This is a genomic window from Geobacillus jurassicus NBRC 107829 (genome assembly GCF_001544315.1).
GTDB lineage: Bacteria > Bacillota > Bacilli > Bacillales > Anoxybacillaceae > Geobacillus > Geobacillus jurassicus.
In genome coordinates, this window is sequence record NZ_BCQG01000003.1 from 1 (window position 1) to 57,671 (window position 57,671).

The window sequence follows — 57,671 nt, forward strand, 5'->3', positions numbered from 1 at the left end:
GTGTGCAAAAATGCCCGTTGCAATCTTAGAAAGTCAATGGTAAAATGAAGGTGCTCTTGAAATAAGGGAGGCCTCGTTTAGAGGATTGAAACATGACTTTGTGGCGTCTTTCTGGATAATAGTCTTTTAATGCTTGAAAAAGGAAGGCCTCGTTTTAGAGGATTTCGTTCCCCCGCATTCTTTTGCAGAAGGCGGGGGTGTTTTTATGGAAAAAGGAAGGAAACCGCCGCGCCATGGCGAAATAATGGAAATAAGATTCGTGGACAAGCAGTCCCGCGCTACGGATCGAGCGGCGCGGGAGGAGAGGGGAGCGTGCCATGGCAAACGTCGGTGGGAGAAGGAAACAGGTGGCGGATGCAAGGCTTGAAGCGGTAAAGAAGCTCTTTCCTGAAGCGGTGGTGGACGGGGACATCGATTGGGATCGGCTGCGGAAGGAACTCGGCTGTGGGGGTCGGGAAGAATCGTATGAGTTCACATGGCCGGGGAAGACGGAGGCGAAGCGGTTGGCCGAGACACCCCCTAGAGGAGTGCTGCGCCTGGATCGGGCGGCGAGCAAGTGGTGGGAGACGACGAACAATTGGTATATTGAAGGGGACAACTTAGAGGCGTTAAAGCTGCTGCGAACAACGCACGCAGGAACCATTCAAATGATTTACATCGACCCGCCGTACAATACCGGAAAATCGTTCACGTATAAAGACAATTGGCGCAAGGGGAAAGCAGCTCTTTCCAGCGGGATCCAGGAGGAAGCGCACGCTCATGCCGGCTGGCTCAATATGATGTATCCGCGCCTTTGGGTGGCGAGAACGCTGTTGGCCGAGACGGGGGCGATCTTTATTTCCATTGATGATACGGAGCAGGCGAATTTGAAAAAAATGTGCGATGAAATTTTTGGTGAGCGGAACTTTGTCGCAACGTTCATTTGGCAGCGGGCGTTTTCGCCCGTGAATATGAACAAGTTCGCCTCGCGCAACCATGACTTCATCCTATGTTATGCGAAAAATATCGACCGTTTAGCTTGGTACGGCTTGCCGCGCCATCCGGAAGCGGACGGGCGGTATGCCAATCCGGATAATGATCCGCGGGGGCCATGGACGTCAGGCGATTTGTCGGTCGGCCCGCCGATTCCGGAAAAGATTTATGACATCGTGACGCCAGGCGGCCGAGTTGTTTCACCGCCCAATGGGTATTGCTGGCGGGTGACGAAAGAGCGCTTCGCCGAGCTGGCAGCGGACAACCGCATTTGGTTTGGCAAAGACGGCAACGGGGTGCCGCGCTTGAAGCGGTTTTTAAGCGAAGTGAAGCCGACCGTGACGCCGCTTACGATTTGGACGCATGACGAAGTATCCCATTCGCAAGAGGCGAAAAAAGAGTTGAAGGAGCTGTTCGATGGGCTGGCGGTCATGGATTACCCGAAGCCGGTGAAGCTCATTCAGCGCATGGTGGCGTTGACAACGAGGGACGACGATCTCATCCTCGACTTTTTTTCCGGCTCGGCGACAACAGCCCATGCGGTCATGCAGCAAAACGCCGAAGACGGCGGGCGGCGGTCGTTTATGATGGTGCAGCTTCCTGAGCGGCTTGCGGAAACGTCAGAGGCGTATCGGGCAGGGTTTCGGACAATTTGCGACATTGGCCGCGAGCGCATTCGCCGCGCGGGGGAGAAAATCGTCCGTGAAACGGGGAAGACGGAGCTTGATATCGGCTTTAAAGTGTTTTGGATTGAGAGAACAAACCAGCCCGCTCGCTAGGCGAACGGGCTGTTCCTTGACTAGGTTGATGAAAGACGCTTTGGTTGAGGTGATACCCGTGTTTTCCGAGTCTCCGATGTCCAACGTTTCGGGCGTTTTTTTACAACGACGGCGCGGCCCAACGATTGTTGACAAACACATCATATTCCGCGGCAATTGTTTCCTTAAGCTCGGCCAAAGATGGAATGCCGTCGGCGAAAGTGTAGGTGTCAAGGCAAATGAGGGAGTATTCGTCACCGGGATCAAATACGATGGTGACGACCTCTTCCGTTCCAGCGTCCACTTGCCGGACGGTGTCGCCGTCTTCCGGCTCAACGAGTACGTTTTGGTACGTTTCGCGGATGACGTAATATCCTTCTTGCAATTGCTCGGCAAATAAATGCTCCATTTCCATCAGTTCGTGGACGATCATTTTTTAGTCCTCCTGATTTGTGAAGTTTTTCTCAATGTCAGTATACAACGTAGCTGCTATCGATATAATAGATGCTGTGGAAAGTTCGAAAAGTTGTCATGTTTGTGTCTGTATGCCAAATGTAGACAAGGTTGAATGCAGGATTGACAAGGGAAATAGCAGTTTCCTGCAAAAAGAAAGCGCCCTCGTGGGAGGGCGATGTCAATGTGTACCGAAGGGGCTGCTTGTCTTCTATCATCGATAGGCTGTTTAGGTGTAAATGACTCATTATTTTGCAATTTCTGTAGGACGGTTATGTTTTGAATCGAAAAGGGTGATTTGTTCATACTCTCCTTCCTTTAATACGCTTTGGTCGTTTTTCATTAAGTAGGTGTAGACACCGATGGCAATGAACAATCCGAATGTCCACGCGTTGTCCCAAAGAAAACGAAGCGGTGGTATGAATAAACCAAGTACAGGAATAGCCACTCCTACAATCAATGCGTACATTCCGTTTTTGTTAAACCCATTTGCATAATTGTAACGGCCATTCGGTTCGTACAGTTCTTTTAAGTGCAACTGTCTTCGGCGAACGAGCCAATAGTCCGCAATAGCAATGCCGTCAATGGGTCCGAGCAAAGCAGCGTATGTGCCAAGCCAGCCGAATATATAATTTCCAAAGTTAGACATAATATACCACGGTTGCAATAAAATGGCGAATAGTCCTGTGATAATCGCGCCAATTCCAAATGTAATTCGCTTCGGATATAAATTTTCAATCGCCCGGGCAGGAGCAACCACATTAGCACCGACGTTTATAGTTACGGAAGAGATGACAATAATAATAGTTCCTAATAAGATGACAAATGGAGGAAATTTTGCTAAGAGCTGAACGGGATCCCAGATGGCTTGGCCGAAAATCACGATGGTTGCTGAAGTCACTGCGATGCCGATAAAGGAGAAAACCGTCATGGTAATGGGCAGAGAGAAACTTTGGGCGACCATTTGCGATTTTTGGCTTTGGGCGTATCGGCAAAAATCAGGGATGTTTAACGCCAATGTGGCCCAAAAGCCGATGACGCCGGTTAAAGAAGGGAAGAAGACTTTCAAGAATTCGCCGGTTGTCTCGAACTTAGAAGGAGTCTCTAAAATAGGCCCCCATCCTCCAGCGTCTGTAAATGCCCAAATAAGTAAAATAACAGAAGAAATGCCTACAACAGGTGCCGCCACTGCACTTAGCTTTTTGATGGCTTCTGGGCCTCTATAAGCGATGCCGATATTTAAGATCCAAAATAATACAAATACAATGGCTGTATGTCCCGGTAAATTGCTCCATGAAGAGAATGATGCCATGAGCAGTGTGTCGATGGCTTCTGTTCCGATCCACGTATTGATTCCAAACCATCCGGCTGCTACAAGGGCCCGGGCTAAAGTGGGAATATGGGCGCCTTTATCTCCGAACCAAAGCCGGGCAAACACAGGATAAGGAATCCCGAATTTTGTTCCTGCATGGGAATTTAATAAAATTGGAATAAGGACGATCACATTCCCTAGAAAAATGGTACCAACAGCTTGCCACCAGTTCATGCCTAAAGCAATCATGCCGCTGGCCATGGTGTATGAAGGAATGCATAAACACATTCCAATCCACAATGTAGCAAAATTGATCCCTTTCCATGAATGTTCTTGCCATGTTGTCGGACGCAAGTCATCATTCCATAAAGGACTTCTACTGACTTCTTGTGCGGCTTCCTCCGTTAAGACCACAATCCCATTGCGTTCCATTTGTGTTTTCATTCATATCCCCCTTTTTTAAAAATCCTGTGTATAAAATCGAAATTTAAGAAAATTCTATCTATAATACGTAAATTTTTCATTATACGATTTGTCAAATAAGAAAAGGAGAAATCTATTCATTATGTAAAATGTGTAAATATTCCTCACATTTTGATGTTCTCACCCCTAGGGAGCGGCTTCGGCTAGCTTGCATATTTATTTCGCTGAAATTTACATAGTGAACAATCAATGTTTTCTATTATTTAACAAAGTGTATAATGAAAAGCTAGTGATTTACTATGTAGAATATTCTTAAAGTTCATTCCAATTATGAAAACCAGATAAAACGAAAAAGGAGTGATTGGGGCATGGCCGATCAAGTGACCATTGGTTTGATCCAAGCTTCTCATAATGTGCATGGGGACGAGCCGGTTGAGGTTCATAAGGAAAAGGCGATTGAAAAGCATGTCAAGTTTGTCGAGGAGGCGAAAGATCGAGGAGCACAAATCATCTGTTTGCAAGAGATTTTCTATGGTCCGTATTTCTGCGCCGAGCAAAATACAAAATGGTATGATGCGGCAGAAGAAATTCCAAATGGCCCAACGACCAAAATATTCCAGGAAATAGCAAAACAACTGGGGGTAGTGATCGTTCTGCCGATTTATGAAAGGGAAGGAATTGCTACTTACTATAATACGGCAGCTGTCATTGATGCAGACGGAACCTACTTAGGAAAGTATCGCAAACAGCATATTCCGCATGTCGGGGTAGGAAACGAGGGATGTGGATTTTGGGAAAAATTTTATTTTAAGCCTGGAAATTTAGGCTATCCGGTATTTGACACCGCCTTTGCCAAGATCGGCGTTTATATTTGTTATGACCGTCATTTTCCAGAGGGAGCGCGAATTTTAGGACTAAAAGGCGCTGAAATTGTGTTCAATCCATCCGCTACGGTAGCAGGTCTCTCCGAATATTTATGGAAACTGGAACAACCGGCTCATGCCGTTGCCAACGGCTATTACGTAGCTGCCATCAATCGGGTTGGATATGAAGCGCCTTGGAACATGGGAGAGTTTTACGGGCAGTCTTACTTGGTTGATCCTAGAGGGAATTTTGTGGCCATGGGCAGCCGTGATCAAGATGAAGTGGTGATTGGCGTCATGAATAAGAAGATGATTCGGGAAGTGCGCGATACTTGGCAATTTTACCGTGATCGTCGTCCGGAAACCTATAGTGAAATGACGGCTTTACTTCCATAGAAAGCAATGAGAAAGGGGATGAGGGAATGACTCTATTCCCTTTCTTTAAAAATGACGCGTGGAGGGGGATGGAGATGGAGCAATCACGTTTGGAAAAGAACTTTGAAGAAGTAGAGCCTGGCTTGACAGATCGAGAAGCAATGGAAGAAGCGAATCGATGTTTGTACTGTTATGACGCTCCCTGTATTCGGGCTTGTCCGACAGGGATTGACATCCCTGCTTTTATCAAAAAAATTGCTTCTGGGAATGTAAAAGGGTCAGCGAAATCCATTATGCTGTCAAACCCGGTTGGCGCCAGTTGTGCAAGAGTGTGTCCGACAGAGGAATTATGTGAAGGGGCTTGTGTATTAAACCATTCTACAAAACCCATTATGATTGGAAAATTGCAGCGATATGCGACCGATTGGGCGATCCGAAATAAAGAAGTGTTATTCCAAGCGGGGCGAAAAAATGGAAAAACAGTGGCGGTTGTCGGCGGCGGCCCTGCTGGATTATCATCTGCCAGAGAACTAGCTCGTCTGGGATATGAAGTGACCATTTTTGAAGCGGAGAACGAGGCAGGCGGGCTGAACACGTATGGCATTGTTTCCTTCCGCCTCCCCCAAAACATCTCGTTGTGGGAAGTCAATCAAATCAAAAGCTTAGGCGTACAAATCCGCACCAATACAAGGGTTGGTAAGGATATTGAAGTGAACGAGCTCCTAGAATGTTATGATGCTGTTGTTTTAGCTGTTGGCATGGGGAAAGTGCCAAAGCTAGGAATCCCGGGAGAAGACTTGGACGGAGTATATGACGCCATTGAGTTGATTAAAGAGACGAAAACAAAACCGTTGACTGATCGGCTGGTGGGGAAAAGGGTAGTTGTGATAGGTGCGGGAAATACCGCGATTGATGCGGCTACCTGTTCCGTGCGTCTAGGAGCGGAAAATGTAAAAATTTTATATCGCCGGACGAAAGAAGAAATGACAGCTTATGAATTTGAGTATGAGTTTGCCAAACAGGACGGTGTCGAATTTCGTTGGCTAACAGCCCCCAAACGGATTATTGGCGACAGTAAGGGCAAGGTTACTCATGTTGAATGCGTTCGGATGGAATTGGGAGAAACAGACGCTGATGGCCGCCGCCGTCCTCTTCCGGTTGAGGGATCAGAATTGATTATGCCGGTTGATGTTGTGATTAAAGCCATTGGGCAAGAACGTCATATCGAATTGATTGAAGCTTTTGGATTGGAGCATGATCATGGCGTAGTCAAGGTGAATCCTGAAACATATCAAACGTCGAATCCGAAGGTGTTTGCTTGTGGGGATGTGATTTTTGAAAGAGGAAAAGGCGAAGCGATGGTGGTGGTGGCAGCGCAGCAAGGGAAGGAAGCTGCTTACGGGATTCATCAATATTTGACAAAGGCAGTGAGCGAAACGGCCTAAATGAGAGGAGGGAACGGCAATGGCCGATTTAAGCATTAACTTAGCGGGAATCAAGTCCCCCAATCCATTTTGGCTCGCTTCCGCCCCTCCCACCAATTCGGGGTATCAAGTGCAAAGGGCATTTGAGGCGGGCTGGGGAGGAGCGGTATGGAAAACATTAGGGGAACCTATTTTGAATGTATCGTCCCGATTTGCAGCAATCAGTTTTAACGGACAGAGAGTCATGGGCTTTAACAATATTGAATTAATCACGGATCGTCCTCTTGAGGAAAATTTAAAGGAAATTTATGAGACGAAAAAACGTTTTCCTGACCGGGCTGTAGTCGCTTCTTTGATGGTCGAGCCCAAGCGCGAAAAATGGCATGAGATTGTGAAGCGAGTAGAAGATGTGGGCGTGGATGGGCTGGAGCTCAATTTTGGCTGTCCGCATGGAATGGCGGAACGGGGGATGGGATCGGCATCAGGTCAAGTGCCAGAATTGGTCGAACGACAGACATATTGGGTCAAAGAGGTGGCACGCACCCCTGTCATTGTCAAATTAACTCCTAATATTACCGATATTACGGCGACCGCTGAAGCGGCTGCCCAAGGCGGGGCAGATGCCATCAGTTTGATCAACACCATCAATAGTCTCATGGGGGTGGACTTAGATACGTGGAATACGATTCCACATGTAGCAGGAAAGGGGGCGCACGGGGGATACTGCGGTCCGGCAGTAAAACCGATTGCTTTAAATATGGTGGCCGAATGCGCGCGACACCCACGTATCCGCATTCCGATTTCAGGAATTGGCGGGATCTCCAATTGGAGAGATGCCGTTGAATTCATGTTAATGGGGGCTACAGGAGTTCAAGTGTGCACGGCGGTTATGCACCATGGGTTTCGGATTATCGAGGATATGATTGAAGGATTGAATCACTATCTTGATGAAAAAGGAATTGCTTCCGTAATGGATATTGTAGGAAAATCGGTGTCGAAGTATTCTGATTGGGGAGATTTGGACCTCAATTATAAGGTTGTGGCGCGAATTCATCGCGAGCGCTGTATTCAGTGCAATAAGTGCTATATTTCTTGTGAAGATGCTTCCCATCAATGTATTGAGCGTTGCATAGACGAAAACAGAAAAGAATATTTAAAAGTGCGCGAAGAAGATTGTGTAGGATGCAATTTATGTTCCATCGTCTGCCCGGTTGATGGAGCGATTGAGATGATCGAAGTGCCAAGCGAACATCCCCCGATGACATGGAATGAACGGCAAGCCGCCCTTGGCCGGCTGAGCGGTTGCAGTGTGGATATCAAATCATTATAAATTAAGGAGGATATCATGATGACAAAGATGGTAAAAAATGGAATAATTGTCACCGCTGCAGATATATATGAGGCCGATCTCCTCATCCAAGATGGGAAAATTGCGATGATCGGGAGAAATTTAGATGAGAGCGGAGCGGAAGTGATTGATGCCAAAGGTTGTTATGTATTTCCAGGAGGCATTGATCCGCATACTCATTTAGATATGCCGTTTGGCGGCACCGTGACAAAAGATGACTTTGAGTCGGGGACGATTGCCGCCGCATTTGGCGGGACGACAACCATTATTGATTTTTGCTTAACGAATAAAGGCGAGCCCCTGAAAAAAGCGATTGAAACTTGGCATAACAAAGCGACGGGAAAAGCGGTGATCGATTACGGGTTCCATCTGATGATCAGTGAAATAACAGACGAGGTGCTTGCAGAACTTCCAAAAGTGATCGAAGAAGAAGGAATCACCTCCTTTAAAGTATTTATGGCGTATAAAAACGTGTTTCAAGCTGATGATGGAACTTTGTATCGGACGCTAGTCGCGGCAAAAGAACTCGGAGCGCTTGTCATGGTGCATGCCGAGAATGGAGACGTGATTGACTATTTAACGAAAAAAGCCTTGGAGGACGGGCATACTGATCCGATTTATCACGCATTAACGAGACCTCCAGAACTAGAAGGAGAAGCGACGGGGCGCGCCTGTCAATTGACAGAACTCGCTGATTCACAATTGTACGTCGTTCATGTATCATGCGCTCAAGCGGTAGAGAAAATTGCTGAAGCGCGCAATAAGGGGTTGAATGTATGGGGTGAAACATGTCCGCAGTATCTAGTGCTCGATCAGTCCTATTTAGAAAAGCCGAATTTTGAAGGCGCTAAATATGTATGGTCGCCGCCGCTTCGTGAGAAATGGCATCAAGAAGTGCTATGGAATGCCTTAAAAAACGGACAGCTGCAAACGCTCGGATCCGACCAATGCTCATTTGATTTTAAAGGTCAAAAAGAATTAGGAAGAGGAGATTTTACCAAAATTCCAAATGGTGGTCCTATTATTGAGGATCGGGTGAGTATTCTTTTCAGTGAAGGAGTGAAAAAAGGGAGAATTACCCTCAACCAGTTTGTTGATATTATATCAACAAGAATTGCCAAATTGTTTGGTCTATTCCCGAAAAAAGGAACCATTGCCGTCGGTGCCGATGCGGATTTAGTCATTTTTGATCCAACGGTTGAACGGGTGATTTCAGCCGAAACACACCATATGGCTGTGGATTATAATCCATTTGAAGGGATGAAAGTAACAGGGGAACCCGTGTCGGTTTTATGTAGAGGAGAATTTGTGGTGCGTGATAAACAATTTGTCGGGAAACCGGGGTACGGCCAATATGTAAAACGCGCGAAATATGGGGCGCTAATGGCCGACCAAGATGTGGTGAAAATGTCATAACGTAAATGAATCACTGAACACAAACAAGCTGTGCCTGGCAGTGGGGATGCGGGTCACGACGAGAAGCGGGGGGGGGTGCGATGACTTACCATCAGTTTCTGCGTGAGCGAGAAAAGATCGATTACTTAATGGAACAAGGATACTATATGAAAAGCGTAAAAGAAAATTTAAGTGGATCGTTTGTTGAATTTGAGAAAGCAGGCTCTTTGTCAGAAACAAGAGATATCCAAACACTGCATATTACAAACGCTGACGCACGCAAATATTTTTCGTCATTATTAATCCGCCAGCTCAGAACACACCATAAATAGAGCGAGAAGAGCGATGTACATCGCGATAAGCGCCGGAACGAGTTCCTCTATATATCCTCAATCATTATAGAGGCAGGACCGGCGCTTTGATTTTCAGGAAACAGAGCGGTGAACCGCCCAAATGTATGTCACATTTCATAACATAAAACGAGATCGATGATGTTGCTTTCTGTATAATGGAACGTAAGAAGCCATATATAGACAAGCCGTTACATAAACATTGATAGAAGCAGGAGCGACCGTTTACGCTGCCTAATATAGTAAAATGGCATTGCCATGATCGGTGTAAAGGGAGTGAAACAAAGTGTATGAAGACTCCTACATTAACGGTTTCTGATATTCTAAAGCGGAAACATTTTGAACATGTTGAAGTGGTTGCAGGGCATAACGGGCTCAACCGCACTGTAAAATGGGTTCATGTTGTCGAGGTTGCGAAAATCCATCATCTGTTAAACGGAAAAGAGCTGATTTTATCTACTGGGGTGGGATGGAAGGAAAATAAGGAATTGTTTCGATCGTTTGTAGAACAGCTTATCGACTGTGACGCTTCGGGATTATGCATTGAAATCGGCATGCATACTCCTTCTGTTCCGCAAGAAGTAATCGATTTAGCGAATGCGCATCACTTTCCAATCATTCTCTTTCTCAAAGAAGTGCCTTTCGTCGAGATCACCCAAGACATCCACACTTATTTAATTAACCAACACTATGAAATCATCTCCGGACTAGAATCATATTCACAGCAATTAAACAAAAAATTACTTTCGATGGATCATTATAGTGAAATCTTAAAACTATTGCACCACTATTCGGGACATCAAGTGATTTTTAAAATAAACGGCAGAGAGGTGGAGGTATTTCCTAAATACAGCAAAACATTTAAGGAAGAGCAGCTGATAGTTGGCGACAACGTAGCTTCGAAGAAAAAAGTGGCCACCCAACCGATCCAATTTCTCGGGAATGAATATGCCGAGCTGTCCATTGTGTCAACCGGAAAGGAAATCAGCGAGTTTGATCTGCTGATTTTGGATCGTACGGCAACTGCGCTAGCGCAGCATTTGCTTCGTGATTTGTATGTCGATGAAAAAAAGAGAGTAGAAGAAAATGAGTGGTTGAAAAGCTGGCTAGAGGGAGAGCATCCTATTGAAAGTGTGTTTAGTTATTTGGCTGAGTATGGGGCAGAGCCAAATCCAAAAGGAGGGACGGTGCTTGTCGTCCGTTTTAAATCTTCAATGAAGCAATGCTCGAATTTAGACATGATTTATTTTAAAGTGCTATGCCGGACGATTTTTGAACAACAAGGTTTTTCAACATTTCCTGTGGATTTTCATAGCAGCATCGTATTTATTATGATCAATAACAGAGAAATGAAAACATGGAAAAGCCGAATGAAAATAGGACTGAATTCCTTGCTTGAATCGGATTATATTCATAAAGAAGAAATTGCCTCAATTTGTTGTCGGGGTCGGAAAATTTATCGAAAATGTTTCTCATATGGACAAAAGTTATCGGACGGCTTTAGAGACGATCAAAATTCAACATCATCTTGGCGGCAGAGCTAATAGCTGTTTTTACGAGGATTTGCATATCTATCGAATTATTTCCCTTATTCATAAATACAATGATTTATATGAAGTCGTCATGGAATACTTAGAGCCTGTTCTTCAATACGATGAAAAGTATAATGGGAACTTGCTGGAAACGTTAAAGGTATATTTGGCGTGTAACGGTTCAAAAAAAGAAACTGCACAACGACTATTTGTCGTTAGGCAAACACTGTACCATCGGATTCAAAAACTAGAGTCGCTTTTAGGCGAGGATTTTATGAATCCGGAAAAACGGCTCGCTATTGAGTTTATGATCAAGGCATATGAATATTTGCATTCGCAAAATATGGAAAATAAATATGTGCAGCATGATCGGCTGCGAAGATTATAAGAAGTATCCCCCTCTGAGAAGCGAAAAAGCAGAAGATGCCATAGGCTTCTAGGGGGGATTTCTTTGTAAAAACATCCATGAGCAACTTTTGTTTTTCACCTGACATGAAAATGGCCGCCAAAGGAGCGCGTTTTCACAGAAAATTTGGTCACATTGTGGAATAAATAGGCTAATCGCTTTTACGCTTTGTCTAGTGAAGGTCCTCAAAAATTGGAGGATAATTTTGTGTAACAATACAAAATATTTAGATCCTGAACAAAGAATAGGGATAAGGAGGAGAATCTGATGTCCATCACCAAACCGGAAACAACGGTTCTCAAAAACTATATCGGTGGACAATGGGTGGCATCGAGCGGCACGGAAACGCTAGAAGTCCCGAACCCAGCGACTGGGGAGGTGTTGGCGCGCGTTCCGATCTCAACCAAAGAGGATGTCGATCAAGCGGTGCAAGCAGCTAAGAAAGCGTTTGCGACATGGAAAGATGTCCCTGTTCCAAAACGGGCGCGGATTATGTTTTCATTTCACCATTTGTTAAACCAGCATCATGAGGAATTAGCCGAGCTTGTCGTACAGGAAAATGGCAAAGCGTATAAAGAAGCGTACGGAGAAATTCAACGGGGGATTGAATGCGTGGAGTTTGCGGCCGGCGCTCCGACGTTGCTGATGGGGGAATCGCTGGCGAATATTGCGGAAGAGATTGACTCCGAAATGTTTCGTTATCCGTTGGGAGTTGTGGCAGGGATCACTCCGTTCAATTTCCCCATGATGGTGCCGCTTTGGATGTTCCCATTGGCGATTGTGTGCGGCAATACGTTTGTATTGAAGCCATCGGAACGGACGCCCATTTTGGCCAATAAGCTAGCAGAACTGTTTACGGAGGCAGGTGCCCCTCCTGGGGTGCTCAATGTCGTTCATGGAGCGTATGAGGTGGTCAATGCCCTGATTGATCATGAAGATATTCGTGCGATTTCATTTGTTGGTTCACAGCCAGTGGCCAAGTATGTGTACGAACAGGCAGCGGCGCAAGGCAAACGCGTGCAGGCATTATCGGGGGCGAAAAACCATCATATTGTTATGCCAGATGCGGATGTAGAGACGGCCGTGCAACATGTGATCAGCTCAGCGTTTGGCAGCGCGGGCCAGCGTTGCATGGCTTGCAGTGCAGTGGTGATTGTGGGGGAAAACGAAACGTTTGTCCGTCGGTTGAAACAAAAAGCGGATGAGTTGATTATTGGGAATGGCATGGATCCGGAAGTGTTATTAACCCCGGTCATTCGGCAGTCTCATCGCGAAAAGGTACTAGGCTACATTCAAAAAGGGATTGAAGAGGGGGCGGTATTGCTTCGCGATGGGCGAAAGGAAATGGATGATAGACCCGAAGGCAATTTTTTAGGTCCGACGATTTTTGATCATGTTACCCCGAATATGACGATTGCGAAAGAAGAGATATTCGCGCCGGTATTAAGTTTGCTGAGGGCCAATGATTTAGATGAAGCGCTCAGCTATATTCGGAAGTCTCGGTATGGGAACGGGGCGACGATTTATACAAAGGATGCCAAGGCCGTCCGGAAATTTCGTGAAGAGGCCGATGCAGGGATGCTGGGCATTAACGTCGGCGTGCCGGCGACGATGGCGTTTTTCCCGTTCTCTGGCTGGAAGGATTCGTTTTACGGCGATCTTCATGTAAACGGAAAAGATGGCGTGAATTTTTACACGCGCAAAAAAATGATTACTTCCCGATTTGATTTCTAAAATAGAAAGGAGTTCGCCAAGTAATGACAACAAAACAAGCCTACCATCTGTGGCTCGACAAAGATGCCCGATATATTTGGCATTCGATGAAGCCATATAACCCACAAGCAACGCTGATTGCGGCCGAAGCGAAAGGCTGCTGGGTGACGGATGTAGCTGGCAATCAGTATTTGGATGCGATGGCCGGGCTCTGGTGCGTCAACGTAGGCTACGGGCGCGAGGAACTCGCCGAAGCGGCGTATGAGCAACTGAAGACGCTGGCGTATTTCCCGTTGACGCAAAGCCATCGGCCGGCGATCGAGCTTGGGGAAAAGCTCAACGAACTGTTGGGCGATGAGTATGTCATCTTCTTTTCCAACAGCGGGTCGGAAGCGAACGAAACGGCGTTTAAAATCGCCCGCCAATACCACCAGCAGCGCGGGGAGCATCATCGGTACAAAATCATTTCCCGCTACCGGGCGTACCACGGCAACTCGATGGGGGCGCTCTCAGCGACCGGGCAGGCGCAGCGGAAATACAAATACGAGCCGCTCGCCCCAGGTTTCATCCATGTGCCGCCGCCGGATGGCTACCGCGACCCCGATTCAGCTGACGATCCGCGCCAGCTGCGGGCGGTAAAGGCCATTGACGATGTCATGACGTGGGAGTTGAGCGAAACGATCGCCGCGGTCATCATGGAGCCGATCATCACCGGGGGCGGAGTGCTCATTCCTCCGGACGGGTATATGAAAGCGGTCAAAGAAGTATGCGAAAAGCACGGCGCCTTGCTCATTGTCGATGAAGTCATCTGCGGCTTTGGCCGGACGGGAAAAGCGTTCGGATTTCTAAACTACGGCGTCAAGCCAGACATCATCACGATGGCGAAAGGCATTACGAGCGCATATTTGCCGCTGGCGGCAACGGCGGTGCGGAAAGAGATTTATGAGGCGTTTAAAGGAACGGAAGAATACGATTACTTCCGCCATGTCAATACATTTGGCGGCCACCCGGCTGCTTGTGCGGTTGCGCTAAAGAATATTGAGATCATGAAGATGGAGCGGCTGTTTGACCGCTCGCGCGAAGCAGGGGAATGGCTGCTTGATGAGCTAAAAACGAACTTGGCCGATCACCCGTATGTCGGCGATGTGCGCGGCAAAGGGCTGCTCGTCGGCATTGAACTTGTCGCTGACAAAGCGACGAAAGAGCCGCTCGATGTGTCACTTGTCAATCAAGTGATCAATCGATGCAAAGAAAACGGCCTCATCATTGGCAAGAACGGAACGACGGTCGCCGGATACAACAACGTGCTCACCTTATCGCCGCCGCTTTGCATCACGGATGATGAACTTTCGTTTGTGGTCCGTGTCTTGACCGGGGCGTTAGCGGCAATTAAATAGAAGGACAAACGCCAGCTGGATCGACAGGCTGGCGTTTTGTTTGCCTTCGTGCAGGCAGTCAAGGGGAAATGGAAGCGAGCGGCTGGTGTTAGACTTTTGTGCCGGACGAAGAAGGGAAGAAAGGAATCGGGCATTCGTTCGTCGAATTAGACTAGTGAGAGATACATCGTGTAAAGGGGGAGAATGATGTCCGCATTTCAAGCGTTTGTTGTCAACAAAACCGAAACGGAATTTACAGCCGGCGTGCAGACGATTTCCATGGATGATTTGCCGGAAGGCGATGTCCTTGTCCGCGTCCATTATTCGAGCGTGAACTACAAAGACGGGCTGGCCTCGATTCCAGACGGCAAAATCGTGAAAACGTATCCGTTTGTGCCTGGGATTGACTTGGCTGGGGTGGTTGTCTCGTCGCAACATCCGCGTTTCCGCGAAGGGGACGAAGTGGTTGCGACCGGCTACGAAATTGGCGTCACTCACTTCGGCGGCTACAGCGAATACGCCCGCCTGCATGGCGATTGGATCGTGCCTCTGCCGAAAGGGTTGACGTTAAGAGAAGCGATGGCGATCGGCACGGCTGGGTTTACGGCGGCGTTGTCCATTCATCGTCTTGAGGAGCACGGGCTGACGCCGGAGCGCGGGCCGGTGCTCGTCACTGGGGCGACGGGCGGCGTTGGGAGTTTGGCCGTATCGATGCTCGCCAAGCGCGGCTACACGGTGGAGGCGAGCACAGGCAAAGCGGCGGAGCACGACTATTTGCGCGCCCTCGGCGCCAAGGAAGTATTGACGCGCGAAGACGTCACCGCGGAACGCATCCGTCCGCTCGATAAGCAGCGTTGGGCGGCGGCGGTCGATCCGGTCGGCGGCCGGACGCTGGCGACGGTGTTAAGCCGCATCCGCTATGGCGGAGCCGTGGCGGTGAGCGGGCTGACCGGAGGGGCGGAAGTGCCGACAACGGTTCATCCATTCATTTTGCGTGGCGTCAGCTTGCTTGGCATCGATTCCGTCTATTGTCCAATGGATTTGCGCCTGCGCATTTGGGAACGGCTCGCTGGCGACTTAAAGCCGGATTTGGAGCGGATTGCCCAAGAAATTACGCTTCATGAACTGCCTTGGGCGCTCGAGCGCATTTTGCGCGGCGAGCTGCGCGGCCGGACGGTCGTGCGGCTGGCCTGATTGGGGAAAATCGCGGTTTTTCCCTTCCAAATATTAGGTTGGGATTCCCTTTTATCATTCTTGGTCGAGGGGGAGAGGAATCTTGAAGAAATTGATCAATGATCCACAGCGCGTAGTGGATGATATGTTGAAAGGATTTGTGGCCTCCCATTCTCGGCAAGTGAGACGAATTCCGGGGACGAATGTGATTGTCCGGAAGGAAAGCGGCGAAACAAATGGTTAAAATCGCAAAATAAGCCCTTGAAAAAACGCTCTCGTTTTGTTCAACGGGAAGGGGAAAGAGGCGTCTCCCCTTCTCTTTTCTTTAGTGCTTCTTACCCGAGCTGATACCGCTCCAGCTCGGAGAAAAAGTCTTTCACAAACCGGTAAAACACTTTCACCGACGGAGCCAATTCGTGATGGTCGGAGACGATGATGCCGACATTTCGCTTCACTTGCGGCATTTCAATCGGCACTTTGGCGGCGTAGCGAAGCAAGCTTTCCGACAGGGCGCTCTCCGGCAAGAGGGTGACGCCGATGCCGGCGGAGACAAGCCCTTTAATGGCATCGAGATCTTCGCCTTCCGATGAAATGTTGGGCGAAAATCCGGCTTGGTGGCAAGCGTCAATGACGATTTGATGCAAAATGTATCCCTTTGGGAACGTGACAAACGGGTCGTGGCGCAATTCGTTTAACACGATCCGGTCGCGGCGAGCGAGCGGATGGCTGTTCGGCAGGAGGGCGGCAAACGGTTCAGAAAATAAAATTTCCCCTTTGATGCCGATTTCGCGTGCGGGAATCGGTCCAAGAAAGGCCAAATCAATTTCCCGTTTTTTCACCGCTTCGATTAAATAATAGTACGACCCTTGGCGGAGATGGAACGAGACGTTCGGGTGCTCTGTTTTAAAGGCGGAGATGACCATCGGCATCATATGGCTCGCCAGGCTTGTCGGAAACCCGATTTTAATCGTCCCGCGCTCCGGGTCTAAATATTCTTCGATTTGTTGCTTTGCATCATCCACCGCCTTCAACACCGCCTCGGCGTGCGGCAAAAAGTGGCGGCCGATGGGGGTGAGCTTCACGTTCCGCCCTTCTCGTTCAAAGAGCTGCACACCAAGCTCCGCCTCTAAGTTTGCGATTTGCCGGCTGATCGCCGACTGCGCGACATGGAGGGCATCGGCGGCTTCGGAGACGTGTTCGCGCCGGGCGACTTCCACGAAATATTGCAGTTGCCGCAACTCCATTTTTCTCCCTCCTTTTGATTGATCGCAAAATGAGATGGATTTTATCTAAATTATATATTGTTTATATTAATTTTGAAAACTACAATGAATATTACAGACAATTCGGAACGGGAGGGGAAGGCAGCATGAAACACTACGGATTACCGGAAGCGCAGGGGCTGTATCGCCCGGAATTTGAACATGATGCATGCGGGATCGGGTTTTATGCGCATTTGAAAGGAAAACCGTCGCACGACATTATCGAAAAGGCACTTCATATGCTTCGCCAGCTTGAACACCGCGGCGGACAAGGGAGCGATCCGGAAACGGGCGATGGCGCGGGCATTATGACGCAAATTCCGCACGAGTATTTTCAAGCGGTGTGCGGCGGGATGAACTTGCCGGAAAAAGGGCGCTACGGGGTCGGGATGTTCTTTTTGCCGGAAGAGGAAGCGAAACGGGCGTACTATGAATCGATGTTCAATGAGATCGTCGCTCAAGAAGGGCAACGGCTGCTCGGATGGCGGACAGTTCCGGTCGATCGTGAAAAGCTTGGCAAACTGGCGCGGCAAAGCCAGCCGTTCATCCGCCAAGTGTTTGTCGCGGCAAGTGATGACGTGGCTGATGAGCTGGCGTTTGAGCGGAAACTGTATGTGATCCGCAAACAGTTCGAAAAATGCGTGGAAAACAACGAGTGCTACGTAGCAAGCTTTTCAAGCCGGACGATCGTCTATAAAGGGCTTTTGACGCCGGAACAAATCGATGCATTTTATTTGGATTTGCAAGACGAACGGTTCCGCTCGGCGTTCGCCCTCGTGCATTCGCGCTTCAGCACAAACACGTTCCCGAGCTGGGAGCGGGCCCATCCGAACCGTTATTTGATCCACAACGGCGAGATCAACACGCTGCGCGGCAACGTCAACTGGATGGCGGCGCGCGAGAAGCAGTTTGTCTCGGAAGCGTTCGGCGCGGATTTGGAAAAAGTCCTGCCGATTTTGGATACGAACGGCAGCGACTCGTCGATTTTGGATAACGCGTTTGAATTTTTTGTTCTGGCAGGCCGCAAGCCGGCCCATGTCGCGATGATGCTCATTCCGGAGCCTTGGTTTTGGGATGAGCAAATGGACGACGCGAAAAAGGCGTTTTACGAGTATCATAGCTGTTTGATGGAGCCGTGGGACGGCCCGACGGCGATTTCGTTCACGGACGGCAAGCAAATCGGCGCCATTTTGGACCGGAACGGCCTGCGTCCGGCCCGCTATTACGTCACCAAAGACGACTACATTATTTTCTCATCCGAAGTCGGCGTCATTGATGTCGACCCGAACAACATTTTATATAAGGAACGGCTGAGCCCGGGGAAAATGCTGTTGGTTGACCTGGAGCAAGGGCGCATCATCTCCGATCAGGAAATCAAGGAAGAAATGGCTCATGAAAAGCCATATCGCCAATGGATCAACGAGCAAATGATCACGCTTGGCGATCTGGAAATTCCGGAGGACGTCGAAGCGCCGAAGCAGCTCGTCAAACTGCAAAAAGCGTTCGGCTACACGTTTGAAGATGTGGAAAAAACGATTTTGCCGATGGCGGCGGAAGGAAAAGATCCGACCGGCGCCATGGGCATGGACGCTCCGCTTGCCGTGCTGTCGGAGCGGCCGCAAAGTTTGTTCAACTACTTCAAGCAGCTGTTCGCCCAAGTGACAAATCCGCCGATTGATGCGATCCGCGAATATGTCGTCACCTCGACGATGACACTTCTTGGAAAAGAAGGGAACATTTTGCATCCGGGCGCCAAAGCGGCGCGGCGCATCCGCCTTGAGACGCCGCTGTTGACGAACGAGGAACTGGCGGCGTTAAAAGCGAACCCGCATCCGGAATTTGCGTGTGTGGTGCTGCCGACGCTGTTTACTGATGATTTGAAACAGGCGCTTGATGAGCTGTTTGCCAAAGCGGATGAAGCGATCGAAAGCGGGGCGGCGCTTCTTGTGCTGTCCGACCGCGGCGTTGATGAAACACATGTCGCCATTCCGGTTTTGTTGGCGACAAGCGGGCTTCACCAGCATCTTGTCCGCAAAGGGACGCGCACGAACGTCAGCCTGCTTATCGAAAGCGGCGAGGCGCGCGAGGTGCATCATTTTGCGGCGCTCATCGGCTACGGGGCGGACGCCATCAACCCGTACTTGGCGCTGGAGACGATCCGCCAAGCATCAGAAAACGGCACGATCGCCTTGTCTTACCGTGAAGCGGTGAAAACATATATCAAGGCGGCTGTTGACGGCGTCGTCAAAGTGATGTCGAAAATGGGCATTTCGACGGTGCAAAGCTACCGCGGCGCACAAATTTTTGAGGCGGTCGGCATCGGCAACGATGTCATCGATGAGTACTTTACCGGCACGGCATCGCAAATTGGCGGCATCGGGCTTGCGGAAATCGCCAAAGAAGCGAAAATGCGCCATGAGTCCGCATTTGGCGCACGGTACGAAGACGATGTGCTGGATACGGGCAGCGAGTTGCAATGGCGCCGCAACGGCGAACATCACGCGTTCAACCCGAAGACGATCCATTTGCTGCAGTGGGCATGCCGGAAAAACGATTACAACCTCTATAAACAATATTCGAAACTGGCCAATGAAGAACAGTTGACGTTCTTGCGCAATTTGTTCGATTTCGATTCGAGCCGACAGCCGGTGCCGATTGAGGAAGTCGAACCGGTCGAGTCGATCGTCCGCCGCTTTAAAACAGGGGCCATGTCGTTCGGTTCGATCAGCCAGGAAGCTCATGAGGCGCTGGCGATCGCTATGAACCGGATCGGCGGAAAAAGCAACAGCGGCGAGGGCGGCGAAGACCCGGCCCGCTATGTGAAAGATGAAAACGGCGACTGGCGCCGCAGCGCGATCAAACAAGTGGCGTCCGGACGTTTTGGCGTAAAAAGCCATTATTTGGTCAATGCCGATGAATTGCAAATCAAAATGGCCCAAGGAGCAAAACCAGGCGAAGGCGGGCAGCTTCCGGCCAACAAAGTGTATCCGTGGGTCGGCAAAGTGCGCGGCTCCACGCCGGGGGTGGAGCTTATTTCTCCGCCGCCGCACCATGACATTTACTCGATTGAAGATTTGGCCCAACTCATTTATGATTTGAAAAACGCCAACAAAGACGCGCGCATCAGCGTCAAGCTCGTCGCGAAAGCCGGCGTTGGCACGATCGCGGCCGGGGTGGCGAAAGGGAACGCCGATGTCATTGTCATCAGCGGCTATGACGGCGGCACGGGTGCGTCGCCGAAAACGAGCATCAAGCATGCCGGCCTGCCGTGGGAGCTTGGGTTGGCGGAAACGCACCAAACACTCATGCTCAACGGGTTGCGCGACCGCGTCATCTTGGAAACGGACGGAAAACTGATGACCGGCCGCGATGTCGTGATGGCGGCGCTGTTTGGCGCTGAAGAGTTCGGCTTTGCGACCGCTCCGCTCGTTGTTTTAGGCTGTGTCATGATGCGCGTCTGCCATTTGGATACATGCCCGGTCGGCGTGGCGACGCAAAATCCGGAGCTGCGCAAAAAATTCACCGGGAAGCCAGAACATGTCGTCAACTTTATGTACTTTGTCGCTCAAGAAGTGCGGGAAATTATGGCGGAGCTCGGCTTCCGCACGATCGACGAAATGGTCGGCCGCGTCGATGTCTTGAAGGTAAGTGAGCGGGCGAAAGCGCATTGGAAAGCGAAACATCTCGACCTGTCGCGTCTTCTGTACCAAGTCGATGGACCGCGCACTTGCAGCAAAGGGCAAAACCATCGTTTGGAAGAGACGCTTGATCATACAGAAATTTTGCCGGCGGTGCAGCCAGCGCTTGAGCGGCAGGAGCTGATCGAACTTCACCTCGCCATCCGCAACGTCCACCGCACGGTCGGGGCGATGACCGGCAGCGAGATTTCGAAACGCTACGGTGAGGAAGGGTTGCCGGATGATACGATCCGCCTCCATTTCACCGGATCGGCCGGGCAAAGTTTTGCGGCGTTTGTGCCGAAAGGGATGACGCTCGAGCTCGTCGGCGACGCGAACGACTACGTCGGCAAAGGGCTTTCGGGCGGCAAAGTGATCGTCCGTCCGCCGCATGAGGCGCCGTTTGCCGCAACGGACAACGTCATTATCGGCAACGTCGCCTTCTACGGGGCGACGAGCGGCGAGGCGTACATTCGCGGCCGCGCAGGCGAGCGGTTCTGTGTGCGCAACAGCGGCGTTCATGCCGTTGTTGAGGGAGTCGGCGATCACGGCTGTGAATATATGACCGGCGGCCGCGTCGTCATCCTCGGTTCGATTGGCAAAAACTTCGCCGCTGGCATGTCCGGGGGCATCGCTTACGTTCTCGCTGACGAAGACAGCTGGCAGCAAACCGCCAACCTTGAGCTCGTCTCGTTTGAGCGGCTCGAAGACGAGGAAGAAATTCGCGACGTGCGCCGGATGATCGAAAACCATTACCGCTATACGGGAAGCCCGCGGGCGGCGTTAGTGCTCGAAGAGTGGGATGCGTATGTCCACCGGTTTGTCAAAGTCATTCCGCGCAACTATAAACTGATGATTGAAACGATTCAAACGCTCGAGCAATCTGGATTTTCACATGAAGAAGCCGTCATGGCGGCGTTTGAAACGGTGGCGAAACGGAAAAAAGCGGCTGCCGTCGGTGTCCATGTGTTGCAAGCGGCCGCGAAATAAGGTCTTCCTTTCGGACGGCTGTGGCATGGCGGCGCCGCTTTGGCCCCGCGGCCGCGCGGGGCTCGCTTTTTGACTGGCCTAACAGGCGGGAAGGCCGCATCGGGGAGAAGAGAGGACGTGTACGGAAAGTAAGGAGGGGAACCATCGTGGGAAAAGCAACAGGGTTTATGGAATATGCACGCGAGGAAGAAAAAAAGCGCGACCCGCTTTCCCGTCTTGATGATTGGAAAGAATATACACAGCCGTTTTCGGAAGAGGTGCTGGCCCGCCAAGGCGCCCGCTGTATGGACTGTGGCACGCCGTTTTGTCATATGGGATTGGAGCTAAACGGCCTTACTTCGGGGTGTCCGGTGCACAACTTGATCCCAGAATGGAACGATTTGGTGTACCGAGGCCGCTGGAAAGAAGCGCTTGACCGACTTTTAAAGACCAACAACTTCCCAGAATTCACCGGCCGCGTCTGTCCGGCGCCGTGCGAAGGATCGTGCACGGTGGCCATTTCCGACCCAGCGGTTGCGATTAAAGGAATCGAACGGGCCATTATTGATAAAGGGTTTGCCGAGGGATGGGTGAAACCGCGTATTCCGAAGACGCGCACGGGGAAAAAGGTGGCCATCGTCGGCTCCGGCCCGGCCGGGCTGGCCTGCGCTGACCAACTCAACCAAGCCGGCCATTCGGTGACAGTGTATGAGCGGGCTGACCGAATCGGCGGCTTGTTGATGTACGGCATTCCGAACATGAAGCTGGAAAAGGAGATTGTAAAACGGCGGGTGCGTCTGCTCGAAGAGGAAGGCATCACGTTTATTACGAACACCGAAGTCGGCAAAGATATTACGGCTGACGAACTGCGTGCTCAGTACGACGCCGTCGTCTTGTGCATCGGTGCGCAAAAGCAGCGCGATTTGGCCATTGAAGGCCGGGAGCTTGAGGGTGTCCATTTTGCGATGGATTATTTGACCGGCGTGACGAAAAGTTTATTGGATTCGAATTTTGCCGACGGTCAGTTTATCGATGCCAAAGGAAAACGTGTCATCGTGATCGGCGGAGGCGACACGGGGGCCGACTGCGTGGCGACCGCGCTGCGCCAAGGCTGTAAAAGCGTCGTCCAGTTCGGCAAACACCCTGCTTTGCCGGACAAGCGCCCGGACGATAATCCGTGGCCGCAATATCCGCTCGTCTTTACGCTTGACTACGCGTATGAAGAAGCAAAAGCGAAATTCGGCGCCGACCCGCGTCAATATTGCATTCAAACAAAGAAAATCGTTGGCGATGAGCACGGCCGCGTGAAAGAACTGCATACGATTCAAATGGAAAAAATCATCGATGAAAACGGTAAAGCGATCTTTAAAGAAATTCCGGGGACGGAACAAGTATGGCCGTGCGATTTGGTGTTTATCGCCATCGGGTTTGAAGGGCCAGAGCAGCCGTTGTTGAAGCAGTTTGGCGTTGAAACGACCAACCACAAAGTGAAAGCTCCTTACGGCAAATATACAACAAACATCGAGGGCGTGTTTGCGGCCGGCGACGCCCGCCGCGGCCAAAGCTTGATCGTCTGGGCCATCCATGAAGGCCGGGGGGCGGCCCGTGAAGTCGACCGGTTCCTGATGGGAGAGACAAAGTTGCCGTAATGGTTGTTTCCTCCTTAAAAAGCGGCGCTTTTTAAGGAGGATTTTTTGTTTTGCTGGAAAAGGAATATAAGGAGGAGAGTGGTGCTCAACATGAATCGACGATTATGGATCACGTCGGTCATAGGCTTTGCCCTTTTTTTGCTTGTTTGGGCGGCGATGGCCAATGGGTTGACAAAGGCCATCGATCAAGGTGGGCTGCGGTTGTTTGATTCATGGCAATGGTTTGATCCGTTCACCTTCTTGGGCAATGGGAAAACAATCGGCGCGGTTAGCGTGATGTTGGTCATCTGTTTATGGTTTTTTCGGCGCGATGTGTATGGGATGGTGTTAGTAGCAGTGGCTGTTGGCGGGGGATATGGCATCAATGAGTGGCTAAAACATATCATTGGACGGGCTCGACCGCCTCATGCTGAAATCGGCGGGTTCAGTTTTCCAAGCGGCCATGCGATGATTGGGACGATTTACTTGTTGCTTTTGGCGTACTTTTTGGCGCAAACGCGCACGAAGCGCGGCGAGCGGGCCGCGATTTACGGCGTTTTTGGAGCGCTTGCACTGTTGACCGGCTTAAGCCGGTTAAGTCTGCAAGTGCATTATCCGTCTGATGTGCTCGGCGGGTTTTTGCTTGGGGGTGCCTACGTATCGGCCTGCCTTGCCCTTTACCGCACGCTCGTCGAGCGGCGCGAGCGTTTATAGTACGATTATAGTTAGAGAATAACAAAAAACGATTTTTGTCCCATTTTTGTCGGTTGTGAAGTGGATTTGCGGCTTTATGCTGGGCCTTGACGCTGTCGAAAGGAAGGAGAAAATCTCTTTTTCTATACTATCGTGTTTATCGGGATAGTGATACAATGGGAGAAAGGAGGTGAAACGATGGGACAAGCCGAACTAGTGCAAATGATGGCCGAACTGCTTGACCAAAAGCTGCATCCCGTCCATGTCCGGCTCGATCGAATCGAAGGAAATGTCCGAGCGCTTCAGGAAGGACAGGCGCGCCTGGAAGGAGAAGTGCAAGCGCTCAAGGAAGGGCAAGCGCGCCTCGAAGGAGAAGTGCAAGCGCTCAAGGAAGGACAGGCGCGCCTGGAAGGAGAAGTGCAAGCGCTCAAGGAAGGGCAAGCGCGCCTCGAAGGAGAAGTGCAAGCGCTCAAGGAAGGACAGGCGCGCCTCGAAGGAGAAGTGCAAGCGCTCAAGGAAGGACAGGCGCGCCTGGAAGGAGAAGTGCAAGCGCTCAAGGAAGGGCAAGCGCGCCTCGAAGGAGAAGTGCAAGCGCTCAAGGAAGGACAGGCGCGCCTCGAAGGAGAAGTGCAAGCGCTCAAGGAAGGGCAAGCGCGCCTCGAAGGAGAAGTGCAAGCGCTCAAGGAAGGACAGGCGCGCCTCGAAGATGAAGTGCAGCTGCTGCAGAAGGGACAAGTCCGCTTGGAGCAACGGCTTCATCGGGTTGAGGATGATGTGCGTACCTTAAAAGTGGATATGGAAGCAGTGAAAGGCGACGTTCAAACATTGAAAGCCGACATGGATGAAGTGAAAGGCGACGTTCAAACATTGAAAGCCGACATGGATGAAGTGAAAGGCGACGTTCAAACATTGAAAACCGATATGGACGCGGTCAAGGATGATGTTCAAACATTGAAAGAAGGACAGCAACGGCTTGAAGAAAAAGTGGACTACCTTGCTACAGAAATGCGGAGCCACTTCCGCCACATCGAAAACATGCTCCATAAGCATCAGGCTGCTCTTGATATGGCTTCGCGCGAATTCTCTTCCAAACAGACATCCATCGATTATTTGATGAAAAAAGTCGCAGAGCATGATATGGAAATTTTCCACTTAAAAAATTATCTCCAACCATAAGGTTCTTCACCGCAACAAAGAAGAAAGTCTAGAAGGCCGGGGCAACTAGGAAAACACGATTGAATACGCCGTGTTGTCGCTGGCCTTCTAGACAGCTTTTCAGCATATGTTAGAAAAGATAAAGTCACAAGGGGGAAGCGATATGGCGGCCCGTATCGTGAAAACGGGGTATGCGTTGGCGTTTTTGTGCATCATTGCCGGTATTGTTTATTTTTTTGCTGCCAACTGGCCTGAGATGGGGCGAGAGGCGAAAGTCGGGATCAGCATCGGCATGATGGCGGGGTTTTACGTCGCAAGCGCCGCGCTGACGGGCCGCCATCGTTTTTTAGGACGCTGGATGTTGGTCGGCGGGGTCTTGTCATTTGGCATCGCGTTGGCGTTGCTTGGACAAATTTACAATTCACATGCTGACAGTTATTGGCTATTTCTTGTCTGGCTTGTGCCGACTGCCGTGCTGGCGCGGCTGACAAAAGAACTGCCGCTGTCGGTTATCGCGCTTGGTTTGTTGCAACTTGCGTGCTGGTTTTATTATTTTCCATCCGCTTATCGGATTGAGTGGACGGAATGGTCGTCGTTTGGGTTGCTTTTATTGTTTGCGGCAGTAAACGGTGTGCTGTTTTTCGCCGGCCGCACGCCGTTGGTCGCCCACCTCGCTTATATAGCCATGCATGGCTGGCTGCTCGCGGTTGGGGTGACGGGGTTTTCGTATGGGCGCGACGTCTGGTGGCCGTACGTTTATGCGGTGCTGCTTGCCGGGCAGCTTTATTATTTTCTTGTCATTGCCAAACAGCGGTCGTATGTGTTGTTGACGAGTTTGTTTGCCGGGCTGTTTTTATTGATTCAGTATGTCCGTCTGCTTGCCGAGCATTTCGAGACATGGCTGCTTCTTATTGGGCTTATGGCAGCCGTTGCAGTGCTATACGGTGGAATTGTGCTATTGCGGCGGACTGGGCTGTTTTCAGCGGAGACGAAAGCCGGGAGGCGGTTTTTGGCGGCGTTTCAAGCCATTGTCACGCTTGCGGCATCGGCGTTGGCGACGGCGAGCCTACTCGGTTTGTATTTGCTTTGGGCGGAGTCATGGTCGCCGTATGTGCTCTTTTTCATCTCCATTTTTGGGTTTGTTGTTCCCGCCTCGCTTGGGTGGCGCTGGAATGCCGCGGTTCGCTATACGCTCCTTGCTGTTGGCTACGGGCTTGGGTTGACGATGGCGTGGGAGGTGTCTCGGGCGGCGCTGTTCATCTATGCCATCGGGCTTGCTATCGGGTTGGTCCGCTCGTCAGACAGTGGGGTGCGCCGGCTGACGACGGTGGCACTGACGCTATATTTGGGGATAGGGCTTGATTCGGTCGTGGATGACGGACGGATGGTGCTGCTTGCGCTGGCTTTCGTCAACGGTGGACTGTATGCATACGGCCGATGGAGCGGAGCGCCGCCTCTCACTCCGCTCGTTTTGGCGTTCGGCGCGCTTGGGATCGCGACAAGCGTTGATGTGTTTGCGGCTGATGGGCTGTACGTTGCTTTGAATATCGCCATGCTTGCCGCGCTTGCCTTCTTTCTTTTTCGTGGGCGGCGGCTGGAGCGTAAGGTCGCTTCGGTGTATTTCGTGCTTTATCTCGTGTTGAAATATTATGAGCTGGCGTGGAACTTGCTTCATAAATCGGTCAGTTTGTTGGCGGCGGGAGGCATGCTGCTCGCATGGATGGTCTGGCTGGAGAAACGAAATGGCCTTGCATGGACCGGTGGAGTGCGCTGGAGCCGGCGCGTTTCGCTGCTTGTGCTCGCTGTAGTTGCCGTCCAATTTTCGTTCTTAGGTTATACCGTGTGGCAAAAGGAACGTCTGTTGCGATATGGCGATGTCGTGAAACTCGAGCTTGAGCCGTTGGATCCACGCTCACTGTTGCAAGGAGATTACATTGAGCTTCGGTACGATATTTCCACGATTCCATCATTGGACGGCAACGGACGGGTGCAAGTTGGATTGCGAAAAGGAGTGGACGGGGTGCATCGTTTGGCCGGAGTATACGCGGTCAATGGAGAAAAAAGAGCAGGATACGCGCCGCAGCCGGGGGATGTGATCATCACTGGCACGTTTCACGGCCCGCAAGTGGTGTATGGCATTGAGTCGTATTTCGTCCCGGAAAAGACAGGGGAGAAATGGCGAGAGAGCGCCCGCTTTGCCTATGTGCGTGTCAGCGAAAACGGTGATGCACTGCTTGAGGCGATCAGCGCAAAATGAGCCGAACAAAGCGAAAAATTGGGCGCAGTTTGAACGGGCGCTTGAACATTTCCACATACCGCCGCAAAATTTTGTTTTTGCGGCGAAAGACGGGACGATTGCCTACAAAGCGAACGGAGAAATTCCGATCCGCAAAAAAAGGAAACTGATGTTGCGGCCAAAACAATTGACGGTGAAGTAAGATGGGGGGAGATCCTACTCCCCCGCATAACGTTCAAGCACACGGTCGACCGCTCTGCCGTATGTTTCACCGAACAAGTTCAAATGCACGAGCAAGTAAAACAGCTGGTAGAGCGGTTTCCGCTCATGATACCCCGGAGAGAGCGGCATGAGCTCGCGATAGCTCTCATAAAACCGGGATGGAAAACCGCCAAACAGCTCGGTGAAGGCGATCTCAAACTCATGATGGCCGTACAAAACGGACGGGTCGATCAAATACGGGATGCCGTCAGGACCAGGAAGCCAGTTGCCGCTCCATAAATCGCCATGCAACAGTGATGGGAAGCAGTCGTTCGGAAGCCAGCGGTCAAGATGATCGAGCAGCCATTCGAGGCTCTTGCGCCGCTTGGCGGGCAGGAGGCCTCTCTCCGTCGCCCGTTCGATTTGCGGCCTAAGGCGGGCGTCGCGGTAATAGTCGATCCAACGGCCGTACCAGCCGTTTCGCTGCGGCAGCGTTCCGATATATGTATCGCGGTCAAGCCCAAACGCCGGCCCGCAGCATTGATGGAGGCGGGCAAGGCCGCGGCCGAGCTGTTCGGCTGTTTGCGCCGTTTCTGTTCCTTCGACCCATTCCAAGACAAGCCACCCCCAGCCGTCCGCTTCCCCGAAGCCGAAGGCATGCGGAACACGGATGGCGTGCGCTTGCCGGATCAGCTCGAGGCCCATCTGCTCGGCAGCGAAAAATCCAACTGGCGGAAAACATTGCATTTTCACAAAGTACGTTTGCTTATCGCTTTGGACGCGATAGGCATCATTGATATCGCCGCCTGAGACGCGGCGCCAATGGCGGATGCGGGAATGATCGCCGATCGATCGGAGCGCCTCTTGCAATATCGTTTCTTTGTTCATCCGTTCACCTCCGTCAACTGCTCATTAAGCTCGTTCAGCACCTCGCCGATTTTTCGCTGGTGGATGATGGCGTCGGCGAGATCGTCCAGTTCGGTCGGCTCCCAATTGATGATCACGAGTTTTGCTCCGCTCCGTTTGGCGACAATCGGCAATTGATTGGCCGGGGACACCTGCAACGAAGAACCGAGCACAAGGAATAAGTCGGCGTGACGGGCCGCTTTCCATGCTTGGTCAATGGCTTTCTCCGGCAGCGGCTCGCCGAACAGCACGACCGACGGGCGTAGCGGGCCGCCGCACGCGCAGGTCAGCACGCCGCGCAAATAGATGCCGCTCGGCTCTTTCCGCCCGCATTGCTGGCAATGGACGGTGCGAAGCGAGCCGTGGAGTTCGATGACGCGCCGGCTGCCGGCTTCTTGGTGAAAGCCATCCACGTTTTGCGTTATGATCGTGTGGACGAGTCCGCGCCGCTCCCAATCGGCCAATAGGCGATGCCCGTCGTGCGGCTGACACTCCTGCAACGTGCGAATGCGATATTGGTAAAACTCAACGAACGATTCACGGCGATGATGCAACGCCTCGACTGTGGCGAGCTCGCTTGGGTTAAAGCGCGCCCACAGCCCGGTGCGCGGCGAGCGGAAGTCGGGCAGCCCGCTTTCGGTCGACATGCCAGCGCCGGTCAGCACGACCGTCCGGCGTGAAGCTGCTAGCCATGAAGCGATGGTCATGCTTTTTTCCTCCTTATGTTAATGTGCGTCCAATCCTTCTTGCGTTTCAGCAAAAGGATGAATCCAATGAGAAGTTCGACAATCATTTTGCTTTTCCTTTCCGTCCATTTCCATTATGATAAAAGAGGAGGAAAAAATGGACAAGGGGGTAAGAAACATGAGCAAAAAAGTGTTGATCATTACCGGCGATGCTGTTGAGGCGCTTGAAGTGTATTATCCGTATTATCGCTTGCTCGAAGAGGGACATGAAGTCACGATTGCCGCGCCGAAGAAAAAGAAACTGCACACGGTCGTTCATGATTTTGCCGACTGGGATACGTATGTGGAAAAGCAAGGCTATTTGATCGACGCTCATGCATCGTTTGCCGAGGTTGACCCGGCGCAATACGACGGATTGGTCATCCCAGGCGGGCGCGCGCCGGAATACATCCGCCTCGATGAGAACGTGCAGCGCATCGTCCGCCATTTCTTTGAAGCGAATAAGCCGATTGCCGCGATTTGCCACGCTTCACTTATTTTTGAAACGATGCCGGATGTGCTGAAAGGCCGGAGCTTGACGGCGTATATCGCCTGCAAGCCAGGGGTTGAGGCGCTCGGAGCGACGTATGTGTCCGACAACACGGTCCATGTTGACGGCAACCTTGTCTCCGCCCATGCGTGGCCGGATTTGCCGGCGTTTATGCGCGAGTTTCTCCGGTTGCTTCAATAGCCAAAAAGCGGTCTCCCTTTGGTTGAGGGGGACCGCTTTTGCATGCAACAGGGCTTTGGGCGCGGCGGGCGGCGCTGTTTTTTCATGGCCAAAGGTTCCCGCTTGTGATGGCGGGTTTTATTTTTGATTATGATGCCCGCCAAACGGCCCGGTCGTCATCCTGCGATATCCACTTGTTCCGCCTTTGCTTTCGGCATTTTCGTCGCCAAATAAACGCCGAATAAGACGACTGCACCACCGGCAAGCTGCGGGATAGACAGCGCACCGCCAAACAAAAACGTGATGATGGCGGTAAACACGGCAATCAAATTCAAATATACGCCGGCATGGCTCGGGCCAACTTTTTGCACCGAGATGTTCCAAAACAAAAAAGAGAGAACGGACGGAAACAGGAAAATATAGGCAACCCCGGCGAGCCCGGCTGCGCTTACGTGATCGGCCGGAAACGGATAAAAGAATGCGAACGGCCATAACAGCAGCAAGCTGAAAAAAACGGAGCACGTTGTCGCTGTAATCGGCGGAACGGGAAGCTTTTTGCCAATGATCGAATACAGCGCCCAGACGACGCCAGCCGCGAGCATCATCAAATCACCGCGGTTGTAATCGCTTTGGAAGACGTGCGCCACGTGCCCGTCTGTTAAAATAAAGAGCACACCGGCGAGCGACAATAAAAAGCCGACGATATTCGTTTTTGACAGCCGCTCGCGCAGCAATACATATGACAACACGACGATGATCGCCGGATTGAGCGAGTTGACGATCGCTGCGTTCATCGGTGACGTATAGGCGAGCGCGCCGTATAAAAGCAAGTTGTAGCCGATGACGCCAAGCGCTCCGGACGCAGCGAGCGGCAGCCAATATTGTTTGATGACATCCCGGTAGCGCGGCCGCTCGAGCCAGTACGATACGGGCACCAACACGATAAAAGCGGCGCACCAGCGAATCAACGTCAGCCAAAATGGGCCCGTTTCCGCAATGACCGACTTGCCGATGACGTAATTGCCGGCCCAAAACAAGTTGGCCAACACTAAAAGGAGTTTTTCTTTCATCTTCTTTCGCTCCCGTCTTGTGTTTTCCTGCTTTTTACTTTTACGCCGTTGCGCGTCCCATTTCCTTCTTTAGTTTTTTGTTGGCTTGTGTTTGACGTTTCTTTTTCGATGAGGCTATATAAGTTGCAATAAAGAATTTCCGATTTTTCGTTTCTGTTTTGACCCCCATACAATTCGACTATGCTATAACATTGCGAGTGATCGGCTGGATGTAAAACAAAATTTCAATTTATATAGTAAAGCCGTGTATTAGCGTTGATGCGGAAAGACAAATGACAAATTTACTGTGTATTCCAACTACATTTGGCCGTATTCCGTGTTTAGGGTTGTCTTTTTCCGGCTCATCGGATAACATTTGTACCGTAGGATCATTTATCATGAAAAATTAAGAAATATAGAAAAAAGGAAGGACGATCATTATGGCATTACCAGGCGGGGCAGCAATGAACATTACGATCCGTCTCCAATTTGAAAAAGATATCGTCTCGTTCAGCGATATCGCCACAGCCATTGGCAAAGCGGGCGGAGATATTGTTGGGATTGACGTCATTTCGTCAAGCAAAGTGCATACGGTGCGCGACATCACCGTCAGCGCGCTCGATACGAAGCAATGCGATTTGATCATTGAGGCGCTGAAAAAAATTCAAGGCGTCAAAATCATCAACGTTTCTGACCGCACGTTTTTGATGCACATTGGGGGAAAAATTGAAACGAACTCGAAAATTCCAGTGAAAACGCGCGATGACTTGTCGCGGGTGTATACGCCGGGCGTGGCGCGCGTCTGCACGGCGATTGCCGAAGATCCGCGCAAGGCGTATTCGCTGACGATTAAGCGGAATACAGTGGCGGTCGTATCGGACGGCACGGCGGTGCTCGGCCTCGGCGACATCGGCCCGTATGCAGCGATGCCTGTCATGGAAGGAAAAGCGATGCTGTTTAAGGAATTTGCCGGAGTGGATGCGTTCCCGATTTGCTTGAACACGAAAAATACGGAAGAGATCATTCAAATTGTGAAAGCGATTGCCCCAGCGTTCGGCGGCATTAACCTCGAAGACATTTCCGCTCCGCGCTGCTTTGAAATTGAAAAACGGCTGAAAGAAGAGCTTGACATACCGGTCTTTCATGATGACCAGCACGGCACTGCCGTTGTATTGCTTGCGGGGTTGCTCAACGCGTTGAAAATCGTTGACAAAAAGCTCGAGGACATTAAAGTCGTCTTAACCGGCATTGGCGCGGCCGGCATCGCTTGCACGAAAATTTTGCTCGCGGCCGGCGTGCGCAACATCATCGGGGTCGATCGCCATGGCGCCATCCACCGCGATGAAACGTACGAAAATCCGTACTGGCAAGAGTATGCGCAACTCACGAACCCGGATAATCTGAAAGGAAGCTTGTCGGACGTCATCGCCGGCGCAGATGTGTTCATCGGCGTTTCGGCTCCGGGCATTTTAAAAGTTGAGGACGTGAAAAAAATGGCGCGCGACCCGATCGTGTTTGCGATGGCCAACCCGATTCCGGAAATTGATCCGGAGCTGGCCGAGCCGTACGTGCGCGTCATGGCGACCGGGCGTTCTGATTATCCGAACCAAATCAACAACGTCCTTTGCTTCCCGGGCATTTTCCGTGGGGCGCTTGACTGCCGTGCGAGAGAAATTAACGAGGAAATGAAGCTCGCCGCCGCGAAGGCGATCGCCTCTGTCGTGACGGAGGATGAATTGAACGAAACGTACATCATCCCAAGCGTCTTCAACAGCAAAGTCGTCGAACGCGTCAGACAAGCGGTCATCGAGGCGGCCTACCGCACCGGCGTCGCCCGCAAAGACAACATCCCGGTCGGTGGGTATACAGGGTAGTCACACGTCCATACGGTTTGGCTGATGGACGGCTTTCTCCAAGTTGGGGAAGGCCGTTTCTGCATATCGCCGCTTCGCGCGAAGGAGATGGAAAAGCAACGGTTCGGGAGTTTTGACTATGATCGAACAATACTTTCGAAAAATAAACGAACGTCGAGAAGTATAAAGAACGAATTCCGTCATTGATCGGTGGACATCAACAATAATGGATCATGATAGAAGCTGGGGCTTAAAGCCGCCAGCTTTTTTTATAACAGATTTTTGATTGTCCTTGCTGTTTTGTAACATAGCTGTAACAATTGTTAAACGAAATAGTCCGAATCAATGGTTGTCAACCCTCTTTTAGCAAGAAAAATATAGATGGCAAGAATAGCAGAGGAAAAAAAGGAATGAAACGTGGTGAAAGGATGGGCGTTCCAATCGTTGCAGCTACAGCGATGAATGCCCATCTGGCAATGAAAACAAGCGCATGTTTTGCCGGCTGTTGCCAAGCAGAGCTTTTTTCCATTTTAGCCCAAAAATATTACAAAAAACCCGTGTTATAATGGGGACGCAGGCAAGGGAACAACGAAACCGTTCCTCTTCGAATCTCATCGTGTAGGCATGACTGACGGACGCAATATCTCTGAAACTTTCAAATAGAGGATACAAGGAGGAATTCCGATGAAGAAAAAAACGTTAGCAACGATCGCCGCTTCGGTCGCGCTCGTCGGCGTTTCATTTGCCGCGACAACGAAAACGGAAGCAGCAGGGACGACGTGCCCGACAGCGAACGCGTATCAAGTAAAATATGTAAGCACAAACATTCAAGATTTCGAGAAATGGTTGAAACAATACTTCCCGTTTGTTTCGTTCCAATCGGCAAAACCGGCAGTGCAGCAACCAGCGGCAAAACAACCGGCGGTAGCGAAACCGCAAGCCCCGGCAACGGTAAAACAGCCAGCGGCAAAACCAACCGCCAATGCGCAAGCACCGGCGAAAACGCCAGCGACGGCACCAACAGCAGCGTCGCAAAAAGCAACTGGCTTAAACGCCTATGAGCAACAAGTCGTTGAGCTGACGAACAAAGAACGGGCGAAATACGGCTTGCCGCCGCTTCAAGTTGACTTGGCCCTCAGCAAAGTCGCCCGTGAAAAATCGCGCGACATGGCGGTAAACAACTACTTCTCGCACAACAGCCCGACATATGGTTCTCCATTTGAGATGATGAAAAAATTCGGCATTTCGTACACAGCGGCTGGGGAAAATATCGCCAAAGGCCAACGCACACCGCAAGAAGTCGTCAATGCGTGGATGAACAGCGAAGGCCATCGCGCGAATATTTTGAACAAAAACTTTACGCACATCGGCGTTGGTTTTGAAGAAAATGGCTATATTTGGACGCAGCAATTTATTCGCAAGTAAGAGGCAAAATAGACGTAAGTCGTCCTGTCCATCAGCAAGATGGGCAGGTTTTTTTATTTGAAAAATATTTCTCCGATCCTCTATAAAAATATGATATAATTTCCAAAGAAATTCGAAAGACGAAAGATTAGGAGGACAGCGGATGCGAATACGTGATTGGGACCGCAACCTAAAAGTGCGCCTGTTTGGCGAGGCGCTCATGAATACGACCTTCTGGATGTTTTTTCCCTTTATGTCGATTTATTTTGCCGATGCCTTTGGCACAGAGACAGCGGGGCTGCTGATGATCGCTTCACAATTGTTTTCTGTCATTGCCAACTTGATGGGCGGCTATTGCGCCGATATGTTCGGACGCAAGCGGATGATGGTATTGTCCGCCTACGGTCAGGGGGCGGCGTTTTTCGTTTTCGCTTTGGCCAGCTCCCCATGGTGGTCGTCGCCGTTTGTCGGCTTTCTTTGCTTTACGTTCGCGGGCATTTGCGGGGCGTTTTATTGGCCGGCGAGCCAGGCGATGGTGGCGGATGTCGTGCCGGAACGAGATCGGAATCATGTTTTTGCCGTGTTTTACACATCCATCAATATTTCTGTTGTCATCGGACCGATTGTTGGCGGCCTTCTTTATGCTGAGCATCGGTTTGCCTTATTGCTTTTGGCCGCATGTTCGTGTTTTGTGATGGCAATGTTGCTGGCCAAACAGTTACGCGAAACCGCGCCGCTCGCTGAGGTGGGCAGGGGGGATAGCGGGACGACGTGGCGGTCTTTTTTGCGCACACAGCTCGAGCAATATATGGTCATTGTCCGTGATCGTGTCTTTTTCTTGTTTCTTGTTGCTGGGGTGTTGGTGGCGCAAACGTTTATGCAACTGGATTTGTTAATTCCATTGTATACAAAAGAAACAGTCGGAGCCGAAACGTTGGGGGGATGGACGGTTGACGGCACGAGTGCCTTTGGCTGGCTGATTGCCGAAAACGGTCTGTTGGTCGCGCTATGCACGGTGGCTGTGACGCGTTGGATGTCCCGCTATTCGGAGCAGCAGGCGTTTGTTGGTTCATCCGTCTTATACGGCATTTCGATGTGGCTGTTTAGCCAAACGTCCTCGCTGCTTGGATTGATGGCGGTTATGGCGCTGTTCACGTTGGCTGAGCTGATGACGGCCGGTTTGCAGCAGTCGTTTGTGACGAAACTGGCGCCGGAGGAGATGCGCGGCCAGTATTTTGCCGCCGCCAGCCTCCGCTTTACGATTGGGCGGATGTTGGCGCCGCTGTCGCTTGCGGCGGCGGCATGGATCGGCTATGCATGGACATTTGTTAGCCTTGGGATGTTGGCGCTGGCCAGTGCGGCATTGTATGCATGGATGTTCCGGCAAGCCGGGCGGCGAATAGAGCGATCGAACGTTTCGTTTTCACGGTAACGGGAGCAGTGCAAACGGCTATCCGTTTTTCGCTCAGGCGGGTATAATAAAAAGCGCACCGTTGTTCGTGTAACATATATTCCCTGTCTCTGACATAAAGTGGAACTAGACAGCGAGAAGGAGAGGGGAAGCGCTCATGAAACCGCGCGTGTTCGAACCGGATGCAATTGAGGGGGAAACGGGAAGCCGCGGCGGTCAGAACGGCGCCGCGGCGTTGGCGCGCAGCGAAAAGAGGCAGCAGGCGCGCGTTTTGTCTCGGGAAAAGAGGAGAAAAAAGCAATACCGTCTCATCGGCTGGCTGCTTGTCGCCATCGTCGTTCTGTGGGGAGCGGGTGCGCTTCTTTGGGGCGGATACGGGGCGTTGAAAACGGCAGCCAGCCGCGAAATCGCTATTATGCGTTTAAAAGATGCAATCGAAGACCGCGATGCTGCCGCCTTGCAGGCGATGCTGCGGGTGACGGGGGAGACAGTGCCGATCAACGCAAAAACGTTGGCGCCGTTGTTCGCGTATGTGGAACGGCACCCAGAGGCGTATGAACAGCTGGATCGGGAGTTTGCCCGCCAGCGCAAGAACGGCCACGTGTATATTAAAGGATTGACATCTCACCCGCCGGTGTTTACGATTCACGTGTTTGAGGACCGGTACGTGTTTGAGCCGACTCTCTATTTTCTCCATGTGCGTCTTGATGATCCGGAGGCGTCGTTTGTTGTTAACGGGGTAAAAACGGAAGGAGAAGCGACGAAAGATCCATTTGTCAAAAAAATCGGCCCGTATTTGTCGGGCGCATACAGTGTGACCGTCGTCCATCCAGACGAGAAAAAGAAAACGATCCGCGTTGAGCTGTTTGGCGGCGCCCGCGTCCATGAAGTGGATGTCACGAAATGAACGAATAGGCAAATGCCGCTTCCACGGCGGCGGTGATGACGACATCTTGCGTCTGCACAGGCGGCGCCCCTGAGGAAACACTAAGAACAGCTGGACCGTATGGGGCTGGTCGGACGGATGGCTGTTCTTTCAGTTCAATCGGTGTGTCGTAAAGCGGCAATCCGAGAGCGCGGGCGATGGCTAACGCTTTTTCTTTGGCGTTTTTCACTGCCAATGCCAACGCCTGTTGGTAATAGGCTTGTTCGTTTGCCAAGCGGAACTCTAAGCCGCGGGCGAGGTTCGCTCCGTGGGCAACGGCCGCCTCGTAAATAGCGCCGGCTTTTTTTGTGTCGCGGACGGTGACTTCCAGCCAATGCTCGACTTCATAGCCGGATAAAGTGGTCGTTCCGTCATGATGCTCGTATTTTGGCTGGATGGAAAACGATGTCGTTTCGAGGTCTTCCGGTGGAATGCCAAGCTCCTTGAGCGCTTCTATGACTGCATTGGTGCGTTTTGCATTGTCGGCGAGCGCCTCTTGAACGCGGACATGTTCGGTGCGCACGCCAAGCGCAATGAGGACGGTATCCGGTTTGGCGATGACTGTTCCTTGGCCGGTGACGATCAGCGCGGCGCGGGAAGCGGTAGGCGGTGCGGAGCGGTGCCATGGCTGCATCCCATTCCCTCCTTCCGCTATTAGGCGGCTTTTTTTTCATCGTCCGCCGCCCGCCAATAGTAGACGCGCGGCAGCCTGACATAGCACCAATATTCTTTCAATAGCGAGACCGCGACAAAGGAGACAAGCTGCCAATCGATCGCCTTCATCCCGACTTCTCCTTTCGGTGGTTCCGTTTACTATAGCCTATTCGAAACAGCCATTGTCCTATGCGCATCGTCCGTTTGACGATGAAACTTCCTTAGGTGTTTGTGCGTATGATGAGGTGGACATGTTATAATGGAAAAAAAGATGGAGAAAGGGATGGATGATGAAGCAGCTGCTTCGTACGATATGGCGTTGGTTTGTCTCATGGAACGCAGGGGTCATCGTGGCAATCGTTGTATTCATCGCTGCCGATTTTCGCTTTTGGCCGTCGATCTTATCCGGAATGGGGGCGATGTGGGGAGTGTCCGCCATCATGAAAAGACGGCACCATCGCCTGCCGGCTGATGCGTCGGCTGAGGAGCTCGCATACGTTCGCAGCCAGCTCGGCGAAGCGCGCGCGTTATGGAAGCGGCTGCGCCGAGCTCGCTATCGGCTTCGCTCGGTGGCGATGTGGCAGGCCATATCCCGGCTGAGCACGGTGGTTGACCGGATGATTCGAGCGATCGAGCAACAGCCGCATCGGCTTCGTTTGGCTCAGCCGTTTCTTTTAAACGAATGGCCGACGGCGGTCGAGATGGTGGAAAAATACGCTTATTTGTCGCAACAGCCGGTGCAAAGCGCTGACATGGCAAAAGCGCTGCGAGAGACGGAAAAGGTGCTTGGCGAACTGACTTCAGCGGCTGAACGGCAGCTGCTCGAAGTGTTATCGAATGACGTCTGGTCGCTGCAAACGGAAGCGAAACTGCTGAGACAGTCGCTTCAACAAGCGGACGGGCTTCGCCTTCCGCTGTCAAAGAAAGGAGAATGACGATGGACGGACGGAATTACGAGAAAGACTCGGCGGATTGGCTGCAAGAGCTGGAACGGACAAGCACGCTCGATGAGCTGCTCGCCCAACCGTTTTCGTCGCCGGCCGAACCGCGGCGAAAGGAGGACGAAACGCCGGCGAGCGCACTTGATGCGTTGAAGCCTGAGCATCGGGAAAAAGCGCTTGCGCTTGCCAAACAAATCGACCCGGCCAACCATCAGGCCGTCTTGCAATACGGTGTGGCGGCGCAAACCGAGCTGTCGAAGTTTTCCCATGCGATTTTGCATCATGTGCAAACGAAAGACGCCGGTCCGGTCGGCGAAGTGATCAGTGAACTGATGACCAAAATCAAAGAAGTCAATCCCGATGACTTGATGCCGGCGAAAAAAGGGTGGCTGTCCCGCCTGTTCGGCGCGGTAGCCAAGCCGCTGCAGGAGATGGCGGCGAAATACCAAAAAATCGGCGTTGAAATTGATAAAATCGCCGACCGATTGGAGAAGCACCGGCATTTGCTGCTTCGCGACATTATGATGCTCGAGACGCTTTATGAAAAAAACAAAAACTATTTTGAAGCGCTCAATATTTATATTGCGGCGGCAGAATACAAACTTGAAGAGCTGCGAACGAAAATCATTCCGGAAAAACAGGCGGCCGCCGAGCGCTCCGGCGACCAAATGGCTTGGCAGGAAGTGCAAGATTTGCGGCAGTTTGCCGAGCGGCTTGAGAAGCGGGTGCATGACCTAAAGCTCAGCCGGCAAGTGACGATTCAAACGGCGCCGCAAATCCGCATGATTCAGCATATGAACGAAACGCTTGTCGAGCGCATTCAATCGTCGATTTTGCATGCGATTCCGCTTTGGAAAAACCAAGTCGTGATCGCTTTGACGCTGTTTCGCCAACAAAAGGCGGCTGCGGCGCAAAAGCAGGTCGCCGAGACGACGAATGAGCTGCTATTACGCAATTCGGAAATGTTAAAAACAAACAGCATTGAAATCGCCAAGGAGAACGAGCGCGGTTTGATCGATATTGAAACGTTGAAGCGAACGCAAGAAAATTTGATCGCTACGCTTGAAGAAACGTTGAAAATCCAAGCGGAAGGCCGCATGAAACGGCAGCAGGCCGAACGTGAGCTGGCGGCGATGGAAGCGGAACTGAAACAGACGCTGCTCGCGCTGAAGCGGTCGGAACCATAAGGATGGACAAGAGATCGTCCCGTTTCGGCTTACGGCCAAGCGGTCGATGGATCTGTCCATATAGTTGTGAAAGAAAGCGAAGAACAGGTGTCTTGTGAACGAGAAGACACCCGTTTTTTTCACTTGCCATCCGTTTGGTTTTGAACGGGAGGAGGGCGGACTGTCAACTGAAGCGGCCGGCATCCCGGCTGTGCAGCCGCCATTTTCTTTATAGAATAGGGGGATGAGGAGGCTCTTGACCGTACCGACCATTTTCTTGTTCCGCTGGTTCACGATCTTTGTCATCCGGACGGGCGGCGCGGACGTCAAACTCTTCCGCCGCCTCCGTTTGCCATTGGCGGCCGATGAGCGGGACGCCTTCCTCGCCGTGCTGGACGATGACAAATCGCAGCACATAAGCGTGAAGCAGCGATTCCCCCAACGCCGCAAGCAGGGCGGAGAAAAACGCTGCGTTTAACATGGCGGCGCCGGCGATGTCATAAAACGCGCCGATGCCGATCCATACCGCTACAAACACAAGCCCAAAATCGGCGATCGTCGCTGAGACGTTGCCAAGGCGAGGCAGAACGTACAAGTCGCCGAGCGCATAGGCGACGAGCGTCAGCCAAAGGCTGAACCATAGTATTTCCGCAGACGAAATACGCAAAAACAGCGGCAAAATGGCAAACATCACCGTAGCAGTCAGCAAATATTTCAGTACTAACGCAAGCAAATGTCTCATTGGGCATCGCCGCCTTTATTCTGCTGGATAGTTTGGGCCTTCCAATTTTTTATCGCCGTATCCTGTCTGTTTTTCCATATCTTTGTCCGGCTGTTGTTTTTTTCGTTGCTGTTCCACGCTGTCGTTTTGCTTTGGCTGTCTCATTGGCCATCATCCTCTCTTTCCATTGTTTATCGTTAGTTTGCCGCGTTTGCCCCTATGTATGCATGCGTCACCCATAAACTTCCTCTTTTGATTTTTCGCTCTTGTTCCACACTAATCATCAAACGGCATACACAAGGAGGAATGATGGATGACAGAAAAGAAACAGCCGCTTGAGATCACCGGCCGGCAATACGATCCGTCGGATTACGAGTCGGATTCGTTTCTCGGTGCGGCGCTCTCCGAGACGCACGAACAAGTGAGCGATGTATACGCAGAAGGAACGATCGAGGCAGCAGTCGATCATGAAAATGGCTCAGGCATTCCCCTTTCTCCGTCGGAGTAAGAAACGTCAAGGAGCTGTTCCTTGGCGTTTTTGTTTATGTTTGTGAAACGGGAGGGGAAAAAGGAAAGAAAAACAGTTCGTACTTTCCGCCATCGTCGTCTATACTAGTAGTGCGCACGGCGATTCACCGATACAAGGGGGATGATCATCGTGAGATGGCAGCGGGCTTTATTGGCGTTGCTCAAAGAGCGGAAAGATCATTCAATCGCGCTGGCGATCGACACATCAAACCGTCCGGAGCGGCCAATGCTCATTCAAAACATCGTGAAGCTGTTTGAAAAACTGCGCCCGGACACGCTGCTCGTCCAAGCGGATTTTAAAATTCGCGATGTATCTCCGGTTGGCGTGGCGACGATTCAATATTTCAAGCATGGGAAATCGTCGTACACCGAAGTGCTGGAATGGGCCGCTGCGCAAAAAATCGATACGTTGTTTTACATCACCGATGTAACCGGCTATTTTTACGAAGAGCTGCAAGTCGACTATGAAGTGTTTTGGCTTGTGCCGGACGATTATATGCCGCGCGTGCCGTTTGGCAAGCCTATTCGCGTTGCGTAACACCGTGAGGAATGCCCTTCGTGATGAGGGGCATTCTCCTTTTGTAAGGAAATTTAACAAAGTTTTTTCTTTAGTAACCGTTTACAATAGAAAATAGACGTTGCTCTCGGTGATTTTATGTTATATATTATGACATATAAAAGAGATAATAAATGACAAAGAGGGGGAGACGTAAATGGATGAAAAAACGTTGACGCTTGGGCTCGATGCTCTCTGGGTGATGCTCAGCGCGGTGCTTGTCATCGGCATGCAAGCAGGATTTGCTTTGCTTGAGGCCGGATCAACGCGCATGAAAAACTCCGGGCATGTGGCGGGGAAACAAATTTTAAGCTTTGCCATCGCCTCATTGGCGTTTTGGGCGTTCGGCTTTGCCATTACGTTTGGGGCAGGAAACAGCTTCATCGGGACAGAAGGATGGTTTTTAAAAGAAGGAAAAGGGACGTTTGACTCATTGTCGTGGGCGAATGTACCGCTGACCCTCAAATTTTTATTCCAGCTCGGCTTTGCCGGCGTGTCGTTGGCCATTGCTTGGGGCGGCTTCGCCGAGCGGGCGAAACTGTCTGTCTACTTTCTTTTCGGAACGATTTTTACGATCGCCATTTACCCGGTGATCGGCCATTGGGTGTGGGGCGGCGGCTGGCTCGGGCAAATGGGAATGCAAGATTTCGCCGGTTCGACCGTCGTTCATTTGCAAGGTGCGATTGCGGCGCTTGTGGCTACGATTTTGCTTGGGCCGCGCATCGGCAAGTTCAACAAAGACAAGACGCCAAACGTCATTCCTGGGCATAACCAAGTATATACGGTCATTGGCGGATTGATTTTATGGATCGGCTGGTTCGGTTTTAACGCTGGCAGCACGATGGCGGTTGGCGACGGGTTTTTTGGCTATGTCGCGCTGACGACGAATTTGGCCGCCGCGGCAGGGGCGATCGCTGCGATTGTGACGGCGAAAATTTTGGTCGGCAAAGCGGACATTCCGGCGATGGTGAACGGTGTGCTCGCGGCTTTGGTTGCCATTACCGCGGCGTGCGCTTTCGTCGAACCGTGGGCGGCGGTTGTGATCGGCGCAGTGGCCGGGTCATTTACGTTCTGGACGTCCATCTATCTCGAACGCAAAGGGATTGACGATCCGATTTACGCCTTTTCCGTCCATGGGATTGCCGGCATCATCGGCACGATTTCAACCGGGTTTTTCGCTTCGCCGCGATTAGTTGAGATCACGGGCATCGGCAAAGCCGGGCTGTTCTACGGCGGCGGCTTTGACCAGCTGATTGTGCAAACGGTCGGGGTGCTCGGCGCTGCGGTGTATGTCGCTGCCGTTTCGTTTATCATCTTATATGCCATGAAGAAAACGATTGGGCTGCGTGTGACGGCGGAACAAGAAATTTCGGGTCTTGATATTAGCGAGCACGGCTCTTACGGCTATCCGGAGCAGCTCGATCCCGCGTATCAGCCGAAGACAGCCGCCCAGCAATAGCCAAGGGGGCAAAGGAGATGGAATCGTTGGCGGCAAAGGTGGCCGAACGGCTAAGTGCAGCCGAGTCGGCCGCCGATCTTCGTTTTTGTCATGACGAACTGGCGCGCGAACTGCGGCGCTGTTTGGCGCTTGAACAAATGGAGCAGCTTGCGGACGACGTAGTTTGCGTGCATGAAGCCATGCTTCGCCGCGCGTTTTTCCTTGCGGAGCGGGAGACGATGAAACGATCGGTCGGCATTCGTCCTCCGGCGTGGTGCTGGTACGTGATGGGAAGCATCGGCCGGCGCGAGCCGACGATCTGGACAGATCAAGACCATGGCATTTTATTCGACTGTCCTGAGGAAGAAGAGGCGGCCTGTTATGAATTCATCCGCCATATGGCGGCGGTTGGGGTGGACATGTTGCATGAAGCTGGCTATCCATACTGTCCCGGCTATGTGATGGCGACGAACAAGCGGTGGGCTCAGTCGGTCCGCAACTGGGAGCAACAGCTTTCTTCCTATTTAGACAACGGGTGGCCGAACGACATTCGCTTTTTGTTGATCGCGATGGATATGCGGCCGCTTTATGGCGAGGCGGAATTGGCTGAGGTGGGCAGGAGAATGTTGTTTGCGGCGGTGGCCGAACGGCCGCCGCTGTTGGTGCGCATGGGCGAACACGTCCAATTTCCTAGGGTGCCGCTCGGTTGGGTGGGCAATGTGCAAACGGAGCGATGGGGGCCATACAGCGGAGCCATTCATATGAAACAAAGCGGCTACGTGCAGCTCACCAACGCCTTAAAATGGTTGGCCTGTTTTGCGCGCGTCCCGGCGGCGGACACAGCAGAGCGGCGGCGGGCGCTTGAAGCGGATGGCGTATTGACGGCTCCGTTTTCCGCCGCCGTTCAAGAGGCGCTTTCTGTTTACTATTCCATTCGCCTTAAGTACAGCACCGAGGCGGGGGATGGGCGTGAATATGTGTTATGGCGGACGCTTGAGCGGGCGGAACAAAAGCAGTTGAAGCAGGCGATGCGCACCGCGAAACGGCTGCAGCGCTTTGTCGCGCGGCGGGTGGCTAACATTCATGCATGAGCGGCATCGTTTTTGGCAGCGGGCGCTCCGCTTGTTGTCGCTCGGCGTTCCGCGCGAGGCGTCATCTGCCTTATTTGGCCACGACCATTCACTGCAACAGGAAACATGGCTTCGTTCGCTGCAAAAAGACAAACAGCAGGTTATCGATTGGCATGACCGTCTGACTGACATTCCGTTTGTCATCATTGATCTCGAGACGACGGGCTTTTCTCCAGAGCAAGGCGATGAAATTTTGGCTATGGCGGCGGCGAAAACGGTCGGGGGAGTTGTGACGGATTCGTACATGACGTTCGTTAAGCCGGAAAAGCCGATTCCGGAGCATATTTCCGCCTTGACCGGCATCGAGGCGAAGGATGTAGCGCTCGCTCCGCCGCTTGCCGAGGCGTTGCGCACGTTTGTGCCGTTTATCGCCGTCGGCGTCTTGATCGGCTATCATATCGGTCATGACTTGGCGTTTTTGCGCCACTTTCTTTGGCGCCATTACCGGCAAAAATGGAGCGGGCGTTTTCTTGACTTGCAGCCGATGATGACGCTGATCGGCCATTCGTGCCCGACGTTTGACGATGCGTTAGCTTGTTACGGCATCCGTTGCCCTCGCCGCCATACGGCAGATGGCGACGTCGAAGCGATGGCGAAGCTGTGGGCGATCTTGCTTGATGAATTCCGCCGGCGCGGCATCGACACGCTGCATGATCTGTACGCCGCGCTCAGCCGGTGTTGATGTTGCCCGCGCCAGAAGCCTTTGTCGATTTTCTTTGGCAGGGGAAATCAAGTTCCAACAGCCTATTTCTCTTGACCAAAAAGCAGTGGGCGCTCGGCGGGACAAAAGGGGGGTGCAGGCAAAAGGGGGCTGGCTGCAATGAAAAAAGCGCCGGATTTGGCGCTTTTTTCATTGGTATTAGAGCGGCTTCGTCGGCGTCGGTTCGGCATAGCCTTCTTTATATTTTTCATCGATCATGCGCCGAATGTCTTTAATCGATTTCCCTTGATCGTAAGCGGCGATCGATTCAGCGGCGATCTCGAGGCAGACGCCGCATTTGGTCGCATGGTCATCCCAGACGACCGAGCCGTCTTGTTTATTTTCATAGACAAAGCAATCGTAATTGTTTTTGTGGCCGGCCGATTGCCCGCAGCCGCAATAGCACGGGATATTCTCAAGCAGCTCGCGATGTTCGGCAGCCTGTTGGTACAAGACAGCCATCTCTTCTTCAAACGCGCTCAAAAAGCTTGGCAAATGCTCGACCGATTTTGTCGTTTCACGAATATCGCCGGTGGCGGTTTTCGTCATCTGCGAGTGGCTTTGTTCCTGGACGCCGTCATCGGTGCAGCTTGACAGCAGAACGCTGAGCGACAACATGCATGTGGCGATCCATGTCAGTTGTTTCATCCTCTTCTTCCTTTCCGTACAGTCTGCATTTTGAATGTACCATACTTCGCGGCAGGCGGCAACCGTCGTATGGTCAGGTGCGTTGCTGTTGTTGGGCGTGGCGGTGTTCGTGTTTTCGTCGTTTTTCGATCATGGCGAAATAAAGAGCAAAAACAGCGAGCAGAAACAATGCATCTCCGGCGTAAAGCGACCGGAATCCGATTGAGGCCATCAGCACGCCGGTGAGAAAAGAGCCGGCGCTGATGCCAACGTCAAAAAACGATAAAAACGTGCCGAGGGAAGAAGAACTGCGCGACAAAGGGCCTGATTGAATCGCCATCGTCTGCAAAACCGGAAACAAATTGCCCCAGCCCATTCCGATCAAAGCTGCACTCAATAAAAAGATTTCTGACGTTTTCGCTATGCTTAACAAAAACAGCCCGACGGCAAATGAAGATGTGCAAAATACAATAAGCGCCTTCGGTCCGTGTGCGTCAAACCATCTTCCGGTAAACGGGCGGGAAACAAGCAGCACCGCAGCATAAATCACGAAAAAGAGATTGCTGCTTTCCCCAAGATGAAGTGATTTGGCGTAGACCGACACAAACGACAGCACGGGCGCGTATGTCAAAGCGAACAATGCACCGATGAACGCCAGCGGTAGCACGGAAGGCTCGATCATCTGCTTCAGCGACAGCTGGATTCGCCGCTTCGAAGATGACTGCTTCGCCTGCGGCGACGCCGAACGGATAGACAGCGCAGAAAGGAAAGAAGCGACGGTGCATACAAGCGCAATGATCAGCATCCAAAACGCCCCAAGGCGTTCAAGAGAAAAGAGGCCGAAAAACGGCCCAGCCACCATAGCGAGATTGGAAGACAAAACAAAATAACCCATTCCTTCCCCTTGCCGTGTCGATGGAACGATATCAGCGACGAGCGCTCCGCCTACCATCGTGGCAATGCCGAACCCTAAGCCGTGCAAAAAACGGATGGCGAGCAAGCTGAGAAGGCCATGGGAAAATAGGTACAATATCGAGGATACAAGGAAAATAATAAGAGACCATCTCAACATTAATAGTTTCCCGCAACGTTCGACAAACGGATTGGAGGCAAAACGGACGATAATGGCCGCCGCCAAAAAAACAGCCGACACAAGCCCTGACAGCGATTCCTCGACGTGCAAGTCATGAATGGCGTAAATCGGCATGGTGACCAAAAGAAAATAATAGTTGGCAAACAAGAAAAAATTGCAAATAAAAAGGCTGGCAAAGTGTTTTGTCCACAATGCTTCTTGGCCCATGAATCACGCTCCTTCCCCCATAAAAGGAAAAATGGCAGGGGGAGCGGCGATGTGACGCCTCCGCCTGCGTTGAATAAGAGTTGTGCAAAAATTATGATAATACTTTCGGTTTGATTTTTCTAGTTGTATGCTCATAGTTGTATAAAAAGTCAGCCGCCTCGTAATTTTGCGGGGTGCGCTGTTTAAAAATCGTGTTGCGCAATAAAATCGTGATCGGATCGGCCGCATGGAGAATCTCTCCCCATGTCCGGGCGCTCCGTTGCACTCTGGCGGTGCGTGGAATCCGTTCTTTTTGATACGCTAAAAACGCTTTTTCATAGTCATTTGGATATTGTTTCAACATATCCGCCAAATATGAAGCATCTTCAAGCGCTTGACAGCCGCCTTGGGCCAAATATTGAAGCATCGCATGAGCCGCGTCGCCAAGCAAGGTGACGTTTCCTTTCGTCCAGTTGTCAATCGGCACACGGTCGTACATCGGCCAGCGGAACTGGCGGTTGATAAACGACAGCGCATGCCACACTTTCGGATGGCTGCCTTTGAAGCGCCGCTCCATTTCATCCGGCGTGCCCCAATCATCGCTGTTTTCTTTGTAACGGTACGATTTAAACACGACGACTTGGTTGTACAGCTGTTTGCTTCTGACCGGATATTGGACAAGATGCAAATATGGTCCGATCCACATAATGACATCATCTAACTCATGAGGCTCAGCTTGAATTTCTTCGATCGGAATTGTGCCGCGATAGGCGACATATTCTGAACAGACGGGTTCGTCATCCGAGAAATATTTGCGGATGTTTGAGCGAATGCCGTCTGCGCCGATAGCAGCGTCAGCAGTGAACGTATCGCCGCTTTCGCTCGTTACCGTAACACCGCTGCTATCCTGGTTGATGGAGACGATCGTTTGGTTATTGACAAACGTCACTTTGCCCGTGCGGACGCACGCTTCAAACAAAATGCGATGCAAGTCAGCGCGGTGGAGGACGATATACGGATGCCCGTAGCGCTCAAGAAACGCTTGGCCAAGATCCATCGCGCTCAGCTCTTCACCGGTGTAAACGTCTTTTAACACGAGCCGTTTCGGAAAGACAGCCACTTTTTCGATTTCGTCCATCACGCCAAAGCGTTTCAATACAGACGTAGCGTTTGGCGCCAATTGGATGCCGGCGCCGACTTCGCCGAATTCCGGCGCCCGTTCCAATACCATCGACGTTTTTCCGTTTTCGGCGGCGGCTAAAGCGGCAGCCAAGCCGCCAATTCCGCCACCGACAATGATTAAGTCCGTTTTCGTCACGATGAAGCCCCCCATTAGTAATTTGAAATGATCGGACATAGATTATCCAAGAACAGGTTTAAATTCCCCAGTCACTGTTTGATAGCCATTGTTGTCCTCTAATGCCTCTTCGCGTTCTAAGCCGAACTTTTCAAGAATCGGCAAATCGTTTGTCGAGAAGAGGTAGCTGTCTTCTTCAGCGACATGTTCATGCCACGCCCAGTTCGGCACGACAAAGAAGTCGCCTTTTTCCCAGTCGAAGCGGATGCCGTTAATGATCGTATACCCTGATCCTTCAAAGACGTGGTAGATGGATGCATGCGTATGGCGATGAGCTTTCGTATGGAACCCTTTCGGCAATTTTTGCATCCAAGCGGCGATCGTCGGGCAAGCTGTTTCGCCGTTGGACGGGTTGATGTACTCGACTGCATATCCGTCATACGGATCGGGTTCAAAGCGGCTGAGCCCCTCGATTGATTCTTGTGTGCGTTTCCATTTATAGGCGGCCAGCGGTGCTTTTTTCGAGTGACGGTCGGAAATCGGTCGCACCATTCCGCCTTCATAGCGCTGCGCTGAGTAGTTATCCGGCACTTCTGGTTCTTGAAGACGCTCCGGATACGGCTCAAAAAACGTGCCGCCTAAGAAATAGATCGTCGGAATATCCAAGCAGTCCATCCAAATCATCGGTTCGGAGCCCGGATGGCCGTGGCCGTGCCAAAGCCCGTTTGGCGTTGTCAAAAAGTCGCCGCGCTCCATGAAGACGCGCTCTCCTTGCACGATTGTGTACGCGCCTTCGCCCTCCATCACAAAACGAAGCGCGTTTTGCACGTGGCGGTGGGATGGGGCCGTTTCGCCCGGCAAAATGAGCTGGACGGCCGCATACAATGTTTGGGTCGTCGATGCCCAGCCCCACGGTTTCCGGTAGTTCAGCCCTGGGTTTTGCAAGTAAATGGCGCGCCGTTCACCGCCGCGGTCCGGGGTGAAAATTTGCGTCGCTTCCATCAACTTTTTCTTGAGGAGGCTGTATTTCCATAAGTGCGCTTTGGCGTGCGGCTCCGGCTGATGCTTCATTAAGTCAGGAATCGCGTTCCAAAGCGGACCCAAATGGTATTGCTCAATATCGCGATTGAAATCAAGCACATCTTGGTCTTGCAAAAAGTTCCCTTTTTCCGCCATACGGATCACTCCTTTTCATTCCATTTTTTGATGTTGCGTTTGATTTGGTTGAGGTGTTTTTGCACATGCTCGACAATCAAATGGTCGATGATAAAGCGCAGCGGCTGGCCGTTGAATTTTGGATTGCGGCTTGGCGCAACGATGGCTAAATCGCCTTCATCCAGCTCACGGAACGCTGTTTCTACAGTTGCCGGAACCGTTTTTAGCTGCGCCAATAGTTCCGCTATAGAGACGCGATTGACATGCGCTTCGTCGACAGCAGCCAGTCGCGCTTCATCCGCAAGCCCGCGGCCCCATATCGTTGCGGTATCTTGCTTGATTCGTTTGATTTCCTCGACCCAATACGGAATTGCTTCATTTAAGTGGGAGAGGATTTGCGCGATCGACCATTCGTCTTCCGACGGCTTCCAGCGGATCAGTTCTTCAGAAAGCGATTGTACGAGTTCGACCATGTTGTCGACGGTTTCTTTGACCGTTGCAGACGAAGATTGTAAGAGTGCTTTCGTCATGACGGCATCTCCACCTTTTTCACCCGGTTTTCGAGTACGCCAATTTTGTCCACTTCGATGCGGACGATATCTCCGTGTTTTAAGAACACTGGCGGGGTGCGGGCCACCCCGACACCGCCTGGAGTGCCAGTGAGAATGACATCGCCCGGTTCAAGCGTCATTAAACCGGATAAAAATTCGACAAGATACGGAACGGTGAACACTAAATTGGCGGTGTTGGAATGCTGCCGCTCTTCGCCGTTGACAAACAAAGCGATCTCGAGCCCTGACGGATCGGTCAATTCATCCGATGTGACGAGCCAAGGCCCCATTGGCGCGCTGCCGTCGACTGTTTTTCCTTGCAGCCACTGGAGTGTGCGGCGTTGCAAGTCGCGGTATGTGACATCGTTGACAATCGTGTAACCAGCGACATACTCGAGCGCATCCGCTTGTTTTACGTTCCGAGCCTGTTTGCCGATGACAAACGCGAACTCTGCTTCATAGTCGAGCTGCTCGGAAATGGGATAGAACGGAATATCGTCTTCCGGGCCGATGACCGTATTGGCGAATTTCGCAAACACGACTGGATACGGCGGTATTTCCCGTCCCATTTCCAAAATATGCTCTCGATAGTTATGACCGACGCAGATCATTTTTCCTGGATTCGGAACCGGTGCATTGAGCTTCACTTCCTCCCGTTTGAACACAAGCGGGACGTCGCTGTCATGGGAAAGGGCGAATTCCACCGCTTGTTTTGCGTACTCTAGGCTTTCGTTTCCGCCCTGCAAAAAGCCGACCATATCGCTTGGAACGTAGGCTTCGGCGATTTGCCGGGCGCGCAATTTCCCTTCCGCACGCAATTTTTCATAGAACGCGCAGTGAAGGTCAATGATGGAACCGTTTTCTATGACTCCGATGCGGGAGACTCCATCTTTTGTGAACGTGATCAGTTTCATCTTTCAACTTCCTTTCGCTTATAATCTAGCTGGCGTTCCATTCTTTTAATTCATAGATTGCTTCGTTCGGGTCGTTCATCGGGTCGCGGCGTATGATCGCTTCCGCTTCGCTGTACGAAGAACATTGCAAAATATAGGCGCCGCCCGTTTGGTCAGTGAACGCTCCAGCAGAAACAAGTGCGCCGGATTCCCGCAAATTCGCCAGAAAATCGCGGTGGGCGGGAAGAGTGCGTCCAGTGAAGTGTTCCGTCCTGCGAATAAAGACAAGATATTTGTTCAAGCCACGGCCTCCTTTCTTACTTATTTCACTATTTGATAACTATGTTATCTATTCATAGAATATTAAAATGTTTGGATTATTGTCAATATTTATTTTTGAAAAAAGAAACATTGATTTTTTTGGCCGCTGCTGTTACATTCGTAATGATAAAGAGAGAAAACAGAAGGGGAACGAAGCATGGGGAAAAGTGAAAAAAATGCGAATGTTATTCAGTCGCTCCAAGTGGGCATGAGCATTATCGATGTTGTTGCCGCGCAAAACCGGCCGTTGAAATTCACAGAGATTCAGGAGCTGTCCGGGATCACCAAAAGCAATTTATATAAATATTTAAATACGTTGACAATGCTCGGGTTATTATATCGCAATCGAAAAGACGGCACGTATTCGCTGGGCGGGAAGCTGATGGAGTATGGAACGGCCGCATTGGGAGACCGAAATGTGATCGGCAAAATTACGCCGTATTTGCGGGAAACCAGCGCCCATACATCCCAAACTGCCTTGCTGGCGCTTTGGACGCATGATGGCCCGGTAATTGTTGATATATGCAGCGCCAACTATGGGTTGAACATTGGAGCACAAGTGGGGACGAGGCTTCCGTTATTGTCGGCGACAGGGAAAGTGTTTGCGGCATTTAAGGACGAAAGCGATCCGCAAGTGAGGGAATGGAAGCGAAAGGAGCTTGGCAAACTGTCAGATGAGCGCCGCAAGCAGCTCGAGGAGGAGATTGAACAAATAAAAGAACGCTTTTTCTCATATGCGTTAGAGCCGTTGGTGAAGCACGTCTCGTCGTTCAGCGTCCCCGTGTTCGATTTTCAACGCGATCTCGTCGGCGCGGTGACGGTTGTCGGGTTTACGGAACAAATCCCGCAGACGGCGGAAGAGGAGATGGGTAAATATATTGTGGAGGCTGTACTCGAGATTTCCAAGTCGTTCGGTTTTGTTGCCGGCTAGCCGTGGAAGGTTGGCCGGTTTTTGTTTATACCCACTATAACAAATATTAAAAATGTTTTGACACAAAATATCATTTGTTGTATAGTGAATATAGTTCACTATTTATAAAATTCTTCAAGGGGTGATGAATAAAGGGGGAAGTGAGGTATAATACCGAATTGCAAGCATTTCGCACGTTTTTGTGTGGAAAGAGGGATTAATTTTTTGAAAGCGATTACGACAGCATTTTCCGTTTACCGTTTTCTTGCCGGTCTTGGGCTCGGGGGGATTATGCCGAATATAGCCGCTTTATTAACCGACTATGCGCCGTCGCGGTTGAAAAGTGTAATTTGAGGGGGATTGTAATGAAAAAGACATTGAGCCGCATTTCAATTGTATTGGCCATGATTTGCTCCATCTTTTTGACTGCCTGTGGCAATGGCAATAACGAGACAAATGGAAAAACTGGAGAAGCAACGTATGTGTTTAAGCTTGGGCATGTGACGCAGGAATCGCACGTTTGGCATCAGACGGCATTGAAATTTGGCGAAGAGCTGGAAAAGCTGTCAAATGGGAGAATGAAGCTGCAAATTTATCCGGCCTCTCAATTAGGACAAGAGAAGGATATGGTACAACAACTAGAGACCGGCTCATTGGATTTCGGATTTTTGACGAATGCCTATATGAGCACACGACAACAATCGCTCAATGCTTGGTTTATGCCGTTTGTGTTTCCGAATTTAGAAGAAGCTTCTAAAATGAGAAATTCGACTGTTGCTGGCGAAATGCTAGAAGAATTGAAATCGCAAGGGTTAATCGGTTTTGACTTTATTTTCGCCGGAAATCGCCATGTTTTGATGAAGGATGGTTTTGTCAATTCACCTAATGATGTAAAAGGAAAGAAAGTCCGGATTATCGGCAGCCCGGTGATGCAAGATTTTTGGAAGGAAATCGGCGCTGGACCGACCGCCATGCCGCTATCTGAAGTGTACACCTCTTTACAAACCGGGGTCATTGATGGAGTGGACATTGATTTGGATGCTTTAGTAACAGAGAAATATTATGAAAACGCGAAATATTTAACGATCACGAATCATATGACATTTCCTGCAGTTGTCGTCATGAGCAAACAAAAGTTTGACAGCCTCTCTCCGGAAGATCAAGAGATCATCAAAAAAGCGCTCAAGACGGCATGCGATTGGGGAGTCAAAGAAGCGATTGCAAGAGAAACGAAAAATTTAGAAACGTTAAAATCAGCAGGTGTGCAAGTTCAACAACTTGAGCAACTAGGCGATTTTGAAAAGGTGGCTAAGGAGATACAAGAGAAATACGCACACGAATCGCCGGTTATTAAAAAATTTTTAGAGGAAGCTTTACAGAAAAAATGAGGAAAGCAGGGGAAAGTAGGGATTTCTTTTCAACTAGAAATCCCTACTTTGGTTGTCATTTGGAAACTATATCTTCATCTTCAGCCTTTAGCAGGAGGGGCAACAATGAAATGGGTTCATCGATTGAGCAATGGCATTTACGTGATTGAAAAAGTGTTGGCCGTCATTTTATGTGTGATCATGCTTGTTTCATTGTCATTAGGGGTAGTTTATAGGTATGTGCTGAGTTCACCGTTAACGTGGGCGGAAGAAGTTTCGATTTTCTCGCTCGTATGGCTGACGTTTATCGGCGGCAGCATGAGTTTGAAAAGAAAAGAATATGCGGCCATTACAATCGTCATGGACAAGCTGCAAGGGAAGGCCAAAATCTGGCTGCTAGGACTTAGTTTTTTCATTGTATTTGTTTTTGTTCTTTATATTTTCTATTTGGCGTTCAAATGGATTTCGTCGCCAACGATTATGTTGCAGTATTCAAATGCTATGCGGTTGCCGATGATCATCCCATATTTAAGCGTGCCCGTTAGTTTTTTATTTATGATTGTCCATTCGCTTGACTTGTTGTTGAATCATGGTTTGCAAAGGAAGGGGGAAGTATAGAAATGATCACAGCATCGATGCTGTTTATTCTCTTATTGCTGTTGCAAGTCCCCATTTCGTTCGTATTAGGAATCACAACGATCATATATATCCTTTTGTCAGGAAACGAAGGGTTATTATCGACCGCCCCGCAACGTTTGTATTCCGGGCTTGAGAACTATGGGTTGCTGGCCATTCCGTTGTTTATGATGGCTGGCGAATTGATGAATTCCGGCGGGATTACAAAACGGCTGATTGATTTTTCCAAAACGCTGGTCGGCCATTTCCGCGGCGGATTAGCTTATGTCAATGTTATTTCCAATATGCTGCTAGCCTCCATCATTGGTTCGGCCACCGCTCAAATCGCCATGATGAGCAGAGTGATGGTCCCTTCGATGGAGAAAGAAGGGTATTCCCGGGAGTTTAGCGCGTCGACAACAGCGGCGGCCGGGTTGTTAGGGCCGATTATCCCGCCAAGCATGCTGTTTATTATTTATGGGGTGTCATCTGGGGCTTCGATTGGCAAAATGTTTTTGGCCGGCATTATGCCTGGAATTTTGCTCGGACTGGCTTTTGCCCTTTTAATCGCGTATGTCGGATTTAAACAACAGTGGCCGACACACAAACGGGCGCCGTTTACTGTGATGGTGAAATCGTTTTTCAACGTCATTCCGGCCTTGCTTGTCCCAGTCATTATTATTGCCGGGATTTTGAGCGGAGCGTTCACGCCGACCGAATCGGCAGCGATCGCTTGCGTTGTCGCGCTCATCGTCGGACTGGCGTATAAGGAATTAAAGTGGAAAGACATCCCTTCCATCATGATCAATACGGCTGTGTCCACGGCAACGATTACGATGTTGATTGCCATGGCGAATTTGTTCGGCTGGATGCTTTCGTTTGAACAAATTCCGCAGTCTATCGCCTCCTGGATGATGTCGTTGACGGATAACCCATGGGTGTTTCTATTCATTGTGAATATCTTCCTTTTAATTGTAGGAATGTTTATGGATGGAATTGCGGCGTTAATCATTTTAGTGCCGGTATTCGCTCCGTTGTTGGCAAGCTACGGCATCGATCCAATTCATTTTGGCATCATCATTTGCATTAACTTGACGATCGGTTTGCTTACTCCTCCAGTAGGAGCAGGGTTATATATCGCCTCAGCGCTGGGGAATGTGAAGTTGGAGCTGTTGACAAAAGCTATTTTGCCGTTTTTGGCGGTTTCGATCGCGGTATTATTGATCATCACGTATTGGCCGCAAATGGTGTTATGGATTCCGAATTCTTTACAATAGATAGCGCTGCCAAGCAGAGGCTCATTCAGCTTCTCAACGGCTTTGCGGCATATTTTGCCCCACAAGAAAAGCTGTACAAAGGGTGCGCGTCTGGCACGCCTTTTGTACAGCTTTATGATTGCATTATTGCCCTTGCAAGAAATACTTCTCCATGTCACCCAACATCAAGTAGGCGGCAAGCCCCCGCCGGCGGTGTTCCAAATCGTGTCGTTCACTTTGTATACGTTCCCTTGTTTGGCGACGTTTAAGTTTTGAAAGAGCGGGTCGTTTCATGTTTTTGGCAAAATATTTGCGAAATTTGTTGATTTTTGCTGGGATTTTCGTGAAAATGGAAGTGTGAACATCGCTTATTTTGGTAAAATGGCGAGGTAACAATTGCATGGATCAGTATACAGTCTTTTTCCATCACTTCACAGAAGCAGTAGTCATCTTGAATTTGCAAGGCGTGATCATTTACAACAATCCGGCTTTTGTCGGCTTGGCGCTGAGTGAAGAAGAACAGAGGACGCTGTCCGTCGAAGGACGGGCGTTGGCTGAACGGGTGAAACAGCGCCCGGCTGCCTTTCGCTGGGAGTTGCTTGGCGGCTTATTGGTCGCGGGGGTGTCGCCGATCATTGACGAAAACGGACAGGCGGCAGCTGTCTTATGCGTCCTTCGCCGCCAAGCGGAGGAGAGCGGCCTGCAAGAGCGGCTTGCTGAAGCGGAACGGCGCCTGCAACTAATTGTCGAGCATTCGAATGATTATGTCTTGATTTTTTCCCGCGACCGCGAATTGTCGTACATCCCGCCGGCATGGAAGCGGAAAACAGCTAAGCGCCTCCCGATATCATACGATGAGGTGCTGACGTTGATCCACCCTGATGACGTCCCGGTCGTGGCGCAAAAATTGGCCGAGCTGTACGATACATACGAGACGCAATCCGCCGAATTTCGCAAGCAAGGCGAGAAAGGCGAATGGGTTTGGATGGAGGCGCAAGGGAAGGCGATCATCGATGAGGCGGGGACGCTCGATTGCGTCATTGTGACAGTGAAAAACATCAGCGAGCGGAAGCGGTACGAAGAAAAGCTGCGCCAACTTGCCTATTTCGATTCGCTCACGGGCATCGCCAACCGCAGCTATTTCGAGCGGCACATTCATGAGCTGATTGCGAGCCAGACGCCGTTTGCCCTTTGTTATTTAGATTTTGACAAATTCAAGTGGATCAATGATCATTTTTCCCATCAAGCCGGCGATTACTTTTTGCGCGAGGCGGTCAAGCGCGTCGAGCGAGTGTTGCGCCAAGGCGATTTTTTCGCTCGCATCGGCGGCGATGAGTTCGTTCTGTTGCTGCCGAACATAACGAAAACAGAGATGACTGCCTTGGCGGAACAGCTTGTCAGTTCGTTTCACGAGCCGTTTTATTACGAAAAACAGCTCATCCAGTCAACATTGTCGATCGGCATTGCCTTTTTTCCGAAAGACAGCGATCGGATCGAGCAAGTGATGAAATATGCCGATCAAGCGTTGTACGAAGTGAAAGAGCGGGGGCGGAACGGCTATGCCTTTTACCGGCCGACCGAACACCGGCAGGCCATGATCGAACAGGATTTGCCGTTTGCCATTATGCGCGGACAGTTGTATTTATGCTACCAGCCGAAAGTGCAGCTCGCGAAAGGACAGGCGATGGGGGTTGAGGCGCTTTTGCGCTGGCGTCATCCGTCGCTCGGTGAGATTCCGCCGCTTGATTTCATTCCATTGGCGGAGGAAAACGGCTTTATTTTTGAAATTACGTTATGGGTGCTTGAACAGGCGTGCCGCCAAGTGAAAGAATGGGAAAGAAAGTTTCCCGGCTTGAAGCTGGCGGTCAACTTGTCGCCGTTTTTGCTCAACCGGCCGGAGCTTGTTGAACATGTGAAGCGCATTTTGCGGGAAACGGGGCTTTCGCCCGATCGGATCATTTTGGAAGTGACCGAAAGCGGGCTGATGGAAAACATTGAGACAGGGCGGCACATTTTAACCGAGCTTCAGCGGCTCGGCGTGCAGGCGGCGATCGACGATTTCGGCACCGGCTTTTCCTCGCTTGCGTACATCCGCAATTTGCCGGTGTCGCTGTTGAAAATCGATCGCAGTTTTGTTCAAGGCATTGCGGAAAATTCGAAAGATGCAACGATCGTTGATACGATCATTCATTTAGCAAAAAGCTTGGATATTGAAGTATTGGCCGAAGGAGTGGAGACCGAATCGCAGGTGTCGCTTCTTTCGCAAATGCATTGCGACTATGCGCAAGGGTTTTACTTCAGCCGCTCGCTCGAAGCAGAAAAGCTGGAGCAATGGCTTGAGGAGCACAACTGCAAGGCCTGCAATGGGCCCTCGTCATAAGTCGGTCATTTCCACTCATGAGTTTCCTCTGCTTGCCGCAAACTACACTTGATGATTAGGCAAGAGGAGGAAAAATAATGGAATTTGCGCCGCGAAGCGTCATTATCGGGGAGTTCATCGACACGCTCGAGCCGATGATGGAGGCGTATAGCCTTGATCAAGTCGGCATTTTCGAAGAGAGCGGAGAAGGAAACCGTTGCTACATCGGCTATACGATCAACAAAGACGATGAGATGATCACCATTCATATGCCGTTTGTGAAAAACGAACGCGGTGAACTCGCACTTGAGAAACAAGAGTGGACGGTTCGAAAAGACGGTCAGGAGAAAAAAGGCTTTCATTCGTTGCAAGAGGCGATGGAAGAAATCATCCATTAACAAGCAGGCGGCCCAGCTCGGCCGCTTTTTTGGCTGACGGAAGGGGAGAGGAGCATGATTCGGGGGCTTCGATTGCTAGATAAGGAAACAGTTGCCAAGGTTTGAGTCGGCTGTTGAATGATCGATAGATGGATAGAGAGGAGAAACGAGGGAAGACATGATGACAACATTG

The 57,671-nt window shown here is 51.0% G+C and carries 53 protein-coding genes and 3 pseudogenes (1 of these 56 running past the window's edge); 38 read left to right on the top strand and 18 right to left on the bottom strand.

What is annotated here, in order from left to right; genetic code table 11:
* Positions 1-317 precede the first annotated feature (317 nt).
* A complete protein-coding gene (locus GJ1_RS01265; RefSeq protein ID WP_066227405.1) occupies positions 318-1,751 on the top strand; it encodes a site-specific DNA-methyltransferase in 1,434 nt (477 codons plus the stop codon).
* A 100-nt stretch (positions 1,752-1,851) separates the two neighbouring features.
* Here GJ1_RS01265 and GJ1_RS01270 read toward each other — a convergent pair whose 3' ends face one another.
* On the bottom strand, positions 1,852-2,163 hold the full coding sequence (locus GJ1_RS01270) for a hypothetical protein (protein WP_066227407.1): 312 nt from the start codon (positions 2,161-2,163) through the stop codon (positions 1,852-1,854).
* 267 nt (positions 2,164-2,430) lie between these two features.
* A complete protein-coding gene (locus GJ1_RS01275) occupies positions 2,431-3,939 on the bottom strand; it encodes an NCS1 family nucleobase:cation symporter-1 (RefSeq protein WP_066227409.1) in 1,509 nt (502 codons plus the stop codon).
* A gap of 347 nt (positions 3,940-4,286) precedes the next feature.
* Here GJ1_RS01275 and GJ1_RS01280 point away from each other — a divergent pair, with 347 nt between their 5' ends.
* The 10 genes and pseudogenes from GJ1_RS01280 to GJ1_RS18220 all read left to right on the top strand — a co-directional run bounded on the left by GJ1_RS01280 (position 4,287) and on the right by GJ1_RS18220 (position 16,117).
* A complete protein-coding gene (locus GJ1_RS01280; RefSeq protein WP_066227412.1) occupies positions 4,287-5,177 on the top strand; it encodes a nitrilase-related carbon-nitrogen hydrolase in 891 nt (296 codons plus the stop codon).
* 74 nt (positions 5,178-5,251) lie between these two features.
* Positions 5,252-6,601: an NAD(P)-dependent oxidoreductase gene (locus tag GJ1_RS01285; protein WP_174520089.1), complete on the top strand. Its 1,350-nt coding sequence runs from the start codon at positions 5,252-5,254 to the stop codon at positions 6,599-6,601.
* A 19-nt stretch (positions 6,602-6,620) separates the two neighbouring features.
* Entirely contained in the window at positions 6,621-7,910 is a 1,290-nt protein-coding gene (gene preA, locus GJ1_RS01290; RefSeq protein WP_066227415.1) for an NAD-dependent dihydropyrimidine dehydrogenase subunit PreA, read from the top strand.
* An 18-nt stretch (positions 7,911-7,928) separates the two neighbouring features.
* Positions 7,929-9,344, top strand: a complete 1,416-nt coding sequence (gene hydA / locus GJ1_RS01295; protein ID WP_066227420.1) for a dihydropyrimidinase — start codon at positions 7,929-7,931, stop codon at positions 9,342-9,344.
* Between the two features lie 80 nt (positions 9,345-9,424).
* Positions 9,425-9,655: a hypothetical protein gene (locus GJ1_RS01300; protein ID WP_066227423.1), complete on the top strand. Its 231-nt coding sequence runs from the start codon at positions 9,425-9,427 to the stop codon at positions 9,653-9,655.
* 308 nt (positions 9,656-9,963) lie between these two features.
* Positions 9,964-11,593, top strand: a pseudogene (locus GJ1_RS01305) (PucR family transcriptional regulator).
* 285 nt (positions 11,594-11,878) lie between these two features.
* Entirely contained in the window at positions 11,879-13,345 is a 1,467-nt protein-coding gene (locus GJ1_RS01310) for a CoA-acylating methylmalonate-semialdehyde dehydrogenase (protein WP_066227427.1), read from the top strand.
* A 23-nt stretch (positions 13,346-13,368) separates the two neighbouring features.
* Positions 13,369-14,721, top strand: a complete 1,353-nt coding sequence (locus GJ1_RS01315) for an aspartate aminotransferase family protein (RefSeq protein ID WP_066227430.1) — start codon at positions 13,369-13,371, stop codon at positions 14,719-14,721.
* Between the two features lie 186 nt (positions 14,722-14,907).
* Complete coding sequence (locus tag GJ1_RS01320; RefSeq protein WP_066227433.1) at positions 14,908-15,894, top strand: NADPH:quinone oxidoreductase family protein; 987 nt, start codon at positions 14,908-14,910, stop codon at positions 15,892-15,894.
* 82 nt (positions 15,895-15,976) lie between these two features.
* Complete coding sequence (locus GJ1_RS18220; protein WP_245629319.1) at positions 15,977-16,117, top strand: hypothetical protein; 141 nt, start codon at positions 15,977-15,979, stop codon at positions 16,115-16,117.
* 91 nt (positions 16,118-16,208) lie between these two features.
* Here the strand turns inward: GJ1_RS18220 and gltC are convergent, their stop codons facing one another.
* Positions 16,209-17,117, bottom strand: a complete 909-nt coding sequence (gltC, locus tag GJ1_RS01325) for a glutamate biosynthesis transcriptional regulator GltC (RefSeq protein ID WP_066227437.1) — start codon at positions 17,115-17,117, stop codon at positions 16,209-16,211.
* 125 nt (positions 17,118-17,242) lie between these two features.
* On the opposite strand from gltC, the gene gltB reads away from it, so the two are divergent.
* The 6 genes and pseudogenes from gltB to GJ1_RS01355 form a co-directional block, all read left to right on the top strand.
* Complete coding sequence (gltB, locus tag GJ1_RS01330; RefSeq protein WP_066227440.1) at positions 17,243-21,802, top strand: glutamate synthase large subunit; 4,560 nt, start codon at positions 17,243-17,245, stop codon at positions 21,800-21,802.
* Between the two features lie 146 nt (positions 21,803-21,948).
* Entirely contained in the window at positions 21,949-23,430 is a 1,482-nt protein-coding gene (locus GJ1_RS01335; RefSeq protein WP_066227442.1) for a glutamate synthase subunit beta, read from the top strand.
* A 90-nt stretch (positions 23,431-23,520) separates the two neighbouring features.
* Positions 23,521-24,123 carry a phosphatase PAP2 family protein gene (locus GJ1_RS01340; protein ID WP_167346071.1) on the top strand — a complete coding sequence of 201 codons (603 nt, stop codon included), beginning with the start codon at positions 23,521-23,523 and terminating at the stop codon, positions 24,121-24,123.
* 177 nt (positions 24,124-24,300) lie between these two features.
* Entirely contained in the window at positions 24,301-25,278 is a 978-nt protein-coding gene (locus GJ1_RS01345) for a coiled-coil domain-containing protein (protein ID WP_066227448.1), read from the top strand.
* 142 nt (positions 25,279-25,420) lie between these two features.
* Positions 25,421-27,514 carry a GDYXXLXY domain-containing protein gene (locus tag GJ1_RS01350; protein WP_066227451.1) on the top strand — a complete coding sequence of 698 codons (2,094 nt, stop codon included), beginning with the start codon at positions 25,421-25,423 and terminating at the stop codon, positions 27,512-27,514.
* Between the two features lie 4 nt (positions 27,515-27,518).
* Positions 27,519-27,653 (top strand): annotated as a pseudogene (locus tag GJ1_RS01355) (penicillin acylase family protein); the annotation flags it as partial.
* Positions 27,654-27,709: 56 nt separating this feature from the next.
* Here GJ1_RS01355 and GJ1_RS01360 read toward each other — a convergent pair.
* Together GJ1_RS01360 and GJ1_RS01365 are read right to left on the bottom strand one after the other, a co-directional pair.
* Positions 27,710-28,582, bottom strand: coding sequence for a fructosamine kinase family protein (locus GJ1_RS01360; RefSeq protein ID WP_066227458.1), 873 nt, complete (start codon positions 28,580-28,582; stop codon positions 27,710-27,712).
* Positions 28,579-29,307 carry an NAD-dependent deacylase gene (locus GJ1_RS01365; RefSeq protein ID WP_066227460.1) on the bottom strand — a complete coding sequence of 243 codons (729 nt, stop codon included), beginning with the start codon at positions 29,305-29,307 and terminating at the stop codon, positions 28,579-28,581. Before GJ1_RS01365 ends, GJ1_RS01360 begins: the two co-directional genes overlap by 4 nt.
* Positions 29,308-29,464: 157 nt before the next feature.
* Between GJ1_RS01365 and GJ1_RS01370 the strand changes: the two genes are divergently transcribed.
* The gene (locus GJ1_RS01370) at positions 29,465-30,016 is read left to right on the top strand and encodes a DJ-1/PfpI family protein (protein WP_066227462.1); all 552 of its coding nucleotides are present in this window, start codon (positions 29,465-29,467) and stop codon (positions 30,014-30,016) included.
* 155 nt (positions 30,017-30,171) lie between these two features.
* On the opposite strand, the gene GJ1_RS01375 is transcribed toward GJ1_RS01370, so the two are convergent.
* Positions 30,172-31,065 (bottom strand): DMT family transporter, encoded by an 894-nt coding sequence (locus GJ1_RS01375; protein WP_066227463.1) that lies wholly within the window; start codon positions 31,063-31,065, stop codon positions 30,172-30,174.
* Between the two features lie 419 nt (positions 31,066-31,484).
* Between GJ1_RS01375 and GJ1_RS01380 the strand changes: the two genes are divergently transcribed.
* The 5 genes from GJ1_RS01380 (at position 31,485) to GJ1_RS01395 (ending at position 36,619) form a co-directional block, all read left to right on the top strand.
* Entirely contained in the window at positions 31,485-32,918 is a 1,434-nt protein-coding gene (locus tag GJ1_RS01380; protein ID WP_066227466.1) for an NAD-dependent malic enzyme, read from the top strand.
* Between the two features lie 389 nt (positions 32,919-33,307).
* Positions 33,308-33,463: a hypothetical protein gene (locus GJ1_RS18225; protein ID WP_157068341.1), complete on the top strand. Its 156-nt coding sequence runs from the start codon at positions 33,308-33,310 to the stop codon at positions 33,461-33,463.
* Positions 33,464-33,581: 118 nt separating this feature from the next.
* Complete coding sequence (locus GJ1_RS01385) at positions 33,582-34,322, top strand: CAP domain-containing protein (RefSeq protein ID WP_066227468.1); 741 nt, start codon at positions 33,582-33,584, stop codon at positions 34,320-34,322.
* A gap of 142 nt (positions 34,323-34,464) precedes the next feature.
* Positions 34,465-35,733 (top strand): MDR family MFS transporter, encoded by a 1,269-nt coding sequence (locus GJ1_RS01390; protein WP_066227472.1) that lies wholly within the window; start codon positions 34,465-34,467, stop codon positions 35,731-35,733.
* Positions 35,734-35,869: 136 nt separating this feature from the next.
* Entirely contained in the window at positions 35,870-36,619 is a 750-nt protein-coding gene (locus GJ1_RS01395) for a zinc ribbon domain-containing protein (protein ID WP_066227478.1), read from the top strand.
* Here GJ1_RS01395 and GJ1_RS01400 read toward each other — a convergent pair.
* Together GJ1_RS01400 and GJ1_RS19195 are read right to left on the bottom strand one after the other, a co-directional pair.
* Entirely contained in the window at positions 36,609-37,271 is a 663-nt protein-coding gene (locus tag GJ1_RS01400; protein WP_066227481.1) for an SIMPL domain-containing protein, read from the bottom strand. The genes GJ1_RS01395 and GJ1_RS01400 overlap by 11 nt on opposite strands.
* A 20-nt stretch (positions 37,272-37,291) precedes the next feature.
* Complete coding sequence (locus tag GJ1_RS19195; RefSeq protein ID WP_281176887.1) at positions 37,292-37,420, bottom strand: hypothetical protein; 129 nt, start codon at positions 37,418-37,420, stop codon at positions 37,292-37,294.
* 161 nt (positions 37,421-37,581) lie between these two features.
* On the opposite strand from GJ1_RS19195, the gene GJ1_RS01405 reads away from it, so the two are divergent.
* Together GJ1_RS01405 and GJ1_RS01410 are read left to right on the top strand one after the other, a co-directional pair.
* Positions 37,582-38,226, top strand: a complete 645-nt coding sequence (locus tag GJ1_RS01405) for a 5-bromo-4-chloroindolyl phosphate hydrolysis family protein (RefSeq protein ID WP_066227620.1) — start codon at positions 37,582-37,584, stop codon at positions 38,224-38,226.
* Positions 38,223-39,419: a toxic anion resistance protein gene (locus GJ1_RS01410; RefSeq protein ID WP_066227483.1), complete on the top strand. Its 1,197-nt coding sequence runs from the start codon at positions 38,223-38,225 to the stop codon at positions 39,417-39,419. The genes GJ1_RS01405 and GJ1_RS01410 overlap by 4 nt, the downstream gene beginning before the upstream one ends.
* Before the next feature lie 208 nt (positions 39,420-39,627).
* Here GJ1_RS01410 and GJ1_RS01415 read toward each other — a convergent pair whose 3' ends face one another.
* Together GJ1_RS01415 and GJ1_RS19200 are read right to left on the bottom strand one after the other, a co-directional pair.
* A complete protein-coding gene (locus GJ1_RS01415) occupies positions 39,628-40,140 on the bottom strand; it encodes a YndM family protein (RefSeq protein WP_066227485.1) in 513 nt (170 codons plus the stop codon).
* A 15-nt stretch (positions 40,141-40,155) separates the two neighbouring features.
* Positions 40,156-40,284: a hypothetical protein gene (locus GJ1_RS19200; RefSeq protein WP_269430072.1), complete on the bottom strand. Its 129-nt coding sequence runs from the start codon at positions 40,282-40,284 to the stop codon at positions 40,156-40,158.
* Positions 40,285-40,432: 148 nt separating this feature from the next.
* On the opposite strand from GJ1_RS19200, the gene GJ1_RS01420 reads away from it, so the two are divergent.
* From GJ1_RS01420 to GJ1_RS01440, 5 genes are all read left to right on the top strand, one after another.
* Positions 40,433-40,627, top strand: a complete 195-nt coding sequence (locus GJ1_RS01420; protein ID WP_044731190.1) for a YozQ family protein — start codon at positions 40,433-40,435, stop codon at positions 40,625-40,627.
* Between the two features lie 150 nt (positions 40,628-40,777).
* Positions 40,778-41,185 carry a VWA-like domain-containing protein gene (locus tag GJ1_RS01425; protein WP_013145581.1) on the top strand — a complete coding sequence of 136 codons (408 nt, stop codon included), beginning with the start codon at positions 40,778-40,780 and terminating at the stop codon, positions 41,183-41,185.
* A 175-nt stretch (positions 41,186-41,360) separates the two neighbouring features.
* Positions 41,361-42,662: an ammonium transporter gene (locus GJ1_RS01430; protein WP_066227488.1), complete on the top strand. Its 1,302-nt coding sequence runs from the start codon at positions 41,361-41,363 to the stop codon at positions 42,660-42,662.
* A 17-nt stretch (positions 42,663-42,679) separates the two neighbouring features.
* Positions 42,680-43,732, top strand: coding sequence for a DUF294 nucleotidyltransferase-like domain-containing protein (locus GJ1_RS01435; protein WP_066227491.1), 1,053 nt, complete (start codon positions 42,680-42,682; stop codon positions 43,730-43,732).
* Positions 43,725-44,453 (top strand): 3'-5' exonuclease, encoded by a 729-nt coding sequence (locus tag GJ1_RS01440; protein ID WP_066227499.1) that lies wholly within the window; start codon positions 43,725-43,727, stop codon positions 44,451-44,453. Before GJ1_RS01435 ends, GJ1_RS01440 begins: the two co-directional genes overlap by 8 nt.
* 177 nt (positions 44,454-44,630) lie before the next feature.
* Here the strand turns inward: GJ1_RS01440 and GJ1_RS01445 are convergent, their stop codons facing one another.
* The 7 genes from GJ1_RS01445 to GJ1_RS01475 form a co-directional block, all read right to left on the bottom strand.
* Positions 44,631-45,119 carry a PCYCGC motif-containing (lipo)protein gene (locus GJ1_RS01445; protein ID WP_066227501.1) on the bottom strand — a complete coding sequence of 163 codons (489 nt, stop codon included), beginning with the start codon at positions 45,117-45,119 and terminating at the stop codon, positions 44,631-44,633.
* A 73-nt stretch (positions 45,120-45,192) separates the two neighbouring features.
* Positions 45,193-46,398, bottom strand: a complete 1,206-nt coding sequence (locus tag GJ1_RS01450) for an MFS transporter (RefSeq protein ID WP_066227503.1) — start codon at positions 46,396-46,398, stop codon at positions 45,193-45,195.
* Between the two features lie 91 nt (positions 46,399-46,489).
* Positions 46,490-47,695 carry an FAD-dependent monooxygenase gene (locus GJ1_RS01455; protein ID WP_083509909.1) on the bottom strand — a complete coding sequence of 402 codons (1,206 nt, stop codon included), beginning with the start codon at positions 47,693-47,695 and terminating at the stop codon, positions 46,490-46,492.
* A gap of 42 nt (positions 47,696-47,737) precedes the next feature.
* Positions 47,738-48,850, bottom strand: coding sequence for a cupin domain-containing protein (locus GJ1_RS01460; protein ID WP_066227509.1), 1,113 nt, complete (start codon positions 48,848-48,850; stop codon positions 47,738-47,740).
* 5 nt (positions 48,851-48,855) lie between these two features.
* Positions 48,856-49,359 (bottom strand): DinB family protein, encoded by a 504-nt coding sequence (locus tag GJ1_RS01465; RefSeq protein ID WP_066227512.1) that lies wholly within the window; start codon positions 49,357-49,359, stop codon positions 48,856-48,858.
* Entirely contained in the window at positions 49,356-50,294 is a 939-nt protein-coding gene (locus GJ1_RS01470) for a fumarylacetoacetate hydrolase family protein (protein ID WP_066227514.1), read from the bottom strand. The genes GJ1_RS01465 and GJ1_RS01470 overlap by 4 nt, the downstream gene beginning before the upstream one ends.
* Positions 50,295-50,319: 25 nt before the next feature.
* The gene (locus GJ1_RS01475; protein WP_066227516.1) at positions 50,320-50,574 is read right to left on the bottom strand and encodes a YciI family protein; all 255 of its coding nucleotides are present in this window, start codon (positions 50,572-50,574) and stop codon (positions 50,320-50,322) included.
* Positions 50,575-50,751: 177 nt separating this feature from the next.
* Between GJ1_RS01475 and GJ1_RS01480 the strand changes: the two genes are divergently transcribed.
* The 5 genes from GJ1_RS01480 to GJ1_RS01495 all read left to right on the top strand — a co-directional run bounded on the left by GJ1_RS01480 (position 50,752) and on the right by GJ1_RS01495 (position 54,763).
* Positions 50,752-51,525 carry an IclR family transcriptional regulator gene (locus GJ1_RS01480; protein WP_066227519.1) on the top strand — a complete coding sequence of 258 codons (774 nt, stop codon included), beginning with the start codon at positions 50,752-50,754 and terminating at the stop codon, positions 51,523-51,525.
* 204 nt (positions 51,526-51,729) lie between these two features.
* The gene (locus GJ1_RS19205; RefSeq protein ID WP_281176891.1) at positions 51,730-51,858 is read left to right on the top strand and encodes a hypothetical protein; all 129 of its coding nucleotides are present in this window, start codon (positions 51,730-51,732) and stop codon (positions 51,856-51,858) included.
* Between the two features lie 11 nt (positions 51,859-51,869).
* Positions 51,870-52,892, top strand: a complete 1,023-nt coding sequence (locus GJ1_RS01485) for a TRAP transporter substrate-binding protein (RefSeq protein ID WP_066227522.1) — start codon at positions 51,870-51,872, stop codon at positions 52,890-52,892.
* A 105-nt stretch (positions 52,893-52,997) separates the two neighbouring features.
* Positions 52,998-53,489 carry a TRAP transporter small permease gene (locus GJ1_RS01490; RefSeq protein ID WP_066227525.1) on the top strand — a complete coding sequence of 164 codons (492 nt, stop codon included), beginning with the start codon at positions 52,998-53,000 and terminating at the stop codon, positions 53,487-53,489.
* Between the two features lie 2 nt (positions 53,490-53,491).
* Entirely contained in the window at positions 53,492-54,763 is a 1,272-nt protein-coding gene (locus tag GJ1_RS01495) for a TRAP transporter large permease (RefSeq protein WP_066227528.1), read from the top strand.
* A 123-nt stretch (positions 54,764-54,886) separates the two neighbouring features.
* Here GJ1_RS01495 and GJ1_RS18915 read toward each other — a convergent pair.
* Positions 54,887-55,032: pseudogene (locus GJ1_RS18915) on the bottom strand (iron siderophore-binding protein); the annotation flags it as partial.
* Between the two features lie 110 nt (positions 55,033-55,142).
* Here GJ1_RS18915 and GJ1_RS01505 point away from each other — a divergent pair.
* The 3 genes from GJ1_RS01505 to GJ1_RS01515 all read left to right on the top strand — a co-directional run.
* Positions 55,143-57,122, top strand: coding sequence for a putative bifunctional diguanylate cyclase/phosphodiesterase (locus GJ1_RS01505; protein WP_066227533.1), 1,980 nt, complete (start codon positions 55,143-55,145; stop codon positions 57,120-57,122).
* Positions 57,123-57,199: 77 nt separating this feature from the next.
* A complete protein-coding gene (locus GJ1_RS01510) occupies positions 57,200-57,499 on the top strand; it encodes a DUF5634 family protein (protein ID WP_066227535.1) in 300 nt (99 codons plus the stop codon).
* Between the two features lie 157 nt (positions 57,500-57,656).
* Positions 57,657-57,671: the 5' end (the start) of a histidine phosphatase family protein gene (locus GJ1_RS01515; protein WP_066227537.1), read on the top strand. It continues 612 nt past the right edge of the window; only the first 15 of its 627 coding nucleotides appear in the window; it begins with the start codon at positions 57,657-57,659; its stop codon lies off the right edge, out of view.

Excerpts from the sequence above, each read along its gene's own strand:
- GJ1_RS01265 (WP_066227405.1), top strand. The coding sequence starts at position 318 with ATGGCAAACGTCGGTGGGAGAAGGAAACAGGTGGCGGATGCAAGGCTT.
- GJ1_RS01270 (WP_066227407.1), bottom strand. The coding sequence starts at position 2,163 with ATGATCGTCCACGAACTGATGGAAATGGAGCATTTATTTGCCGAGCAA.
- GJ1_RS01275 (WP_066227409.1), bottom strand. The coding sequence starts at position 3,939 with ATGAAAACACAAATGGAACGCAATGGGATTGTGGTCTTAACGGAGGAA.
- GJ1_RS01280 (WP_066227412.1), top strand. The coding sequence starts at position 4,287 with ATGGCCGATCAAGTGACCATTGGTTTGATCCAAGCTTCTCATAATGTG.
- GJ1_RS01285 (WP_174520089.1), top strand. The coding sequence starts at position 5,252 with ATGGAGCAATCACGTTTGGAAAAGAACTTTGAAGAAGTAGAGCCTGGC.
- preA (WP_066227415.1), top strand. The coding sequence starts at position 6,621 with ATGGCCGATTTAAGCATTAACTTAGCGGGAATCAAGTCCCCCAATCCA.
- hydA (WP_066227420.1), top strand. The coding sequence starts at position 7,929 with ATGACAAAGATGGTAAAAAATGGAATAATTGTCACCGCTGCAGATATA.
- GJ1_RS01300 (WP_066227423.1), top strand. The coding sequence starts at position 9,425 with ATGACTTACCATCAGTTTCTGCGTGAGCGAGAAAAGATCGATTACTTA.
- GJ1_RS01310 (WP_066227427.1), top strand. The coding sequence starts at position 11,879 with ATGTCCATCACCAAACCGGAAACAACGGTTCTCAAAAACTATATCGGT.
- GJ1_RS01315 (WP_066227430.1), top strand. The coding sequence starts at position 13,369 with ATGACAACAAAACAAGCCTACCATCTGTGGCTCGACAAAGATGCCCGA.
- GJ1_RS01320 (WP_066227433.1), top strand. The coding sequence starts at position 14,908 with ATGTCCGCATTTCAAGCGTTTGTTGTCAACAAAACCGAAACGGAATTT.
- gltC (WP_066227437.1), bottom strand. The coding sequence starts at position 17,117 with ATGGAGTTGCGGCAACTGCAATATTTCGTGGAAGTCGCCCGGCGCGAA.
- gltB (WP_066227440.1), top strand. The coding sequence starts at position 17,243 with ATGAAACACTACGGATTACCGGAAGCGCAGGGGCTGTATCGCCCGGAA.
- GJ1_RS01340 (WP_167346071.1), top strand. The coding sequence starts at position 23,521 with ATGAATCGACGATTATGGATCACGTCGGTCATAGGCTTTGCCCTTTTT.
- GJ1_RS01345 (WP_066227448.1), top strand. The coding sequence starts at position 24,301 with ATGGGACAAGCCGAACTAGTGCAAATGATGGCCGAACTGCTTGACCAA.
- GJ1_RS01350 (WP_066227451.1), top strand. The coding sequence starts at position 25,421 with ATGGCGGCCCGTATCGTGAAAACGGGGTATGCGTTGGCGTTTTTGTGC.
- GJ1_RS01360 (WP_066227458.1), bottom strand. The coding sequence starts at position 28,582 with ATGAACAAAGAAACGATATTGCAAGAGGCGCTCCGATCGATCGGCGAT.
- GJ1_RS01365 (WP_066227460.1), bottom strand. The coding sequence starts at position 29,307 with ATGACCATCGCTTCATGGCTAGCAGCTTCACGCCGGACGGTCGTGCTG.
- GJ1_RS01370 (WP_066227462.1), top strand. The coding sequence starts at position 29,465 with ATGAGCAAAAAAGTGTTGATCATTACCGGCGATGCTGTTGAGGCGCTT.
- GJ1_RS01375 (WP_066227463.1), bottom strand. The coding sequence starts at position 31,065 with ATGAAAGAAAAACTCCTTTTAGTGTTGGCCAACTTGTTTTGGGCCGGC.
- GJ1_RS01380 (WP_066227466.1), top strand. The coding sequence starts at position 31,485 with ATGGCATTACCAGGCGGGGCAGCAATGAACATTACGATCCGTCTCCAA.
- GJ1_RS18225 (WP_157068341.1), top strand. The coding sequence starts at position 33,308 with ATGAAACGTGGTGAAAGGATGGGCGTTCCAATCGTTGCAGCTACAGCG.
- GJ1_RS01385 (WP_066227468.1), top strand. The coding sequence starts at position 33,582 with ATGAAGAAAAAAACGTTAGCAACGATCGCCGCTTCGGTCGCGCTCGTC.
- GJ1_RS01390 (WP_066227472.1), top strand. The coding sequence starts at position 34,465 with ATGCGAATACGTGATTGGGACCGCAACCTAAAAGTGCGCCTGTTTGGC.
- GJ1_RS01395 (WP_066227478.1), top strand. The coding sequence starts at position 35,870 with ATGAAACCGCGCGTGTTCGAACCGGATGCAATTGAGGGGGAAACGGGA.
- GJ1_RS01400 (WP_066227481.1), bottom strand. The coding sequence starts at position 37,271 with ATGCAGCCATGGCACCGCTCCGCACCGCCTACCGCTTCCCGCGCCGCG.
- GJ1_RS19195 (WP_281176887.1), bottom strand. The coding sequence starts at position 37,420 with ATGAAGGCGATCGATTGGCAGCTTGTCTCCTTTGTCGCGGTCTCGCTA.
- GJ1_RS01405 (WP_066227620.1), top strand. The coding sequence starts at position 37,582 with ATGAAGCAGCTGCTTCGTACGATATGGCGTTGGTTTGTCTCATGGAAC.
- GJ1_RS01410 (WP_066227483.1), top strand. The coding sequence starts at position 38,223 with ATGACGATGGACGGACGGAATTACGAGAAAGACTCGGCGGATTGGCTG.
- GJ1_RS01415 (WP_066227485.1), bottom strand. The coding sequence starts at position 40,140 with ATGAGACATTTGCTTGCGTTAGTACTGAAATATTTGCTGACTGCTACG.
- GJ1_RS19200 (WP_269430072.1), bottom strand. The coding sequence starts at position 40,284 with ATGAGACAGCCAAAGCAAAACGACAGCGTGGAACAGCAACGAAAAAAA.
- GJ1_RS01420 (WP_044731190.1), top strand. The coding sequence starts at position 40,433 with ATGACAGAAAAGAAACAGCCGCTTGAGATCACCGGCCGGCAATACGAT.
- GJ1_RS01430 (WP_066227488.1), top strand. The coding sequence starts at position 41,361 with ATGGATGAAAAAACGTTGACGCTTGGGCTCGATGCTCTCTGGGTGATG.
- GJ1_RS01435 (WP_066227491.1), top strand. The coding sequence starts at position 42,680 with ATGGAATCGTTGGCGGCAAAGGTGGCCGAACGGCTAAGTGCAGCCGAG.
- GJ1_RS01440 (WP_066227499.1), top strand. The coding sequence starts at position 43,725 with ATGCATGAGCGGCATCGTTTTTGGCAGCGGGCGCTCCGCTTGTTGTCG.
- GJ1_RS01445 (WP_066227501.1), bottom strand. The coding sequence starts at position 45,119 with ATGAAACAACTGACATGGATCGCCACATGCATGTTGTCGCTCAGCGTT.
- GJ1_RS01450 (WP_066227503.1), bottom strand. The coding sequence starts at position 46,398 with ATGGGCCAAGAAGCATTGTGGACAAAACACTTTGCCAGCCTTTTTATT.
- GJ1_RS01460 (WP_066227509.1), bottom strand. The coding sequence starts at position 48,850 with ATGGCGGAAAAAGGGAACTTTTTGCAAGACCAAGATGTGCTTGATTTC.
- GJ1_RS01465 (WP_066227512.1), bottom strand. The coding sequence starts at position 49,359 with ATGACGAAAGCACTCTTACAATCTTCGTCTGCAACGGTCAAAGAAACC.
- GJ1_RS01470 (WP_066227514.1), bottom strand. The coding sequence starts at position 50,294 with ATGAAACTGATCACGTTCACAAAAGATGGAGTCTCCCGCATCGGAGTC.
- GJ1_RS01480 (WP_066227519.1), top strand. The coding sequence starts at position 50,752 with ATGGGGAAAAGTGAAAAAAATGCGAATGTTATTCAGTCGCTCCAAGTG.
- GJ1_RS01485 (WP_066227522.1), top strand. The coding sequence starts at position 51,870 with ATGAAAAAGACATTGAGCCGCATTTCAATTGTATTGGCCATGATTTGC.
- GJ1_RS01490 (WP_066227525.1), top strand. The coding sequence starts at position 52,998 with ATGAAATGGGTTCATCGATTGAGCAATGGCATTTACGTGATTGAAAAA.
- GJ1_RS01495 (WP_066227528.1), top strand. The coding sequence starts at position 53,492 with ATGATCACAGCATCGATGCTGTTTATTCTCTTATTGCTGTTGCAAGTC.
- GJ1_RS01505 (WP_066227533.1), top strand. The coding sequence starts at position 55,143 with ATGGATCAGTATACAGTCTTTTTCCATCACTTCACAGAAGCAGTAGTC.
- GJ1_RS01510 (WP_066227535.1), top strand. The coding sequence starts at position 57,200 with ATGGAATTTGCGCCGCGAAGCGTCATTATCGGGGAGTTCATCGACACG.